This window comes from Sorangiineae bacterium MSr12523 (assembly GCA_037157775.1).
GTDB classification, from domain to species: domain Bacteria; phylum Myxococcota_A; class Polyangia; order Polyangiales; family Polyangiaceae; genus Pendulispora; species Pendulispora brunnea.
In genome coordinates, this window is sequence record CP089982.1 from 10541606 (window position 1) to 10599276 (window position 57671).

Genomic DNA, 57671 nt, shown 5'->3' on the forward strand with positions numbered 1-57671 from the left:
TTTCCGCGACGAAGGCACCGCTCAAAATTTCGCGCAGCAGCTTTCCAATGCGGTGAACAAATACGGTCTCGATGGGATCGACATCGACGACGAGTATTCACAATGCACGTCGAACAATACGTCCCTCATCATGGTGGCGAGCAAGATGCGCGCGCTGATGCCGAGCAAGATCATCTCCAAGGCATTGTTCACGGATCTTTCGTATTTCCAAGCCTCGTGGAATGGGCACAAACTCGCCGAGTATCTCGATTATGGCTGGGAGATGAGCTACGGCTCCACGAACTATGGCGGCCGGCTGAGTGGATACCTCTCCAATGGGATGACCAAGGCCAAATTGGGCATTGGCGCTTCCACCGGCGGCAGCGACGGAGCTCGGGCCGCGCAGTACGTGAAGGACAATGGGATTGGCACCTTCATGGTCTACAACGTGACCAAGAGCTCGCAGTCTTACCTCTCCAGCACGTCGAACGTGCTTTTCGGCGCGTCTACGCAAACGAAGGCGAACTGCCTGCGGTAAGAACGGTAACGCCGTCGGGGCCCGCGAGGATGGCCTTGCGGGCAATGCGGTAAAATAGCGACGTTTCCACCACGCCGGCGGTGAACTTGAGGACCTGGTTCGCCGCCGCGAGCTCCGGCATTTCACCGAATCGCACGTCGGCGAGCCAATGTCCGCGTTTGGTGACAATCGGTTGGCCCTGTGGATCGCGGCGCACCTCGAGGCGGGAGGTCGGAAAGGCGCGAAGGCACTCCGAGCGGACGTGCTCCACGGCCTCGGTCAGCACCTCGAGGCAGATGGGGTACCGCGTATCGAGGCGCTCCACGTATTTCGATGTATCGCCAAGGAGGACGAATTCGCGGGCCATGCGGGCGAGCAGCTTTTCGCTGGTGTGGATTCCACCGCCGCTCTTCAAGGCATTGAGCTCGCGGTCGAGTTGATCGCAGCCGTCCAGGTACAGGTCGAGCCGCGCGACGTTGGCGACGTCGTGAACCGGGAGGCCCTTGGCGTTCAGCAGGGCGGCCGTCGCATCGGCCGACGTGTAGAGCTCCACGCCTTGCACGGGATTGGCCGCGAGAAGCTCGACGAGGTACGCGATGGTGGAGCCTGCGCCGAGCCCCACCCGCATCACGTTGGGTCCGTGGGGTGCGATGAGCTCGAGGGCTTTTTCGGCGGCGATTTTTTTCAGGTCCATGTCTGGAGGATCTCACCGAGGATGTCCACGGCGGACACGATTTGGTCGTCGGAGAGGTACGGCGCAGGGCCGAGGCGAAGGTATTCGGCGCGGCTGTCCGTGCGAACGCCACGTGCGGCGAGTGCGCGCTGCAGCTCCCCCGCCCGCGCGGTGCGCAGCGACAGGAATCCGCCGAGGCCCTCCAGGGGCGTCGTGCGATCGCGGGCGATGAGCGACTCCGGCGCGTTCAGCGCATCGAAGCGCGCCGCGAGCAGGCCCACTTGATGCTGGTACACGCGGCGTAGAAACGCGGGTGTGAGGCCGTGTTGCGCGAAGAACCAGAAGACGCGGGCGGCGCGGTAGTGGCTCGTGGGATCGTAGGTGGCGCCGGCAAAACGGCTCGCGCCCGTGCCGTAGGCGACCTTGCCGGGCTCGTGCTCGTCGGCGAGCGCGTCGAACTCGGCGAACCACCCGGTGATGACCGGCCGCATGCCCTCTGCGTGCGCGGGCACGCGCAGGAAACAGTTTCCCTCACCGAGCTGCAGGTATTTGTACCCGCCGCCGAGCACCCATGCCGACGACAGCCCCTGCCCCGGAATGGAAAACGCCGCAGGACCAATGCCATGGTACGCGTCCACCACGAGCTCGACACCGCGCGATTGGCAGCGCTCTGCGAGCTGCCCCAGGCCCGGGACGATGCGCGAGGTCTCGAAGAGCACCGACGACACGAAAACCGCGGCCGTACGCTCATCCGCCGCATCGGCGAGGCGCTCGGCCAACGTGTCCACGGGGTTTACGGGCAGCGCAACCACGTCCAGCCCCGCCTCGCCCAGGCGCGCAAGCTGCCGGCGCAAGGTGTGAAATTCGCCCGCGGTGGTGACGATGCGCGGACGGCGGCGCAGATCCAACGCCGACAGGAAGCGCAAGACGAGCTCGTGCGTGCTCGCGCCGAGGGCAATCTCCGCTTGGGGATCGTCCAGGAACGTGCGGAGGCCCGCGCGCACTTCGTCGGCCTTGGCGAACGCGCGCCCCCACTTCTCGTCGACGTCGCGTGCGGCGTCCTGGAAGGCCTCGATTTGCCCTTCCAAGGCAAAGTCGGGCCACGCTTGGTGCGAGTGGCCCGACAGCAAAAGCCGTTTGGCAACTTGGAATTGCGAATAGTGCGGCGCGAGTGCATTCGGCGTGCGGCGCAGCTCTGCCAATTTGACGTCGTTCATCGGCACGCCGAATCTACACGAGGCCCTCGTTTCAGTCGAGGAATGCCGGGGCCTTCGGCAACGAGGCGAAGTCTTCCGGATCGTGCTGGATGACGAACCGTGCGTGGTCCGTACGAATGATGCCCTCGATGCGCTCCATGGATGCTTGCGTCTGCGCGCGATCGAAGTTCCAACTTGGCGCGATATGTCCTGCCCAATTCTCGCGGCTATGCGCCAGATCGCCGGAGAGGATGACCGTACCGCTGTTGGTGAGCCGAAGTTCGAGGGATTGATGACCGGGCGTGTGCCCGGGCGTCTGCAGAATGCGAACACTGCCGTCGCCGAACACGTCGTAGTCACCATCGAGAAGCTTGATGTTGGCTTTTCGATAATCGGAAAAGACCGAAGGATCGATACCGATGGCCGGCGGTGTTTTGGTTCCGTTTTCGAGCTCGCGGCGGTTCACGAGCCACGTCGATGACGTGAATTGATTCGCATTGCCGGCATGATCGGCATGGAGATGCGACAGCCCCACGAACGTGATGTCGCTCGGACTCAGTGAAAGGGCTTTCAGTTGTTCGCTCAGTGGAACGTCCACGAACTCCCTACCGACCACGTCTTTCACGCCTTCTTTCGATTGGGCGGTCGAGTCTTTGAGGCCCGTATCCCAGAGAAGAACTCCCTTGGGATGGCGGATGACGAAGCACGGATCGGGCATTCGTTCGCCCTTTCCGGTGGGTTTGCCATCGGCGGAAAAGAACCCCATATCGTCGACTTGGAAGTGGCCGCACTCCAGTGTGTAAAGCTGGACGCGGTGCGACTCCGATGCCGCGGTGGCGGTCTTGGCGTTATCCGAGCATGCAACCGACAACGAGGATGTGAACAATCCTAGGGCCATGCTAAGCCAGGCCGACGCTTTGGAAATCATGGCGGAAGTATGGGGCCGAAGTTGGCCCGTCCAAGTCTTTTCAAATGGAGTTTTGTGATGCGCAACGCGCGCTTTTACGTACTCGCCGCACTGACGATCGCGGCGTTCGGATGCCGGGAGAAAAAGCAACAGGTGGACGTCGGGGCCAAGAGTGAAGCGCCGACGACGGGGGCCGCAACGACGGGCGATACGGTCTGGATCGGCCACATCGGGTCGCTCTCCGGCAACGACGCCGTATTCGGCCAGTCGACGGACAACGGAACGAAGCTCGCCGTCGAAGAGCAGAACAAGAAGAACGGCATCAAGGGCAAGAAGGTGATGCTCAAGACGCTCGACGATCAGGGCAAGCCCGAGGAGGCTGCGGTCGCGGCGACGCGTCTCATTACGCAAGACAAGGTTTCGGTGCTGCTCGGCGAGGTGGCCTCCACGCGCTCGCTGGCGATGGCGAGCATCGCGGACTCGAACCACATCCCCATGGTGAGCAGCGGCTCGACGAACCCGCGGGTCACCAAGGATGGCGACAAGACGCGACCGTACGTGTTCCGCATCTGTTTCTTGGACAACTTCGCCGGAACGGTGATGGCGAAGTTCGTCACCGAGAATTTGAAGCTGACCAAGGTGGCCATTCTGCGCGACGTCGGAAACGACTATTCGATGGGCCTCGCGCAATTCTTCCGCGAGACATTTCAAAAGCGCGGCGGCGAGATCGTGGCCGAGCAGAGTTTCAAGTCCGGGGAGCAGGATTTCAAAGCGCAGCTCACGGCCATCAAAGGAAAGAATCCGGAGTTGATCTACGTGCCCGGCTATTACGCCGAGGTGTCGCTGATTGCGCGGCAGGCGCGGGAACTCGGGATGAAGCAGCCGCTCGCCGGGGGCGATGGGTGGGATTCGGCGAAGCTCTACGAAGTGGCCAAGGGCGCGCTGGATGGTTCGTATTTCTCGACGCACTACAGCGGGGACGATCCGTCGCCGACGGTGCAAGACTTCATTACGCGCTACAAGGCCATTTACAACACGCCGCCGGACACGCTCGCGGTGTTGGGCTACGACGCCGCCAAGGTGGCCATGGACGCGATGGATCGGGCCACGGAGCTCTCCGGGCCGGCCATTCGCGATGCCTTGGAGAAGACGAAGGACTTCAAGGGCGTGAGCGGCAACGTGACGATCGATGCGGATCACAACCCGATCAAGAGTGCCGTCATCATGACCATCGAGCAAAACAAAGCGAAGTACACGGCGACGGTGCAACCGTAGACGCTGGAGATTTTTAACCGCCAGGACGCCAGGATCGCCAGCGGAACCAACAATAAACCCTATTATTTTAATAAAAATAAATGTTGTTTATTGCCGTTTCCCCTGGCGATCCTGGCGTCCTGGCGGTTTCCTTCTTCCTTTGGCTATTCACCCCCCCACGGACGCGGGGTGTCGCTCATGTCGAAGTAGAGAATGCCGCCTTGGGCGATGTCCGAGTGCTTTAAGAACGGCTTGGCAATGCGTTTGCCGTCGAGGTAGGCGGCGCGGACGTATTTGTTCGTGGCGGAGTTGTTGGGCGATAGCACGATCAGCGGGCGATGCTGTCCCGGCAGGCGAATGGTCACCTTCTTGAAGAAGGGGCTGCCCATCGCATATTCACCCGAGGCGGGGTTCACAGGATAAATGCCAATCGACGACAGCAAATACCACGCGGACATTTGCCCGCAGTCGTCGTTGCCGCTCAAGCCATCGGGCCGATTGAAATAATTGGATTCGGCGATGGCCCGCACCTGGGCCTGCGTCTTCCACGCCTGATCGGCGTAGTCGTACAAATAGGCAATATGATGACTCGGCTCGTTGGTATGATTGTTGTGTCCTTCGCCGAAATGTCGATCCAGCAAGGCCGTGAAGCCCGCTTTTCCTTCCAGCTCGATGAGACCTGGAACGTCGTGCATCACGTCGAAGGTGTAAACCCATTGATTGCCCTCGGTCCACCCGTTGGGGGCCCATGAGCCATCGTAGTTGCGCGCCTGCATGAAGCCCGTGCTCGCGTTGTAGATGTTGCGGTAACTCTTGCTTCGCTCGAGGAAGAACTTCGCATCGTCTTCCTTGCCAACGGCTTTGGCGACTTGGGCCACGGCCCAATCTTCGTAGGCATAATCGAGCGTGCGCGACGCCGATTCCGCCGTGTGATCGGCGGCCACCCAGCCCTTTTCCTTGTACCAGGTCAAGCCGGCGCGCGCTTCCACCGGGGTGCCCTCTTCCCGGTCGCGGTAGCGCAATTCGGTATCGCGCTCGGGCGGTTGCATTGCGTCCTTGTAGACGGCTTCATAGGCCAGATTGAGATCGAAGCCGGTGAAGCCCTTGTTGATCACCTCGGCAATGAGAGAATCGGCATTCGTGCCCACCATGATGTTCGTCTCGGTGGGATTCTTCCACATGGGCAGCCAACCGCCCTCTTGGTAGTCGTGCAGCATCGACGTCATCATCGCGTTGATGCGCTCGGGCGCGAACAAAGTGAGAAACGCATTTTCTGCGCGGAAGGTGTCCCAGATCGAATAGCTCGTGTAGCTCTCACCCTCGTGCACCTTGTCGTCGTACGCGCTGTAATAGCGACCGTATTCCGACGCTTCGGACGGGTACTGCAGAGCGTGGAACATACCCGTGTAGAATGTGGCCAGTTCGTCGTCCGTGGCCCCGGAGATGTCCACGCGATCGAGTTTGTCGCTCCAAGCGGATTTAGTTGCCTTGGCAACCGAATCGAACGAGCGCCCGTTCGGGATCTCTCGATCCAGGTTCTGGCGAGCTTGCTCCACCGAGATGAGCGACGACGCAATTCGAACTTGCACGCGGCGCGTGCCCGCGGGGAAGCGGACATAAGCACCCGCGGCCGCATCCGTGCGGTCGTTCTCCCCTTCGTGAAGCGCCTCGCCCGTCGACGTTCCGAAGCTCTCGAACGGCGCATCGAAACGCGCCACGAAATAGCCTTTGAAGCCCGGCGCTTTGAACGGTCCCAGCTTGTCGTCCTGGCGGTCCGGGTTATAGCCGGAGATCTCGCGCTTCTCCGGATCGATATGCACATTTCCGGTGATATTGGCCCGCGTCGCCTCGAGCACGAAGTGCGGTTGCGGCCCCTCCGGAAAATCGAAGCGCAAAAACCCGACACGCGACGTTCCCGTGAGCGCGGCTTTCAGCGTCTGCCCGCCGCCCGTGGTCATGTCGACCGAATACCGATACGGCGTGGCGATCTCGTCGTCGTGCGTGAATGCCAAACTGCGCGCCTCCGCACCGGCTTTCACCTCCCCCACGCCGGGCATGCCCACGACGTATCCGTAATCCCCCATCCAGATCGCAGGTTGGTGCGTGCCAATGAACCCGCGGATTTTTTTATCGTCATGGTGATAGGGAAGTCGGCTTACCCAGTTTTCCCGGGTCATCACCGTCCAACGCGTCATAGCGAACGGAGGCGCGACACTGGGGATCATCCCGCCATATTCGGCTGGATCCGTGCCCGTGGTGCCGATCATGGGGTTGACGCGATCCACATTCGAGCGCCATCCGCGTAAGCCTTGGGCCATATCGGACGATGTCGATTCGTCCTTATCGCCGGAACTACAGGCCACGAAGAGCAGTATCAGCGGTGCCAGATATCCTCGCATGAAGACACCTTAGATCGAGTTGCCGCCGCTCGGCCACCCGCTCGGTCATAATCTTGAAACACGCCCAATACCTATAGAGTCCTCGGACGGCACACAGAACGCGGCCGTGGCCAAGTGGTGGATCACTCCGACCAGGGTCTCGCGACACTCGCGGCGGCGCGTGGAGCAACTGTTCCGAAAGCCAGCGCGCAAACCGAGTGAGTGGTGTGCAGGAAAATGCCTGGCACCGAAGTTGATTGCCAATGTCGATTAATGAATCTCCCCCGATGGATGTCGGCCGGAACGGCTCGCTTTCCTTTTCAGTCGGATTCATCGAAGCCAACGACAGCGGGCTTTCCGCTTTTGCGCTTCGGTGCCGCGCTTTTCGTGAGCGCATCGCTATTGTTTTCCATTCAACCGGTCGTGGGAAAAGCGATTACGCCGCTCCTCGGTGGTGCATCCGCCGTGTGGATCACGTGCATGCTTTTCTTCCAGGCGCTGCTGCTCGCTGGATACGTGTACGCGCACGTCGTTCTGCGCTGGCTCGGTGCGCGAAGGCAAGCGCTGCTGCAATTGGCGGTGGTTCTCGTCCCGCTCTTCTTTTTGCCCATTCATGTCGATGCCGACGCCGTGCGAGGCTGGTCGGGCGGCGGCGATCCCGCATTGCGATTGTTGCTCTTGCTCGCGGTGACGGCGGGCCCGCCATTTTTCGTGCTCTCCACGAGTGCACCGCTTCTCCAAGGTTGGTTCGCTTCGCTGAAAACGGGACGCGATCCCTATGTTCTCTATGCGGCCAGCAACGCGGGCAGCGTGGCGGCGCTCACGGCGTATCCGCTTTTGGTCGAGCCCTTGGTCGGTTTGTCCCACCAAATGTCGTATTGGGGCTACGGGTACTGCGTTTTCATTCTGGCGGTGGCCTTCTGCGCCGTCACGCTCTTTCGTGCGGCGCCACCCGATTCGATGCCGCTCGCCGTGGCCGCCGAGGAAGCGGTAAGTTGGAAACGCCGGGTATCGTGGTTCGTTCTCGCCTTCATTCCGTCGACGTATTTGATGGGCGTGACGACGCACATCACCACGGACGTCACGCCGATTCCGCTCTTTTGGGTATTTCCTCTCCTGCTTTACCTCGTGACGTTCATTCTCGTTTTCGCGAAGAAGCAATGGGTCCGGCTGGAGGCGATGGATCGCCCGCTCCTTTTCGGGCTGACCTTGGCCGCGATTGCCACCTTGCTCACGGCGTCGGCGCCCATGGCCCTGATCCATTTGGCGGCCTTCTTCATTGCCACGTACGTTTGCCACGGGCGGCTCGCGGCCAATCGGCCGGCGGAAACACATCTCACCGATTTCTATCTTTGGATATCCATCGGTGGCGTGGCCGGAGGCTTTTTCAATGCCTTGATTGCGCCCGCGATTTTCTCGCGTATCACGGAATACCCGCTGGCGCTGGTGCTCGCGGCCCTCGCCCGGCGCACATCGAAGCGCCAAGACGAGGGCACGCGGGCCGCGGTGCTCGATATCGCGATTCCGGTCGCCATTTGCGCGGCGGCGGTGGCGGTGTTCGTCTTTTTGGGGAAGGACCGCACGTCGGTGGTTTTCCGGCTCGCGCTGGGGCTGCTGGCGCTGGTCAATTACGCAGGGCGGGCGCGCCCGCGGCGGTTTGCCTTCGGCCTGGGCGCCATTCTGCTGGCCAGTGCCTTCCACACGGGGGCGCTGGGGCGCTCGCTCATGGTCGAGCGCAACTTCTTCGGCGTGCTCGATGTGACCGTGGACCCGACGGAGCGCTTTCATCGCATCATCCATGGGCACATCGTCCACGGTCTGCAGTTCATCGATCCGGCGCGGCAGCGTGAGCCGCTGGCGTACTACCATCGCAAAGGGCCCCTCGGCGACGTCTTCGACGTGTACGCGCCGCGCCTAAAGGGCAAATCCGTGGCGGTGGTGGGGCTGGGTGCAGGGGCCGTGGCGGCCTATGCCCAGCCGGATCAGACGTGGACCTTTTACGAGATCAACCCCGCGGTGGTGCGCGTGGCCGAGGATAGGCGGTATTTCACCTTCCTTTCCGACGCGTTCCCCGACGAGCGGAACCTGCACATCGAGGTGGGCGATGCGCGGTTGAGGATGGGCGATGCGGCCGAAGGCGCGTATTCGCTGATCATTTTGGATGCGTTCAGCTCTGATGCCATTCCGGTGCACCTTCTGACCCAGGAGGCGGTGGCGCTTTATGCGAAAAAGCTCACCCCCGATGGGCTGCTGGCGTTCCACATTTCGAATCAATATTTGAAATTGAACAAGCAGATGCCCAGTTTGGCTCGCGCCAACGGACTGGCCATCGTGGAACGGATCGATGTGACCGACATGGACGAGGCGGAAGGTCGCAGCGCGGCCGCCGAGGAATACATGTCCTCGGAATGGGTGGTGATGTCCAAGGATCCCGCGGCCCTGGATGCGCTGCTGGCGCGCGAGACGCCAAAGAACCGTGAATGGAAGAGGCTCGAGGCCAAATCCGAAACTGCGCCGTGGAGCGATGACTATTCCAATATCCTCGGAGTTTTCAGGTTCTCCTACGACTTGGGACTTCATTAGCCAGAACTGGCCAAGTAGGATTCGTTCGCGTAGGTTTTCGATCGCATGCACCTTGCATCGAAACCCAAGCGTAGGCGAGTTCTCGCGTTCGGTTGGCTGGTGGTGGTACCTTCGTGCGCGGTGGCGTGTTTCGCCGCCGCGTGCTCGGGCACGGACGGGGCCCACGTGGGCAATACGCCGGACGGGGGCCCGCGCGATGGCACCGTGGCGGATTCCCGCACCGATGCGCCAGGTGACGCGGGCAAGGACGGCGCGGTGGACGCGGCCGATGCGGCGACCGACGGCGGGGGTGCGGATGGACAATCCGATTCCGCCGTCGATGGTGGCGACGATTCGGGGAACGACGGCAGCACCGGGGACGCTGGGAACGACGGTGGCGACGATGCCGGGGCGGCCGATGGCGGTGGCGCGCCCGATGCCGAGGTCGATGCGGGCACCACGGCGCTGATCACCGGAACGGTCGTCGATGTGACGAGCCGAAGGCCCGTCGAGGAAGCGGCGGTGGCCGCGGGCTCGCTGGTCGCGCGGACCGATGCGGCGGGGCGCTTTGCTCTGCGTGTGCCCACGGGCGTTTTTTCGCGCCCCACGGTGACGAAAGCCGGCTACAGCGAGCGGCTCTACGAGGAGCTCGCGGTGACGGTGGATGCCGACCAAGGGCAGATTCCCATCTTGTCGCTCGATGCTCAGTCCGCGCTGCGGGGCGCGCTGCCGGGATACGATGCGAACCTCGGCGCGATGGCGGTGCGGGTGCTCGCGCGTGGCACCTGCCCGAACGAGGAAGGCGCCACCTTGAGCATCTCGCCCGCGGGTGTGTCGCGCATCGCGTATTTCCGCAGCGGCGTGCCCAACGCCGAGGCGCCGAACGTGCACGCCGGCGAGGAAACGTCGGCCATCATCTACAACGTGGCGGTGAGCACCACGATTTCGCTCGCGGTCGCTCGCAATGGGTGCACGATGGCGCGGTACCCGACGACGAACAACGGGCTCACGCGGACGGGAAATATCCAGACGCGCGGGGGCAATTCCATCACGACGGCCACGACCTTCGTCGAGTAGCCGTCATATCTTCTTTGCGGTCAACCCGCGTGCGGCAGGACCGTGCAGCAGACGGCCCTCTGTGTCGAAGCGCGAACCATGGCAGGGGCAATCCCACGAACGCTCCGCATTGTTGAACGCCACATGGCAGCCGAGATGCGGACACACCGGGGAGAAGGCGTGAAGTGCCCCGGCATCGTCACGGTAGACCGCGAGCCTCTCGCCGCCCAACTTGACGATCTTTCCTTCGCCGCGTTCCACCTCCTCGACCGAACGCGCATCGGGCGCGCGCAGACGATCGCCGACGAAATGCGCAGGGAAATCGACGTTCTCGGCCACGAAGTCCTTGGCACTCGCCACCGGCTTCACGCGCGAGGGCGCGTACAATTGCAACAGCTCCCTGGCGCGCGGCGCATCCGGCTCGGCCAAGAGCATCCCCGCGAGCGTCCCGAAGGTCATGCCATTGCCGCTGTACCCAACGCCGATGGATAGCTTTTCTTTGCCCGGTATCTTTCCAATGTACGGCAGCCCGTCGACCGGCTCGAGGATCTGTCCGGACCAACGATGGGTGACCGGCGCAACGCCAAAACGGACGCGCGCGTATTCTTCGAGCCTCGTCCAGCAGTCCTCGGCGTCGCCTTTTTGCCCAGTCTTGTGGTCTTCCCCGCCGATGACCAAATAGCGTTTCCCGAATATCTCGGCGATGCGCGTGTAATGATAAGGGTCGTCCATATCCCAAAAAAGCGCGAGGGGCACGTCACCCGATTCGACACGGGCGATGGCGTACGACCGATAATGGGCCAACTTGGTATGCAAGGCGAACCGCGTCGGCGGTGCACTCGTTGCGAAGATGACCCGATCGCAGGTCACGCGCTGCTCGGGCGCCCCTTCGTCGAGGCCAGTGGCCACGTGCACGGTACATGGTTCTCCTTCATCGACGTCACGCACCAGGGTGCGCTCGAAGACGTGGCACCCGTCGCCGGAAATCGCATGGGCGAGCCCCTCGAGGTAGCGACCGGCGTGAACCTGCGCTTGATCGGGGAATCTCACTGCGGCGGCGCAGCGAAATGGGAGCGGCACCTCGCGCACCATGTCGACGTGGATACCTGCCCGGGCGGCTGCCTCGTATTCCAGGTGCAGGGCGCGAAGGTCGTCTTCGCGCTCCGTGTAGAGAAAGCCTGGCACGGTGCGGTAGACGCAGTCGATCTTCAGCTCTCGCACGAAGGCCCGGATGCGCGTGATGGCGGCATGGCTCGAGTACGCGACCTCTTTGGCGGCGGTGGGGCCGAAATCTTTCTCGATGGTGGCGTAGCGCGCATCGACGGCCTCGGTCAGATGCGCCGTCGTGCGCAGGCTGTTCTCGCCGCCGACGGTATGCGCCTCCAGCACGGCGACCCGGAGACCCGTCCGTTTCAAAAGCAACGCGGCGGTCAATCCGGTGATGCCACCCCCCACGATGGCGACGTCGACGTGCAACCCACGTTCGAGGCGCGGGCACGATACGCCCGACGCCGTTTCCTGCCACAAGGACCGATGTTCTAGCTCCGCGGAAAGCATTGGCTCACCTCCCGCAGCCCCACTGGGCAATGCGAATGCCATATGCCGAATTCCGGCCTCGAGCATAGGAATGGCATTCATGATGCAACGACTGGACTGTGATGCACCCTTTTCGACAATTTTCCGCATTGCTCGCGGCCACGAGCGGGGTCGTCGGCACTTTACGCGCGGCGCGTGCGGCGGGTGCTCCGTGGATACTTTGCACCGTGACACATCACCCCGGTAGCTATTATCAAAACATTGCCCGCCAATGGGGGCTGGAGGTGGACGACATCTGCCAACTCGACGTGGCGGGGCGCTAGTCAGCTGCGTCGCCAAAATGGTCGCACGATGCGGTTCGTGCGATGGGCCCGCGCGAGGAAGGTTGCACCTGCAATCATGCAAACCGCCACGGCCACGAGCGAGGCTTCGGGACCGAATGCGCCGCCGGTGAGAAGCTCGGGACCGTGGAATTCGATCGCGAGCAGGCCATGGGCCTCGGTGCCCGAGACGCTCGTTCCGAAGATGCCGCCCTCCGTGAAATTCCAGGCCATGTGCAGGGCCATGACCAGCCAGAGTCGGCGTGTGCACATGTAGCCGGCGGCCAGCAAGATGCCCGCCTCGAGGGCGATGGCCACGGTGCTGACCGCGGTGGCCCCAGGGTTGGGCGCGTGCACCAGGCCAAACAGGGCGGCCGACAACGCCAGCGCTGCCCAGCTTCCCAGGCTTTCTTCGACGATGCGAAAGAAGACGCCGCGAAAGAGGATCTCCTCCGATACGCCGGCGGCGAGCGCACTCACCAAGGGGTAGCCCATGACCCCGATGGAATTCACGCCGGTGAGCGTCCATGCCCCGCAGAGGCACAAGATGGCCATGGTGACACTGAACAATGCAGCCCCGATGAGCAGCCCCAGCGCGGTTTCGCGACCCGCCCCATCGAGGCGAAATTCAACGAGCTCGCGCCGTTCGATGCCGCGCACGTTGGCGATGTAGACCGCCGTGGCAGCGGCCGCGGAGAGCAGGTGCACGAAGGGGGGTGGCAGCGCGCCCCCGAACCACTGTGTGAGGGCGATCGCCAGGGCGATGGACGCGACGGCAAGCACGAGCCGCGTCACGGGGAACTGCAAGAAGCGCCAGAGCGCGCCTGGTCGACGATTGACGGCCGCGATCGTATCCATATAACCCGCGATGGAACCTTACTGTCCCCCCATCCCGAGGTCGAGATCGCATGAGCCAACCCCCCATCGTATTTCGTCGTGCCCGGCGCGAAGACGTGCCGGCCATCGTGGCGCTTCTCGAAGATGACGCCATCACGGTCTCCCGCTACCGAGCCGACGACAGCCCCGCCGATTACGAGCAAGCCTTCGATGCGATCGATCGCGATCCGCGCAACTGGCTCGTGGTGGCCGAAGAGGCGGGGGCCATCATCGGAACGTTGCAGATTACATACATTCCGTCCCTGAGCCGCCGGGCGAGCGAGCGGGCCCAGATCGAGAGTGTGCGCATCCGCAGCGATCTACGCAGCCGCGGTCTCGGGCGGCAGATGATGGAGTGGGCCATCGAACGCGCAAAGGAGCGCGGCTGTCGTTTGGTGCAGTTGACCACCGACAAGCGACGAACCGACGCGCACCGCTTTTACGCGAAAATGGGTTTCGAGAGCACGCACGAGGGGATGAAATTGCGTATCCCTACCTAGGAATCCGTATTTTACGATAAAAAGAACGAGATACCAACGAAATTGCGTCAGGCTTATGAGGAGGCCATGGACATTTCGATTCATGGCATCAACCTGCATTGGGACGAGCGTGGGAATGGGGCGCCGTGGCTCTTGCTCCATGGGTACGGGGGGTCGAATCAGGATTGGCAGCATCTGTTCGATTTGGACGAGCTGGCCCAGGGGCGCCGGCTGGTCATGCCCGATGCGCGGGGACATGGGAAATCGACGGATCCGGAGAAGGCGTTCTCGTTTCGGCAGTGCGCACGCGACGTGCGTGCGCTGCTCGATCACCTCCGGATCGAACGCGTTCGCGCGGTGGGGGTGAGCCTCGGGGCGAAGACGCTCCTTCACGTGGCGACACGATGGCCCGAGCTCGTGGAGGCCATGGTGCTCGTGTCGCCGGCACCGTATCTACCGGAAAATGTGCGCGCGGTGACCGGCACACCGCACGACGATTTGAGCTTCACGCCGCCGCACCTGGCAACGATTTCCGCGCGCACGTTGATTGTCTACGGCGATCGCGATCCGTATTACCCGGTGGAAATGGCCGTGCAGCTTTATCGAGCCATTCCGCGCTCGCAGCTTTGGGTGCTCCCCAATGGCGAACACACGCCGGTGTTCGGCGAATGGCGCGCCGACTTCGAGCGCACGACGCGCGCGTTCTTGGGGTGATCACTCCGCCGGGGCGGCGGTGAGCAATTCCTTCTCGGCGGCGCGTTCGACGGTGACGGGGACGCCGCTGAGGCTCGCCGTGCCGGAGAGCGCGTCGAATTCGGCTTCGTCGGTCAGATCGTTGATGCTCACACCTGCGTGGCGGCTGGCCACGCTCAATGCGGTGCCTCGGCGACCATGGCCCCAGCCATGGGGGAGGCTGACGACGCCGCGCGAGATGGCGTCGGTGACTTCCACCGTGGTCTCCACGCGACCGCGCTGCGAGCCGGCCACCACGCGGTCGCCCGTCTTGAGGCCGCGCGACTTCGCGTCCTCGGGGTGCATGAAGAGGGTGCAGCCGTCTTTGCCCTTCACCAGGCGAAGGCTGTTGTGCATCCACGAGTTGTTGCTGCGGAGGTGACGGCGACCGATGAGCACGAGGCCCGAGGGCTCCGGCCGCGCGAGCGCGGCCTCGAGGCGCGGGATATCTTCGAGGAAAAGGCTGGGCGCGAGCTTCACGGAGTGACCGCGCATCAAGCGCGCGAGACGCGGCTCGAGGGGCCCGAGGTCGATGCCGTGCGGCGCCTTCTTCAACTTGGCCAGCGAGAGGCGGTGCGGGCCGATGCGAAGAAGCGCATCGAGCACGCGCTTGGGCCCCAACGCCTTGAGACCGCGCATCATCAGGTTGAACTTGCGATCGCGCTTGCCGCCGCCCTTTCCATAGAGGGCCAATGCCAGGCCGAAGAGCACGTCCCAATCCGAGCGCACGCCCGGCGGCGGCGCAATCGCGGCCTCGACGTAGCGGGCGGCGTTGCGTACGGCGAGGCCATAGAGCGCGACGTCGTAGTGATCGCGCTCGAGGCCGAACGTCGTGGGAAGGATCAAGTTTGCGTGGCGCGTGGTCTCGTTGCGGTAGATGTCGATCGACACCATGTAATCGAGCTTCGAGAGCGCGCGATCCAAGCGTGCGCCGTTGGGCGTGGAGAGCACGGGATTGCCCGCGACGGTGACGAGGGCCCGGATCTGGCCCTTGCCCGGCGTCTCCATCTCCTCGGCCATGGTGACCGCGGGGAGCTCGCCGCCGAACTCGGGGAGGCCGCGCACCCGGCTTTTCCATACCCCGAAGTGCCCCCTCTGTCCGAGCTTGCTGCCGAGTGAGACGATGTCGACCGCGGGCGTGGTGAACATCGCCCCACCCTCGCGATCCAGGTTGCCGGTGACCGCGTTGAGCGCGACCACGAGCCATGCCGCGAGCGCGCCAAACTCCTGCGTGCACACGCCGATGCGGCCATAACACACGGCGTGCTCGGCCTTGGCGAAGTCGCGCGCGAGCGTGCGGATGGTCTCCGCAGCGATGCCGGTGCGTGCGGCGACGCGCTCGGGCGGGAACGCCGCAGCCACTCGCCGAAGGTCGTCCCAGCCTTCCATGGGATAGTTCTGGCGCCAGGTGCGCTCCAGCGACTCGGCGAAAATCGTATGCAGAATACCGAGAAGCAAAAATGCATCGCTGCCGGGGCGAATGAAGTGGTGCTCGTCGGCAATCTGCGCGGTCTCGGTGCGGCGCGGATCGATGACGATGAAGCGGCCACCGCGCGCGCGGATCGCCTCGAGGCGCTTCTTGATACCGGGCGCGGTCATGAGGCTGCCGTTGGAGGCGAGCGGGTTGGCACCGAGGATCAACATGTGCTCGGTGCGGTCGACGTCCGGAACCGAAAAGGCGAGCTGGTGCCCGAACATCTCCAGTGCCGCCAGCATTTGCGGCAGCTGGTCGACGGAGGTAGCCGAAAAACGCGCCCGCGTGCCCAGCGCTTTTCCGAAGTAGATGGCCCCCAACGTGGCTCCATAGCTGTGCACGTTGGGGTTGCCGAGGTAGAGCCCTACGGCACTGCGGCCATGCTCCTTTTGCACGGCGGCCAGGCGCTCGGCCGCTTCGGAAAGCGCGGCCTCCCAGGAAATGGTCTCCCAGCGATCGCCCACACGCCGCATGGGCTCGCGAATGCGATCCGGATCGCTCGATACGTCGCCGATGGCGGCGGCCTTGGGGCAGATGTGGCCGCGGCTGAAGGGGTCGTCATCGTCGCCGCGAATGGAAAGGACGCGTCCGTCCTCGATGCCCACCGCTACGCCGCAGACTGCCTCGCAGAGCATGCACGTATGAAGTCGTGTGTCGGCCATGCGACAAAGATGCGCCAACCGGCTCGGCACGTCGAGCGACTTCGACCCGTCCCGCATCGCGGGCCAAGGCTTCGTTTTTACACGACATAACTGAGATACGGCTTGTACCTGCGAAAGACCCATGGCTCGGGTGCGCCGAAGGCGACGCCAAGGGTGATGAGCGCGTTGTAATAGAGGCTCTCGCGCGGCATGCCACGCAATGGGCCGAGTAAGCTTTTGAGGGCACTCGCGCGCGTGTGGAAATCGATGTTGAAGGAGATGCTCGTCCCCAGCCCGCGCACATGATGCAGGGTCCCCGGGGGCAGGTACAAGACATCGCCCGGGCCCACGATGACCTCGTGCGGGATGGCGCGCCGGCTCTCGGGGATCCGTTCGTAGTCGGGGTGCTCGGGATCGAAGTCGAACCACCGCCAGCCGCGACGGCGGCAGTAACGAGCATCGGATGGTGCATAAATGGTGAATCGTTTGCTTCCGTAGATCTGGAAGAAAAGATTGTGTGTCAACAGCGTGTCGAAATGCAGAGGCGTAAGGCTGTGCGCCGGGCCCATGAAGAATTGGACGTAGCGCCACCATTCCGACCGATAATACGCGGGCAGATACTCCACCGGAAATGGAGATACGTCCGGCAGAAGCTCCGGCAGCCACGTAAATATAGGAATATCGTGGCAATACGGAAGAACGGTGTGGCGAGAATGAGTTTCACCTTCGACGCTGCGCAGAAAATCGGCATACGCCGCAAATGTCCATTTTGATTGATGAATACCCGCAGCGCGATACTCCTTCACCGGCACGGACAGATTTGGCGCGATCCGTGCGAAGTACTCCGGCGACCATGTCGCATGTGCTTTCCAGCGCTCGCCGCATGCGATCAACACAGGGTTGCCTTGGGCTACGTAATCGGAGTGAAACTCGCGGGCGCTTGGATTCGTGATCTTCGGAACGGCAGAAAAACGTGGAACCATCGCTCGTGACTCCTTGCTTTTCGTGATCGAGTGGGACGCTAACACTCGAAATTCGTATTTACCAGTGAACGAATTTAGGCCCTTACATCGATGTAAATGAAGCAATCGGTCAATGAACGACGTGTAAGAAACGCGAGTCATTAAGACAACGACACGCGAGAAAGATGTTGAAAATCATCGAAACAATGTGACGCCACATTGGCAATTTCGGCAGCAAATTCACTTTTCGGATTAACGCCAATTAATTTCAACGCCGGCCATTGCGCTTCGAAAGGTTCGAGCTATGGTCCGCTAACATCGATTGCAGCACGCGCGAGCGCAGCGTCGATACGAAGTGGTCATTTCAATCCAAATGGTGGACGTTTCAAAGTCCCCTGGTGATTCGATGAACCACTGAAAAAGGCTTCGAGTTTCCAAATCGTTCCAACGGAAAATCGACATGACACGATGGGCATTGGTCATTGGTGCCTCGTCCGGCATGGGCCGCGCGACGGCGCTGAAGTTGGCCGCGGATGGCTACGATATCTTGGGAGTCCACCTCGATCGACGGGCTGCTCTGCCGCGTATCGAGGCGCTTCGCGCGGAAATCGAGGGCATGGGAAGGAGGACCGTTCTTTTCAATTCGAACATCTCCGCATCGACCAACCGTAAGGCCGTCCTCGATCACATCCGAGAAACGGTGGCAGCAACGGAGGGTATTTCCGTGTTGGTGCACTCGGTCGCCTTCGGGGTCACCAAGCCTCTCTTGGGGCCGGGCAGCGCGACCGAAGAAGACCTCACCATCACCTGCGGTGTGATGGGCCATGACTTGGTGCATTGGGTTCGCGGCTTGCTAGAGAGGAATCTCTTCGAATCACCAGGTCGCATTTTTGCGATGACCAGCGAGGGTGACCGCCGCGCGTGGCCCTCATATGGTCCCGTCGCCGCGGCGAAATGCGTGCTCGAAGCCCACACACGCCAATTGGCGGTCGAGCTTGCGGCGCGGAAGATCACCGTCAATTGCATTTTGGCCGGGGTGACGGACACCCCTGCCCTGCGCGTCATTCCCGGGCACGACGAGCTTGCCGCGGCGGCCCTGCGGCGCAACCCGCATGGAAGGCTCACCACCCCGGAGGACGTGGCCAATGTCGTGTCGTTGCTATGCGATTCACGGGCAGCATGGATCACCGGCTCGGTGGTCAGTTGTGACGGCGGCGAAAGCGTCGCCGGTTGAGACGCCTCCCTCACCTCCTTCAATGAACGGAGTACGTTCGATGCAGACCAACGAAACCTTGAACGAAGTCATCGCGATCATCAGCAAATTCGCCGAGCGCCGCGAGGCCATCGAGCGCGTGGATTCTTCGACCCGCATTCTGGACGATCTCGGCGTCTCCAGTCTGAACTTCATCGACATGGTGTTGGAATTCGAGGAGAAGTTCAACGTATCGATCTCCGACGAGGAGCTGAAAGGCATCAGCACCATCGGCGATGCCGTGAATGCCATTGCCTCGGCCCAGGGTCGATGATGCGAGCCGAGGACCTGCGACCGGACGACGTCGTGGTCACGGGCCGCGGCGTGGTATGCCCCATCGGCAACACCGTCGAGGAAATCGTCGCGCCGCTGCGCGAAGGGCGCTCCGGCGTGGAATACGATACGGAATTCGAAGCACACGGCTTCCGAAGCCGCGTCTCCGGACGCATCCGCGGCTTGGATGGCGCGGCGTATTTTTCCGAGACGCAGCTTTTGTCGATGTCGCGCGCGTCGCTCTATTCCAGCGTGGCGGCCGTGCAGGCCGTGCGTGAGGCACGCCTCGAGCCGCGGGATCTCGAACGGGAAGCTTCGGGCATCGTATTGGGCTCGGGCATCGGTGGGCTGGGCACCAATTACCGAATGTACGACATTCTGCGGGAGCAGAAATCGCCACGGCGGGTCGGCAGCCACGGAGTGGACACGACCATGTCGTCCACGTGTGCGGCCAATGCGAGCGTGCTCTTTCGGACGCAAGGGGTCGGCGAGGCGCTTTCGTCGGCGTGCGCGACGGGACTGCATTGCATTGGGTACGCATATCGACTCATCCGACATGGATACCAAGACACGGTGATTGCTGGGGCGGCCGACGAGGATGGGTGGGCCACGGCCTTCGCCTTCGATGCCATGCGCGTTCTCTGCGCGGACTCCAATGATCGGCCCTGGCGGGCATCGCGGCCTTTGGACGCATCGCGCTCGGGTTTCGTGGCCTCGGGCGGCGCGGGGGTGGTCGTGCTCGAAAAATACGCGCGCGCCAAGCAGCGAGGCGCGCGGCCGCTGGCGCGCATCCGCGGGTACTGGAGCTCCACCGACGGCTCGGGCGATATGACGGCGCCCTCGCCCAGCGGGCAGCAACGATTGCTTCGCGCGGCCTTGCGCAATGCAGAAATGCAAGCCGGGGACATCGATTACGTCAACCTGCATGGAACGGCAACGCCAACGGGGGATACCACGGAGGTCAGCGCACTGGTGCAGGTACTGGGCAATCGCGGATACGGCGTTTCGTCGTCCAAGTCGCAAATTGGTCACGCTCTGGGGGCGGCGGGCGCCATCGAGTTCATCTTTTGCTTGAGCATGCTGGAGCATGGCTTCATGGCCCCTTCGATCAACATCGAGCGCCTCGATCCTTCGTTGAAGGATTACGAGCACCTCGTGGTGACCCGCACCGTCGAGCGGCCGTTGCGGTGCATCATGAGCAACAATTTCGGATTCGGGAGCACCAACGGCTCCATCATCGTGGAGGGAATCGCGTGACGTCGCCCGTGCTCGATAGCCTTCTTGCGCCGCTGAAAGGACGCGGGGCGGCGCGCCGGATCACGTTCGTCGCCGAATCGGGCCACGACAGCTCGACGTCGTATGCGGACTTGATGCAGCTCGCGCTGGCGCGGTGCGCGGCGTTGAGGGAGCTCGACGTGCACGAGCACGATCTGGTCATGCTGGCGTACCCGTCGTCCGAGGAGTACCTGGGGCTGCTCCTGGGGTGCATTCTCGCCGGCGTGGTGCCGTGCACGATGCCGCTGCCGGGCAAACGCCTGCTCGATACGACCCACAACGTGATCGACGTGGCATGCCGTCTTTACCGACCCAAGGTGCTGTTCACCACGGATGGCTGCGTCGAGGCGGTGCAGCCGCTGTCGGGCGAGCTCGGAATGCGCGTGGTGGGCAGCACGGGTGTACTCGCGGCTTCGGCAGCAGGAAAGCCACCGCGTTTGACGGAAAAGACACTCGAGGCTCCGCACCACGTGCAATTGACCTCGGGATCGGTCGCGCACCCCAAGGCGGCGGTGCTCAGCCATCGCAATGTCCTCGACAACGTGCGCGGCATTGCTCGGGCGCTCGATTACGATTCGGAGGTCGACCGCACCGTATTGTGGCTGCCGCTCTACCACGATATGGGGCTCATTACGCTGCTCTCCACCTTGCATCATCAATCGGAGCTCACATTGATGCAGCCGGGAAGCTTCATTCGCAATCCGCTCGGCTGGCTGAAACGCATGGCCTCCAGCGGCTCGAGCACCACCGTCGCTCCGACGTTCGCGCTGCGCTATTGCCTTCGCCGCTTCAACGCGGAGCGGATGCAGGGCGTCGATTTGAGTCGGTGCCGGCATCTCGTCGTGGGTGCCGAGCGCGTCGACGAGGAGACCTTGCACGAGTTCGCGCGGACCTTCGCTCCGTATGGCTTTCGCGGGGCCGCATTGCAACCGTGCTACGGCATGGCCGAGACCACCCTTGCGGCCACCATGCAACGCGTGACGGAGCTGCCCCACCCCGCGCCGCCGGCCGAGGCTCTGTACTTCGCGCGAAGCGACGCGCAGGCACAAGGTGCGGTGTCCGTCGGCAAGCCGCTCGCGGGGATGGAAGTGGCCATTCGCGACGAACGAGGGCATTCGCTGGGCGAGCGGGCCACGGGGGAGGTTTTCCTTCGGGGCACGTCGGTCATGTTGGGGTATCTGCCGACGCGAACCGCGCAGGCCCCCGCGGTCGTCGACCCGGGCGGCTGGCTGGCCACGGGTGACATTGGCTACGTCGCCGACGGACACCTGTTCATTCTGGGGCGTAAGAAGGAGATCATCATCATTCGCGGATTGAATTACTTTCCGCAGGAAATCGAAGAAGCCATTGCCGATCATCCCATCATTTCCAAGGATGGGTGCGCGGCCGTGGGGGTGCACGACGAGGCAAAGGGCACGGAGAACCTCGTTTTGCTGATCGAGGCCCCCGCCGGAGACGTCTCCCCGACCGCGCGTGCGGAATTGCAGGCGCTCTTGCTCCAGCGCATCGGGTTTGCCGCGCACGACCTGGTGTTCGTGCAACCGGGCGCGCTGCCCCGCACGACCAGCGGCAAATTGCAAAGGCTCAAATGCCGTGAACTGCTCGCGGCCGGGAGGGCGGCATGACGGTGCCCCTCGCGTTGCCAGCGCTGGCCGCCAGGCCGGTGTTGCGGCACCTCGAAACATTCGGCGACGTCCCCAAGAGCGTTCGCACCCTCATGGAGTCGGGTGTCACCCGGCTGCTCGACAGCGATATGATCATTACCCAACCGCAGCAGGTGCCCGACGCGGTCACGACGGGGGAGGCCGCGTCCAGTTCCATTCATGCGGCGGGCGCCGAGATGGCCGAAACCATTCTGCCGCAGATCGAGGCCGAGGGGCTCGCAGACCATTTCAAACCGCTCATGCGCTCGTTCGTGCGCATTCTGTTCGGTCTCTTTCTTTCGCCCGAACAATGCGAGCGCGCCTGCGCGTGCATCGATGCGGGAAATCACTTTTCCTTTCTGGCCAGCGACGCCGGGGGCCCGTCGCTTTCGAGCTGGCGGTCCGTGGCGCACGCCGAGCAGGGCGGAATACGCCTCACCGTCGACAAAGTATGGGGCATCGAAGCCCACCGCGAGGGCATGGCCATCGTCGCGGCCCGGGGCCCCGTCTCGTTTTTCCCCGCGGCGTACGTGGTTTGGCCGGAGGCGTACCGCACCTTGCGCCGGACGCCCCATGGAGATCCTTTTTTGGAGGGCCGCCTGCAACTTGGCAATGTGAAAGGCGTCGTATCTTTGACCCGCGACGAACGGGTCAAGTCGGGCGGGCCGGCCGTGTTCAACAAATACCTCACCACGGTGCGTCCATTCTTCGTGCGCGGATTGATGGCCCACGTCGGCTGGCTCGGCGCGCGGGATCGGGTCGCGCTCGACGAAGGCGATGCGCGCGTGCACGCGTTCCTCTCCGAGGCGGCGCGCGTCCAAAGCCGTGCGGGGCGCTACGACGTGGACAACGTACACCGCGTTCTGGCCATCAAATTTGCCTCGAACGAGTTCTTGAACGATCTGGTCCGAAAAGGGGCCGTCGCCCGATTCGGCGATCAGCGCGACTTGCTCGCGTTCACCAAGATGGAGGGAAGTTCTTACCACTGTTACCACGCGCTGCGAAACAGCACGAAAAGCCAATAGCCCGCCACCCGCTTTCAATAGGAACGAGACATGTCCAGCACCACGCCTGCCAACGCGCTCGAAATTCTCAGCCGCGAGATCGCCAAGATCCTCAGCGTCGACTCCGTCGATACCAACGTTGGTATCGGCGAGTTGGGCATCGATTCGATGAACGTCGTCGAGCTGATCGTCTTTTGCGAGCAGCTTTATGGGTCCATCGATCCGGAGACGCTCAACATTACGCAATACACGACGCTGGAAAATCTGGACCAGCAGCTTCGCGCGCAGCAAGCCGCCGAGCAGGACGTCGCCTAGCCCATGCATCGGTCCGCGGCGAGTGCCCAGGCAAGGCTCGGCCTGCGCGCATTGACGTACCGGCACGTCGCCCCTGGCGGCATGCCGGACGATCTCGTCACGGCCGCGCACGAGCTGGGCAGCCTCGCAGGCCATCAGGCCGCATGCATGACGCGTGACCGCAACGTCGATGATTACGTGGTGAGCTCGACGATCCTCTCCGCGCTGCTCGCCGACGGTTCACCGGCCCACCAGGCATTCGCCTCCGCCATGGCTCGATGCGCGGGGCGCCGGCTCGATTGGCTGACACACGCGTACGAGTGTGCAGGCTGGGGATACGTGATGCGCCGGGCACTGCAGAAGGCGACGCACACCGGACCGCGCACCTTGCTTTTGCAGATCGTGGACGTGGACATTCACGACTTCACCTATTGGCATAAAAATACCCAATGGGGAAATTCGGGATTCGGTGTGTGCTCGCTCCTGATCGACATCGCGCCCGGCCAGGAGTGGCCACTGTCGCTCGGCGCGGCCACGCCGGCCATGGCCATGGTGCAAATGGGACGCGCGCTGCGCGATTTCAGCGACGCGCGGCCCGGTGTTCCGGTGGCGGTGCCGTTTTTTCGTGAAACCTCGCGCAAACTGCTGCTCAAACGCATCCCGCAGGCCACCGTGCATGCGGACGGATATGCCAACTTCGGCCACGCGTTCGGCAGCGATCCTTGGATCTCGCTTCTCCTTCAGGCATCGCGAGGGGTGAGCTTCGAGAAGACCATCGTCAATTCGCTCGCCTTGTACGGGTACTTTGCCATCGCCGAAGTCGAGCTCTTTCACGATACCGTATTTCGATTGGAGAGAGCCTCGTGATGCATCGGTACCAAATGGTGCCGGAGCGCACCCGCCCCGTGGTCCTCCCGGCGTCGACGTACACGTTCCCGCTGCACACCACCCTCGACTATGCGCGCATCGCGGCCTTCCAGAGCGAGCAACCCGCGCCGGTGTTGCTCGACCACGCGCAATACTTCGAATTTCTTTCCAAATGGGCCGATGCGCTCTGGGCGGCCCTGGGTGAAAAGGCGCACCTCTTCATCGAGGTTCGTATGCCCTATGTGGGGACGTTGCCGGATAACCTTCTCCGGCCCGAAGTGCTTCTGGGCGCGCATTTGTTCGCCGAGGCGGCATCGTGCGGGGAATATGCAGAGTACCCGGTGGTTTGGATCTCCGACCGCATTCGGCGTGACTTGGATTATCCGTCGGACAACTCGCTGAACTTGGCCGTATGGCCCACACCGTGCACGTCCGCGGTGGAAGCCACGCTCGAACGCTCGTGGCCGGAATATGCGATGACGTTCATCAAAATTCGATAACCGAGGACATCATGGATATGGAACGAGCTGCACCCGAAACGGGCATCCGGTGGACCATGCCGGTCGATGCCTTCATGTCGGACGATTACGAATGCCACGAGAGCCGGCTGAACAAACTTTACGAGAAGGCCAAGGGTGCCCAGTGGGACGTGGCCACGGACGTCGATTGGAAGAGCGAGCTCGATCCGGACAATCCATTGGGCATGCCCGATCCCACGTTGCTCATTTACGGCTCCGAGCTGTGGGAGCGCCTGGACACCAAGGGCCGCAAGGAGGTACGGCACCATGCGCAGGGCTGGATGCTCTCGCAGATCCTTCACGGCGAACAAGCCGCGCTGATCTGCGCCTCGAAGCTCGCCAGCGCCGAGGATAGTCTGAGCGCGCGTCTGTGCGCCGCCGTACAGGTAGCGGACGAGGCGCGGCACGTGGAGGCATATGCAAAGCTGGTCAATGAAAAGCTGACTGTGAGCTATCCCATGAGCCAGTCGTTGAAGGGGCTGCTCGAAAATACGATATCGAGCAGCGCCCTCGACATCACCAACCTGGGTATGCAAGTGCTCGTGGAGGGAATCGCGCTGTCGATTTTTCAGAACGTGGTCGCGTACAGCAAGGATCCCTTCATCAAGGATCTCTTTACGCGCATTCACCGCGACGAGGCGCGGCACTTTGCCGTGGGACGCATCACGCTGACGCGCATTTACTCGGAAATGAGCTCGACGGAACTCAAAGAGCGCGAGGAGTTCGTCAGCGAGGGCGCGCGCGTGTTGTACGACCATTTGTGCGCGGACGACATTTGGTCGCCGATGGGCTTTGCGAAAGAAGCGTGCAGCGCCATGGTGCGCGAGTCGCGCGTGGCCAGCTCGATTCGCCGGGCCATCTTCCGGCGCCTGGTGCCCACGATCCGCGAATTGGGGCTTCTGACACCGCGCGTGCGCGACACCTTCGAGAAACTGGACGTCATCGATTACGAGGCGATGCCGTTGGCCGGTGGTGAGCCATGAACGGGCGCGGCCACTGGCTCGGTGTCGATGCGGCGGAGTACGAGCTGCCGGGGGACCCAGTGGACGTGCTCGCGTGGGCTCGCGAGCATGCGGCGCCCGAGAAGCAGGTGGACGCCATCGTGGCCTCGGGCTCGCGCTATTTTCACGTGGCGCCGGACGTGGGCGAGGTGGAGCTCGCGCTTCGCGCGGTGGGCAAATTGATCGACGCGAAACGATTCGCTCCGGCGGACATCGGCGCAGTCATTCACGTGCATACGCAGCCTTACAGCGCACCGCCTGCGCCGCGCAGCCTGCCGCTCGAGGTAGCGAGCGCCTTTGGCATTCGGCCCATGTGGGCCGCGTCCATCTCGCAGCTGAAATGCGTTTCCACCACCGCGGGCCTCGAGGCGCTCGACGCCTTGATGGCGGCGTATCCGCAATTGAATGCGGGGCTCATCGTATCGGTGGACCGCGTCTACGGAGAGAAGTACCGCCTGCGGCAGATGGGCGGCATTCAATGCGACGGGGCGGCGTGCCTCTTGGTGACGCGCAACAGCACGCGCAATCGCATCGGCGGCGTGGCCATTCGAAACTTCGCACCGAAGTGGTACCGCGGTCCCGACGCGGTCGCGCAGGTGGAGCAGGAGATCATCTCGTACGAGTACCTGTACGCCAGCAAGGTCATCTCCCAGGCGGTGAAAGCAAGCGGCGTCCCGCTGGCCGACTATGGGTGCCTGCTTCCACACAATTCCGACGTTCGCGGTTGGAGCTCGCTCTGCCGCGCCATGGGCATCGACCGCGAAAAGCTGTTCCTGGAGAACATTTTCCGCCGCGCGCACGCCTGCTGCTCGGATTTCGCCATCAACATGGTCGATGCCGGATTCGACGCACTGGACCGCGGCCAGCACGTATTGGCCGCCATGCTTTCCAACATGGGCGCATTCGGGGCCGTCACGGTCCATCCGGTGAACTGACATGAGCGCCGCCCTCGATTACCGCGTGACCCCCAACGACGATTGGCTCTTCGATCTGGCGACGCCTTGCTATGTCTTCGATCCCCAAGCCGTCCTGGCGAGCTATGCGACCTTGCGCGAGCGCCTGGGCACGAAGCTCATCGTGTCGCTCAAGGCGAATTCGCAGGCCGACTTGTTCGTGCGCTGCGGACACGCGTTCACGGACGGGGTGGAACTTGCCAGCCTCGGGGAGCTCGATGTCGTGGTGGGCCGGGGCAAGATTCCCAAATACCTCAACAACCCTTCGATGAACGAGGCGTTCATTCGGGCGGGGCTGGCGTCGCGGTGCCACTTCATTTTGGACAATCCCGATTTGGCGCAGCGCTTTGCCAAGCTGGCCGCGGGCAAGGTGACGGGGGACGTGCTCCTGCGAATGAACGCCGGTGCATTGGCCAGCACCGAGGCGCGCAAGGAATGGCACGACCATTTCGGGATGACGCCGCACGAGGCCTTTCACGTGGCCGAGATGCTCGCCGCCGCGGGGATTCGCGTGACCGGATTGCACGTCTTTTCCGGATCGCACACCTTTCGCGCGGGCCGCCGCGTCGACGATGGCCCCGATTCGGCGGACCTTGCACTGGCCCTCGCGCGCTTTGCCGAGGAGCTCGCGCGGGTGACCGGCACGCCGCCGACCTTTCTCAATCTGGGTGGCGGCTTCTCCGAAAAAGGGCACGAGCGGCCTGTGTTCGATCGGTACCGCGAACGCATCGTGCCCGTGGTGGACCGCTACGAGATCGCGCACGAGTCGGGGCGGGGCATTTTCGGCAATGCCGGCATTTTCGTGACGCGCGTGGTGGCCGTGAAACACTGGTGGGACCGCACCATCGTGGTCTGCGATGGCGGCATGAGTCACAATTTTTTACTGGCAAAGACCGAGTCGATGCTCAAAACATGGCAGGCACCGCGCATCGTTCGACGGGAGCTCCCGCAAAGCGTGCGCGGGAATGCGACACGCATTCGCCATACGCCCTTGTCGTTCGTGGGCAGCACGTGCAGCCGCGCCGACGTCATTGGCCGCATCACCGAGCCTGCCCTTGCGCCCGATCCGGGCGACTTGCTGCTGTTCGAAGGCTGCGGCGCCTACAACCGCACGTACACGGTCGGTGGCTTTTTATCGCAGCAGCCTGCGCACGTTTACATCCGACAAGCTTGAACGATGGATATCGCACCATGAATGCCCATATTCGCCTCGTCGATCTTTTGGACCATGCCGCGGCCCGCTGGCCCGAGCGCCTCGCCTTCGCCGATGCGCAACACCGCGTGACGTACACCGAATTGCAACGGCATGTGCAGGCCACCGCGGGTGCGATCCAGGCCAAAGGCATCGCACCCGGCGACCGGATCGCGACGTACGCGCCAAAGCAATACGAGAATGTCGTCTTTCTTTTGGCGGCAAATCGCGCGGGCGCGGTATTCGTTCCAATCAATCCGCAATTGAAGGAGCACCAGGTCGTTCACATCGTCAAGGACAGTGGAACGCGGCTCCTGGCCACGAATGCACACCGGCTGCGTCGCCTGCCCGCCCTTCAGGATGTCGCGGGCCTCGGCATCTGGCTGCTCGAAGAACCGCCTCCCGGTGCCGCAGTGCGCGATGTGCCCGCGGTGGACAGCGATCCGGCGGCCATTCTGTACACGTCGGGCTCCACGGGAAAGCCCAAGGGTGTGGTGTTGTCCCAGCGAAACCTCGTTTCCGGCGCGCAAAGCGTCGCCGCATACCAGGGTTTGCGCGAAGACGACGTCATTCTCGGGGTATTGCCTCTCAGCTTCGATGCGGGCTTGAGCCAATTGACCACGGCGTTGGCGAGCGGTGCTTGCTATGCGCCGCTCGACTTTTTGCAACCCGCCGAGGTACCTGCCCATTGCGAGGCGCACGGCGTGACATCGATCACCGGGGTGCCGCCCCTGTGGACGCAATTGATGTCGGCGACGTGGCCCGAGAAAACGGCGGCGCGCATTCGGCGATTTGCCAACACGGGAGGGCATATGCCGACGCCACTGCTGCGCCGATTGCAAAGGACGTACCCCAACGCAAAGCCGTACTTGATGTACGGCCTCACCGAAGCGTTTCGCTCGACGTATTTGCCACCTGAGGATGCGGTCCAGCGCCCAAGCTCGATTGGAAAAGCGGTTCCCAATGCGGAGATTCTCGTGTTGCGGCCCGACGGCACGCCGTGCGACGTGGACGAGCCCGGCGAATTGGTTCATCGCGGCGCGTTCGTGACGTTGGGCTATTGGAACGATCCCGAGTTGACGCGGGAGCGCTTTCGGTCACTGCCCTCCGTCCATGCGCAGATCCCCCATGCCGATCGCGCCGTATGGTCCGGCGACATCGTGCGGCGCGATGCCGAGGGCTACCTCTATTTCGTGGCGCGCGGCGACGATATGATCAAGGCGTCGGGCTACCGCGTGAGTCCGACCGAGGTGGAAGAGATTCTCCTCGCCTGCCCGCATGTCGTGGAGGCTGCGGCGCTGGGGGCCCCGCACCCGACGTTGGGGCAGGCCATCGTCGCGTGCGTGCAGTCGACTCTGGAGGTGGACGCGTGCCGCGCGGCGCTTCTCGGTGCGTGCCGTGAACGGCTGCCTTCGTACATGGTGCCGAGCTTCATCGAGGTGGTGCACAGTCCCCTTCCGCGCAACCCCAACGGGAAGATCGATCGGACGTTGCTCAAGCAACGGCACGCGAACGTCTTCGTGACGGAGTGATCCATGCTGAGCATCGTCGCGGCCGCCGCACACGTGCCCGAGCGAATCGCCTTTCACGGCGTGCAGGCGCAAGAACGCAACCTGGGGTATGCCCACTTGCTCTTTCGGTCGGCGTCGTTCGCGCGACCACGGGGAAGAGGGCGCATGACCGAGGAGGAGGGTGCGCGCTTGGCCACACGAGCGCCGGCAACGCTGCCGGTAGCGCGTCGCGCGAAAAGCGTGTCCGATCTGGCGACAGGTGCGGCCAAGGCGCTCCGCGAGAAGGTGGGGCACGCGGTGATGGCGAAAACGACGCACATCCTCGTGGCGCACGGCGCGCTGAATCAGCAAATTGCGGAGTCGCTCCCGGGGCGGGTGCAATTCGAATTGGGCATCAAGGACGCGTTGCCGCTGGGTGTGAGCCAGCTCGGAACTCTCGGGATTTACGCGGCGTGGCCACTGCTGGACGGCCTTTTGCGTCGCGCGGAGGATCAAGCGCTGCTGATTGCGGCCGACAAATGGATTTATCCCTTCTTCCGTAGCTTTGGCGATTGCGTTTCCTTCGGCGACGGTGCGGCGGCGGTGCTCGTCCGGCGGGGCGATGCGGTGCGCGGGTTTGCACTGGAGCATGGCGCGGCCATCGACGATCCCTGGTCGCGCACTCCTTCGCAATTGCGCGCGGCGTTGCTGCCCCTCGCCGTTGCCGCCGGGCGGCGTGCCCTTCTGCACGCTGGAATCGAGCGTGGGCAGCTCGATTCGATCGTAGCCCCGGGCCATGAGCAAGGCTTCACCGACGCGGTGGCCGACGCACTCGAGATCCGTGCCGAGCAACGCCATCGACGACGGGAACCGGGGCACATGTCCTCGGCGGATAGCCTGGTGGCATTTCTGGAGTACCAATCGACACTGCCGGCGGGCTCACGCCGCACCGTCCTGCTATGGGACGCCGCCCTGTGCGGTGCAGCCGGAGCCATGGTCGTGGACATTCAGGGAGAAGTCCCATGAGCGCATACCGCGTCAATCTGAGGGAATTGCAATTTCATCTTTGGGAACTGCTCGATGCCGAACATCAGTTCCTGAATGCTCCGCTTTACCAAGGCAGGAACCGCAGCGACTACGATGCATGGCTCTCACGGGCGCGCGATTTCGCGCTGGAACTCGGCACGGCGTACCGTTCGGCGGACATCGAAGGGTGCACCCTTTCCGAAGACGGCGAGGTGCACATTCCCTCGGCCTTTGGCCCGCTATGGGAGCGGTACCGCACCGAGTGGGCACCGCTTTTCAATCCGTCTGCGATGGTTCCTCCCGTCATCACGCAGCTCATTTTCGAAATGTTCATGGGCGCGAATCCCGCCTTCATGACCTACGGCGGCTTCGTTCGCCCCGCGCTCAAGCTGTTGCAGATGCACGGCACGCCGCACCAAAAGAGCTTCATCGCGGAGCTGGCCAGCTACACGTGGGACGCGTGCTTTTGCGCCACGGAGCCGCAAGCCGGCACGGATCTCACGGCGGTCACCACGAAGGCTACACCGCTCTCGCGCGACGTCTACGCCGTGACCGGCGAGAAAATCTACATCTCGGCCGGCATGCACTCGCTCACCCAGAACACGCTGTACTTCGTCCTGGGCCGCATCGACACGGCGACCCCCGATTCGTTTTCCCTTTCATGCCTGGTCGTTCCGCGATTCTGGCCCAATCCGGATACCGGCCAGCTCGAACCGAACCACGTCGAATGCATCGGTCTACCCCGAAAAATGGGCCTCAAAGGCTGCGCGAATACCCATCTCGTATTTGGAAAAAGCGGGACCACGAAGGGCTTTTTGCTGGGTAATCGCAAAAACATCGGGCTGCTGCAGCTGCAACCTTTGATGAGCCAGGCTCGCATGAGCACGGGCATGTATGGGGTGGGCGTCGCCTCGAGTGCCTACCTGCACGCCGTGGAATATGCCAATAGTCGGTATCAAGGCAGACCCATCGAACGGGCGTCGGACACCACGGCGCCGCGCATCAAGATCATCGAGCATGCCGACGTGCAGCGCATGCTGCTCGATATGAAGTCCCGGGTGGAAGGCTGCCGCGGGCTTCTGGGCAAGCTCGCCGCCACGGCGAGCCGCGCGGCCATCCTCGAGGCGACGCCGGGTGCCGATCCGGGGCTCATCGAGAAGCATCGCAGCCTGCAGCGGCTGCTCACCCCTATCTGCAAGGCATTCATCTCGGACCAAGCGTGGAAGATTTGCGAGACCGCCATTCAGGTCCACGGCGGCGTGGGGTACACGGATGCGAGCCCCGTCGAACAGAATGCGCGCGATGTAAAGGTACTATCCATCTGGGAAGGGACCAATTACATTCAGGCGCAAGACCTGGTGCGCGACAAGTTGGGATTCGGGAAGAACTCGCGCATCATGCGCTATTACCGCGAAGAGCTCGACGCCTTCTTGGCATGCAAAGATCGCCACCAGGGCCTCGCCCCGCTCTTCGAGCAATTGGACCGCACCGCCGGCCGGCTCGAGGGTGCGTTGGAGGCCATTTCCGTTGAAGTCAAAGCCGGCCGCATGCGCGAGAGTAGCCAATTCTACACGCGCTTTCTCGAGATGTTCGGACTGGTCACTTCTGGCTGGGTGCTCTTGGAATCCGCGTGCATCTCGGAGCGTCGTTCCAAGGAGGCCGACGGCGCAGAGGGTGCCTTTTATCGAGGTAAATCGAAAAGCGCCGCGTACTTCTTTGCGAACGTGCTGCCCCTCGCCGAGCAACACGCCGACGTCCTCGCGTCCATGGCCCGCGCCGTGTGCACCATCACCGTCGAAGAATTGGGAGGTATGTCATGATGAACGAGCCGCACAATCTGTTGGGACGGCCTGCCACGCGCTACCGTGGCACCGACATCGACGGGCCCACCCTCGCGCCGGAGGGCCTTTGGGTGCGCGGCCGCAATTTGAATGATCTGATCGGCCAGACCGATTTCGAATCCGCACTATGGCACATCTGGTTCGAGGGCATGCCATCGGCCGCGGAGCGCGATGCCGTGCGCGCGCGCTTGGCGGCGTTCGGCCGTGCCTTCGAAGCGCGCGACGCCAGTGTCGATGCGGCGGCGCTGGTCGGCGGCATGGGCATCGACATGGTGTCCGCTGCGGCCACCGGCTTTTTGCGCGGCATCGATGGGGTGCGGGCCAAGAGCGGCACGTCAGCGTGGGACGACGATTTCGATCAAATGCTCGCGTGCATCGCCGGCGCTCCTTATTTGATGCGCGCGGCACTCGGACCGGCCATCGAGAGGCTCGAACCGGCGACCAGCCACGCCGAACGCGTTCTGCGCCTTTGCGCCGAAGGCGGCGCACCTTCGAAGGCGGGAATCGCCATCATGGATGCCTTGCTCATCGCATGGCACGCCGGCTTTGGCTACATCACGCCGACCGTGCTCGTCCCCCGCTGCGCCATCGGCACCGGGGTCACGTTGGCGCAAGCCATCGCCGCGGGTTTCATGTCCAGCGGCCCGAATCACGTCGGCGCGGCCTTCGAGGCCATGCGATGGCTCACGGCGCTGGCCGCGCGCGAAGGCAACGGCACGGACGAAGCCATCGCTGCGGTCGATGCCGTGATCGACCAGCCCGGCGCGCTGCTCTTCGGCTTTGGACATCCCTTGTTCGTCGCCGATCCGCGCCCGCCGCATTTGCGTGCACTTTGCACGGGCCTTGGCTTCGAGGGAAAGCACCTTCACCTCTTCGACGCGGCGTGCGCACGCGCACGCGAGCGAAAAGGACTCAACCCGAACATCGACTTCATCACCGCCGCCGCCTTGCTCGATCTCGGCGTCCGCGAAGCCCGTTGGGGCGTCGGCGTGGGATTGTGCGCCCGCATCGCGGCCATGGCTGCCCATGCCGTCGAGCGGCGCCGGCGTCCTGCCTTCGGCGTCAACAGCAGCACCGCGCGCAAGCTGCTCGCCGCGGTGCCCGTCGGCTGGCTGTAACTGCGAAAAGGAGAATTATCGTGTTGCTCAAGAACCTCCGTCCCGCAAGCGATTACGATCGGTTCGCCACCGAAACGCTGGCGCCCTGGGATTTGCTGTTCATGGCGCGCATCCGCCAACTCGCGCGCGACTTGCGCCCCGGCACCATCGCCGACATCGGCACCGCCACCGCGGTGGTGCCCGTAGGCCTGGCCAGCGATAGGAGCATGGGCGCGTGGTGCTTCATCGGTGTCGATCTCGACCCGACGATGCTCGAAGAAGGCCGCCCGCGCATCCGCGAGCGCGGCCTGGAGGAGCGCATCGCATTGCATGTCGGCGATGCGCAGGCGCTGCCCTTTGCCGACGAAAGCCTGACCATGTCGGTCAGCCGCGCGACCTTGCATCACCTTCCCGACAAGGCCGTGAGCCTTCGCGAGATGTACCGCGTGCTGGAGCCCGGCGGCGTCGGATTGGTCCACGACATGCGCCGCGACGCTCCGCAGGCATTGCTGGACAAGTTCACACGAATGCGGGCGGCAGCCAATTATCCGCCCACGCACCTCGAAGAAAAGCTCACCCTGGATGAGGCGCGCGCGCTCGTGGCCGAGGCTGGACTCGAGGCCGTGAGCGTGGTGACCAGCCCCAACGGAGGGCTCAGCGCCTTGGGCTTCGAGATCCTCATGAGAAAACCGGCGCAGGTGCTTCAATGAATCCGCAGACGAGCCTCGGTGAGGAGTGCGTGCGCTGCGACTTCCCCACCGAGGGGCGCCTGCTTCCCCTGCGCATCCGTCCAAGTTGGACGTCGCTCGCGCGAGAGCCTGCCGCATTTCTCGATTGGTACCGCGCACGCGTGCCGCTCATCGAGTCCTTGATTGCCGACTTTGGCGCGGTGCTTTTTCGAGGCTTTGCACTTTCCGACACACCCGATTTTCAACGCATCGCCGGCCTGTACCAGCCCCACGCGGCCGGCTACATCGGCGGCGCGACCCCGCGCAAGGTGATCGACGGGCAAGTTTACGAATCGACGCGCATGCCCGCGCCTTTCAAAATTGGATTGCACCAGGAAAAGGCTTACATGGCGCATTATCCGCGTCTATTGGCCTTCTATTGCAAGCACGCGGCGGAGGCCGGCGGCGAGACGCCTTTGTGCGATATGCGCGAGGTCACGCGCAAGCTCGACGCGCGCGTGGTCGAGCGATTTCGCGCGAAGGGCGTCATGTACCGGCGCAACTTCTTCGGACCGAAGGACCGCGAGGCATCGCCCGCGGCGGCACCGTCGCGCGAGTACCATCGCCCGTGGTCCGACGCGTTCTCGACCGACGACCCGGCGCGCGTGGAGGAGGCGTGCCGAGAGCGCGGCCTGTCGTTCGAGTGGCTGCGCGATGGCAGCGTCACCGTTTCGCACGTGGGCGGTGCCATGGTTCGTCACCGGCGAACGGGCACGCAGGTGTGGTTCAACCAAGCCGCCGCCCAGCACGTGAATCCGCGCGCCGTGGGCGATTTCAGCTTTCGCTACTTGCAGCGCAAATACCAGGAGCGCGCCGCATTTCCCTATGACGTGCGATTCGGCGATGGCGAGCCCATGTCGATGGAAGATCTCGCCCCGGTGTACGACGCGATGGATGCGCACGAAACGGCGTTCGCTTGGGAATCGGGCGATCTGCTGCTCATCGACAATATTTTGGTGGCCCACGGCCGCAATCCTTTCCGCGGAAAGCGCGACGTGCAAGTCGCGATGATGGATTGAGCGCCATGCACGAGTACGCGATCTCCGCCGACCGAATCGCACTCACCGCGGGCGACTTCCACTTCGACGTGCGCGACGTCGGCTTTCGTCGAGGTTTGCTCAGCGCCATCGTCGGCCCGAACGGCAGCGGCAAGAGCACGCTGATCGAAGCGCTGTTGGGCTTTCGCACCGCACGGCTCGACAATGCGCGCATCCTCGGCGTCCCCGCGCATCGCTTCATGGCCGACGTCGAACACCTGCGCCGCATGGGCACACAACTGCAACGGGTGGAATACGCCGACGATGCGCGAGTCGAGGAGATTCTCGATTTGCACCGCGCACTCTACCGGCGGCAAAGCCCGATGATCGCGGAGGCACTCGGGCTGGGCGAGCTCCGAAAGAAGCCCTACCGCGGACTCTCCAAGGGGCAGCGGCAGCGGCTCGATCTTTTCGTGGCCATGGGCCACGAGCCCGAGTTGATGATCCTCGACGAGCCCTTCACCGGGCTCGATAAGACGTACGCGGGCCGATTGGTGGACCTCTTGAAAGACTCTTTCGAGGGCACCACCATCGTGATGATCTGTCACTCGGGGGAGGAGCTGGCCGCGGCCGACGATCTCCTTTGGGTGCACCGTGGCGCCATTCGTTATCGAGGCAACAGACTTGCCCTGAAGGAAAACCTGGTCGGGCAATACCGCACGCGGATTCTGCTCGACGACGAGGACCAGCAGGCCCGAGTCCGCGCCCTCTTGGCGACGGCACCGAGCGTGCTGCGCGTAGCATCGCCGCACGGCGGGTTGGATATCCAGGCCTTCGGCGACGAGGGGCTCGATGCGGTGGTGCGCGGGCTCATGGAGTCGGCGCACATCCGGCATTTCGAATTTGCCCCCACCAGCGATGCGGATTTACTGCGGGTGTGCACGCAGACCGAGGCGCATGTTTAGGGTCTTCTTCGTCCTGACCCGCAACGAGCTGCGCGGCTATTTCCGGCGCAAGGCCAGCATCTTTTGGGCGCTGATCTTTCCCATCTTTCTATTGGGGGTCATGCTCGTGGCCTTCGGGCGCTCCAATTCGCTCGGCGAAGTACGGGTCGTCTTCGAGGGCGACACCGCCTCGGGCACCGCCCAGAGCTGCCGGCGCGATATCGAAGAAGCTTTCACCAAGGCACCCGTCAAGGCTCGTTATTCCGGCGATTCGGGCGCGGACACGGTGCTTATCGTCTTTCCCGACGGCGATGCCCCGGCGCGCGTGCTGTACGACTTCAATGGCCCTCTCGCCTCGAAGGCCGCCGCGCGCACCATCGAGATCGCCATGATCGGCTGCGTGGCGCGCGCACGCGGCATGCCCTCCGACTCGGTGGTTCGTTTCGAGAACACGACCACGGGGAAGGCGCCCTTCGACTACGGCCATTTCTTCGCCACCGGCATCTTGGTGATGGCATTCATGATCATCGGAATGAACTCCACCGCCGAGGGGATTGCCACCTTGCGCGAGCGAAACACCTTCAAAATTTACGTTTGCTTTCCCGTATCGCGCTTGGTGTTCCTTGGTTCGGTTCTCACCGCGCGCATCGTGATGATGCTTCTTTCCGCCACGCTGTTGCTTTTGGTAGCGCGCTACGGATTCGGCATTCAGCTGCCGCTCTGGCGGCTGCAGGCGCTGCGCGCCATTCCCATCGTGCTGATTGGCAGCGCCATGCTTCTGAGCTTCGGAACTTTGTTGGCGAGCCGGGGGCGGTCGCTCGCCGAGGTGGAACTGTGGTGCAACCTCACGTATTACCCGCTGCTCTTCTTCAGCGATTTGACCATTCCGCTCACGGCGGTGCCGGGCTGGCTCCGCGGCGCGATTCATCTCATTCCGACCAATCAATTCGCGGTGGCGATGCGCGGGGTGTTCATCGAAAACGCCTCCTACGCACAAATGGCCTTTCCCATCGTCGCCATGGCCTGCTGGGCCCTTTTGGCGCTCACGTTGGGAACGCTGCGCTTCCGCTGGTACCAGGACTGACACCATGAAATCGTATTTCACCCACGCATCGTTCTTCGCCCCGGCCATCGTATTTCTTCTTTACGCGCGCCTCGCCGCGGGCGACGAGGGCTGGGACACGGCATACATGTTTGGCGGCGGACTTGCCCTGGTTCACGGGATTTGGCTTTTGTCGAAGCACCGGGATCATGCCATTGCGATGGGCGTTGATTTGTATTTGCTCATCGGCGGCATCCTGGCCCTGGTGTATCCCCAGGCGATTCTCCTCTGGGGCGCAAAGCTGGGTGCGGCGGCGGCCCTCGGGTGCGTGCTCGCCGTGAGCCTCGCGGCGGCCGCGATTTCGCCACCACGCAGTGTTCACGAACGAAAGTTGGCGATGCTCATGGTGGGCGCGACGGCTGCCGCTGCGGTCTTCGCCCTGCTGGCGCACGATATTCCGTTCGTGGGCAATGTGCTGCCGGTCATCGGCCTGGTGCTGGTGCAGGGGGCACTCCGAAAGCGGGTGTCGGCGGCATGAGCGCGGCATTTTTCGAAGAGGCGCGCGCCGTCGTTCCGATGGTCACGGGCGAGGCGTGCGCTCCCTACGAATCGGATATCCTGGAGATGCGCGGCAAGGCCGCCGCGGTGGCGTTGCCGTCGTCGCGGGAGGAGGTGCAGCGGCTCGTCCAAGTGGCGTATCGGCATCGCGTGACATTGGTGCCCCAAGGCAATCGCACGGGGCTCGTGGGCGGGGCGGTGGCCGATGCATCGGGCCGGCAATGCACCGTATCGTTTTCGCGAATGTCGCGGGTGCGCGCCTTCAGTGCGGTCAATCGCAGCATCACCGTGGAATCCGGTCTGCGTTTGTCGGAGTTGAATCGATTCGCCGAAGAACGCGATTTGCACTTCCCCATCGACATCGGGGCAGATCCCACGGTGGGCGGCCTTCTGGCCACCAACGCCGGAGGCAGCCGTCTTCTCAAATATGGCGACGTACGCCGCAACGTGCTCGGGCTCGAAGTGGTGTTGCCCGATGCCGCGGGCACGGTGCTGGACATGGCGAGGCCACTGCGGAAGAACAACACTGGACTCGATCTGAAGCAGCTCTTCGTCGGCGGAAACGGCACCCTGGGCATCGTCACCGCAGCATCCCTGGCACTTGCGCGCGTGGAAAAGTCGCGGCTTTCCATGTTTGCCGCCTTTCGCGATTACGAATCCGCCGCGGAGGCGCTACCCGAGTTCGAGTCCGCGTTCGGTGAGTTGCTCGGCTCCTTCGAGATCATGGCCGCCGACGCGCTTCGTGCGGTGCTCGAGGCCTTTCCTGCGCTATCTATGCCGCTGTCGCCAACGTGCGCGCCCTGTTTTGCGCTCATCGAGGTGGCGAGCGCCATGCCTGGACTCGGCGCGATGTTCGAGCAGCGCGGCCTCGAGACATTGCAAGCGCTGTCCGCCGATGGGCGCGTGGTCGACGCGGCGCTGGGCGCGGCGGACCGCTTTTGGCGCATCCGCGATAGTTTGCCCTTGGCGGCGGTCCGCGAGGCCGTGCCGCTCACGTTCGACGTGTCCTTTTCACGGGATGCACTTGTCCCCTTTCTGCGCGATCTCGGTGGATGGCTCGATCGGACCCACCCGCGGTTGCGCCGTTACGAATTCGGGCACTTCGGCGATGGCGGCTGCCACGTGATCGTAGCCATTCCGCATGCGTGCGCGGCGGACTATCCGTCCATGCGCCAGATTGCGCTGCGCTCGGCGATTTACGAGCGCGTCATGGCGCACGGCGGAAGCTTCAGCGCCGAGCACGGGCTCGGTCCAATCAACATGGCCTATTACCGAAAGCTTACCTCGCCGTCCGAGCGCGCCACGAGCGCGGCGGTGCAAACGGCGCTGGATCCGCAGCACGTCGTGGGGAGATGCCGTTATTTCTAACGAGGGACCATCATGAATACATTGGAAGCCAATGCCGTCATCGACCCGGGCGCATCGATGTACGAATTCGTCCGTTCGCACGAATCCGGCGCCCGCACGTATGCAAACTCCATCGATGTGGTCATCGAGCGCGGTGAAGGAACGGCGGTATTCGACACCGCCGGGCGCCGTTATTTGGATTTCCTGATGTGCGCCGGCACGCTGGCCACGGGGCACAATCATCCCGCCGTCCTGGAGCGCATACAGCGCTTTTTGCAAAGTGGGCACGTGATGCAGGTGCTCGATATTACCACGCCGGCAAAACACGATTTCCTGACGCGGCTTTTGGAGTGCTTGCCGTCGCCGTGGGCGAGCCGCGCGCGGGTGCAGTTTTGCGGCCCGACGGGGGCGGACGCCATCGAGGCAGCACTCAAGCTGTTCAAGACGGCCACCGGACGCCGCTCGGTGATTGCCTTTCACGGCGCCTACCACGGAATGACCGCGGGAGCGCTGGCGCTGACGGGAAACCTTTCGGCCAAGCGGCACGTCGCTTCGCTGATGCCCGATGTCTACTTCATGCCATTTCCGTATGCGTACCGTTGTCCATTCGGCTTGGGCGGGAAGCTGACGTCGCAAGTGTCACTCGCCTACATCGAGCGCGCGCTGACCGATCCGGAAAGCGGGATCCCCCACCCTGCCGCCATGGTCGTGGAGGTCATTCAAGGAGAGGGCGGCGTGATTCCCGCGAACGTCGATTGGCTGCGCGGTCTCCGTCAGATCACCGCGCGATTGGACATTCCCCTGGTCATCGACGAGGTGCAAACGGGAATCGGCCGCACGGGAACGATGTTCGCCTTCGACGCCGCGGGCATCGAGCCAGATGCCATCGTCATCTCCAAGGCCATCGGCGGCGGATTCCCCATGTCCCTGGTGGTTTACGACAAGAAATACGATGTATGGCAATCCGGTGCCCACGCCGGCACGTTCCGCGGCAATCAAATCGCGATGGCGGCCGGGACCGCATGCCTCGACGTCATCCGCGACGAACAATTGGTCACCGCCGCGCAGGCCAAAGGCGAATACCTCGGCGGCCGCCTGGCCGAGCTGGCCGCACAATATTCCATCATCGGCGACGTGCGCGGTCGCGGCCTGATGTGGGGACTCGAAATCGTCGATCCCACCGCACGGCCCGACGCCATCGGCAGCCATCCTGCCAATCGCGAAATGGCGCTCGCGCTCAAGCATCGTTGCCTGCGCAACGGCCTCATTCTTGAAAACGGCGGCCGTTACGGCGCCGTTCTGCGCATGCTCCCGCCCCTCAACGTCTCCCTCGACGAAATCGACGAAGCCGTCACCATTCTTGCCCAAGCCCTCAAAGAAGCCAGCGACGACCCGCGCCACGTGCCCCATGGCCGCCGACGGTCGACGGAGGTCAAACTGCTGCGATTATGAAGCACCGCGACCAGCTTCGACGTCGTGAAGATCACTCCGGCGTGCCGAACACGTCGGGGGTTGCGCTGGGGGCGCTCGATGCGGTGGGCTTCGCGGGTTTTGCGCGGGGTGACTTCGGGGGGATCTTCGTGGGCCCTTTCGGAGGCGGCGCGCTCGATGCGGAGGGTGCCTCGAGGCTCACCTGTGGAGGCGCCATGCTCGCGGGAGGGCTCGCCGCGTCGGGGCGTTCGACCTCGGCCGTCGCCACTTCCGAAGGCGGCATGGAGGCGTGCCGTCGCTTTTGCAGAAGAATACCCGCGCCCAAGGCCACCACCGCAATCAGTGCGAGGCATGTCGCAATGGTCCCCGTCGATGACGAACGGCGCTCCCGGGAATCGCGCCGCGTGCTCGTCGCTTGCGTAGCGAGCAACGTGCTATCGATACCGGCATCGCTGTCGACAAGGGGCTTCTCTCCGCCGCCACGTGCAGGCCGGTCTCCCGTGCTGTGCACCTGCGCGCCTTCTGCGAGCGGCGCAAGCGCTGCCATCAGCGCGCGCGCCGTCGCATACCGTTGCGAGGGCTCCTTCTTCAAACACCGCGCGACCAAGGCCTCGAGTGCCTCCGGCGCATCCGGCCGAAGTTCCCGCAGCGAGCGATGCGGCTTGTAAAGCACCGCCGCGAACAATTCCCCGACCGAACTCGATTCATAAGGATACGCGTTGGTCGCAAGTTGAAATATCGTCGCGCCAATCGCATAAATGTCCGCTCGCGCATCCACGTGCTTCGAGCTGCGAATCTGCTCGGGCGACATGAAGGCCGGCGACCCGAGAATCGACCCCGTATCGGTGGCCGTCACGTCGGCGTCGTCGCCACCGCGATCCAACAACTTGGAAATGCCGAAGTCGAGCACCTTGATCAAAGGCGTCCCATCGTGCCGATGCGTGAGAAACAGGTTTTTCGGCTTGATATCGCGATGCACGATGTCGGCGGCGTGCGCCTCGTCCATCGCTTTGCACACGTCCATCATGTACGCGGCCACCTCGCCGATGGGGAGCGGCCCGCGCTGCTTGAGCACCGCATCCAGGTCGGCGCCCTCCAGGAACTCCATCACGATGTACGGCGCCCCCGATTCGAGCGTGCCAAAATCGCCCACACGTGCCACATGCTCGCTGCGCAATCGCGCAGCCGCACGCGCCTCCCGCACGAAACGGGCGGCGGAGCCTTTGACCTTGAAGGCATCGCCGTGCATGAACTTGAGCGCCACCAGCGATCCAAGCTGCTCGTGGCGTGCGGCCACCACGATCCCCATGGCGCCCGAGCCGAGCACCCGCTCCACGCGGTACTTCGATGCGAGAACGTCACCGATTTTGGGAAGATCTGCCACGCACTTCTATCCTACATCACCGACGTCGCCCGAGGACCGCATCTCCGTCACGAGAATGGCGGCGAGAATGAGCCCTGCCCCCACGAGATTCATTCGCGTCAATCGATCACCGGCAAGCCAATAGCCAAACATGCCACCGAATACGGGCTCCAAGGTCAAAATCAACGCTACCCGATTCGGCGGCGTCGTCGCCTGCGCCTTCGTCTGTACGAAATAGGCCAGCGACGAAGCCACGACCGCCGTGACGAGAAGCGCGAGCCATACGTGCGCGCTGCGGGGGACCATCATCTCGTTCGCCCCGGCGGCCCAAACGGTACCTAGAAATCCCACGGTCGCGAGTTGAACGAAGGTTAGCCGCCCTGGATGCGCCCCCGGACTCACCCGGCTCAAAATGAGGATGTGCAGCGCAAAGGCCATGGCGCATGCGAGGACCAGGGCGTCGCCGCGATGCACTTCGAGCCCTTGCATCGTGAGAAGTGCCAGACCTATCGCCGCGAGGCATGCGCCCCAAATCTGTTTCCGATGCGGCCGCAATCGAAATAGCAAGAAAGACAATAGCGGCGTAAAGACCACCGCCAACCCGGTAATGAATGCTGCGTTGGATGGCGTCGTCGAGCCAAGGCCCGCCGTCTGAAAGGCATACCCGGCAAACAATGCCACTCCCGCGCCCACGCCGCCCAAAAGCTCTTTGCGTGTGAGCCGGCGCAATGTCGGAGAAAGCGCCAAGGCCAGAAGAACGGCAGCCGTCGTGAAGCGATAGGAAAGAAACGCGGAGACCGGGAAGACCACAATCGCATCGTGGACGGTGACGAAGGTCCACCCCCAAACCGCCGTCACTGCAATCAGCGCCATCTCCCAAGGGTTGATGCGCCAAGGCACCATCTTTACCGCGACACTCTCACTCATGGTCCGACATCGTTTCCAAAGGCGAAGGAGGGTATCATGACCACGCCATGAACGCTTTCTCCGTCCCTTGGTCCTTCGCGACAATGGCGTTTCTCGCAGGCTGCACGGCCGGCGATGCAGGCGATGCAGAGTCCGCCGCATCCCGCGGGGCCGCACTGCAAGGGCCGAATTGGGCGGTGTTGCAAGCGGGAGGAGCCGCGCCCATCCGCAGCATCGTGCGCCGTGCGGACGGAATGCTGCTCGGGCCACGAAGTTCGGGGCACGAGATTGAAACGTGGGCCAGCACCAACGAGGGTGCCAGCTGGTTTCGCCGCGGGTCCGTCGCGAACAACGCGTCGGTGGATTTCGGTGACGTCACCATGCTTCGCGTACCGGGAACGCGCACCATCTTTTGCGCGTTCCGCGAGCACGCGGGCGGCCAATTTCGCATTACGGTGGCCCGCAGCGACGACGACGGCGATGGCTGGGCCTACGACAGCACCGTCGCCGGGCCGGTGTCGCGCTTCGTGGGTGCGCCATTTCTGTTCCTTCGCGAAAACGGCGATTTGCAGATGTATTACGATTCCGAGGAGCTCGCGGCGGCGGGCGGCTTTCCCGGGCACCAATGGATTGCCATGCAAGGGCGCCGTGGCATTGGCGGCGCGTGGAATGCTTACGGCACCGTCACCGTCTCGCGTGAAAAAGCGTCGGGCGCGCTCTCCCGCGAAGGCATGCCCACCGTCGTGCAACTCGGTGGCGATCGGCTCATGGCCGTCGTCGAGGGCGTGGAGCCCTTTCCAACGGGCGGCGTGCGCGCCAACGTGCTTCACGCGACGCAATCGTGGGACGGCGGCCGAACCTGGGACGATGCCCTGCGCCGCACCCCCTACCAGGCACCCGTGCATGCGGCGAGCGGCCGTCGCTACAATGCGTACGCGCCCCATGCGATCCGCGTGGGCAACGGGCCCGTGGGCGTCGCCTTCTGCACCGACGAAGACAAAGGCAGCGCGCCCGACGCGTCGAGCACACCGCCCGATCAGCGGAATTGCCACATTGGTTACGTGAGCACGACGACCAACTTCGAGACATGGTCGGCGCCCAGCGCCATCTGGACGCAGACCTCGGCGAACTACACGCCAGGCCTCTTCGAGCGCGGGTCCAACGATGTCATCGTGACCATCGACGCCTTCGCGGGAAATCAGCGCGTGCTGCGTCGTCCGTGAGCGCTGGCTAGCGGCAATCTCTGCCCCTATGAAGGGCGGAATGCCCACCGCGAAGCACCCTGCCTCGAGAATTGCGCTCACCTTGCTTGGCGTGGTTCTCGTCGCGGTGAATCTGCGCGCGCCCATTGCGGGTGTCGCGCCGCTGCTGCCGGAGATGCGCGCAGATCTCGGTCTCTCGCGCAGTGCCGGTGGATTGCTGACTTCGCTGCCGTTGCTTTGCTTCGGCGGGCTGTCGACGGTGGCCGCGGCGCTGGGCCGTCGCATCGGCAGCGAGCGAGCGCTGGTGTTGGCCATGCTGGCCATGGCCGTGGGCAGCGCCGCACGGATATGGACCGCGCCGTTGCTCTTTGCCGGCACCATCGTCATCGGCGCCGCCATCACCGTGGGCAACGTCCTCGTTCCCAGTGTGATCAAGCAGCACTTCGACGCGAAGCAGGGGCTCGTCACCGGCATCTACACCGGCGCGCTCATCGGCGGTGCGGCCATCGCCTCGGCCATCAGCGCACCGCTGGCCCACCACGATGGCATCGGCTGGCGCGGCTCGCTCGCCGCGTGGACCGTGCCGGAGGTGCTCGCACTCCTCGTGTGGCTCCCCGCGCTGCGGGTTCCGCATCGGCCGCCCGCCGCGGCCACAGGCTCCGTGTCCGTCCTGCGCAGCAAGGTGACATGGGGCCTGTCCATCTTCATGGGCTCGCAGTCGCTCACGTATTTCGCTGTCCTCACGTGGCTGCCGGCCTTGCTGCAAGACGAAGGGGTGTCCGCGGCCCGTGCGGGAGGCGCTCTTGCAATATTCAATATATTGGGCATTGGCACGGCGCTCGTCATGCCGTCGCTCGCCGCGCGCGTCTCCGATCAGCGCGGACTCGCCTCGAGCATCGCCGCGGCATGGGCCGTGGGCATCGCAGGATTGCTGTTCGCGCCCGGTTCCTATCTCCTTTGGGCCAGCGTCTTGGGCCTCGCCCAAGGTGCATCGATCAGCCTTGCATTCGCGCTCATCGTACTGCGGTCGCGCACCCCGGAGGTCGCCCGCGGATTGTCCGGCACCGTGCAATCGATTGGCTACCTCATTGGCTCCGCCGGTCCCTTCGTGCTCGGCGCCCTTCGCGACGTGAGCCCGAGTTGGTCGGTGTCGCTCGTCGCGCTCCTCACCGTGGTCATCCCCATGGCTTGGGGCGCCTGGAACGGCGGCCGGAAGGCCACGGTGGGCTAGACGAAACGGTGACCACCGTCGACGTGGAGCACAGTGCCGGTGGTGAAGCCGTTCGTCATGAGGAAGACGGCCGCGTGACCCAGATCGTCGGGTGTGCCGATGCGGCCCGTGGGAAGCCGCTGCGCCATGGCCGCGAATCGGGAAGCTTTGTCCGTGCCCATGGTGTCCCAGAGCTCCGTATCGACCCAGCCCGGCGATAGCGCGTTCACGCGGATGGGCGCCAGCTCGCTGGCCGCGCCGCGGATGAAGCAATCGATGGCACCGTTCACGGCGCCGACCACGGCTCCTCCCGGCGACGGTCGATCGGTGGCAACCCCCGTGGTGAAGGTGATGGATCCACCGGGACGCAGGCGCGCACCGCCATGTTTGGCAATGAGGAGCGCGGCGACGATTTTGGAGTCGATGGTACGGCGGGCAGCCTCCATATCGAATTCGCGGATGGGTTGATACGCGAGCACGGCGGCGGTCACCACGACATGGTCGACATCGGGCACGCTTTCGAAGAGACGGACGACGTCGGCCTCCCGCGTGATGTCGACGGAAATGCAGCGGCCGCGTTCTTTCGCATCGAGCGACTCCAGAGCGCGGTCGAGTTTCTCGCGGGTGCGCCCACCGAGAACGATGCGGGCACCATTTGCGAGTGCAGCGCGAGCGATGCCGAGCCCAATGCCAGAGCCACCGCCCAAAACGACAACGGTACGATTCGTTAGGTCCATGGCGAAATTCGTAATCCCGCAAACCTCGAGGCACCACGGCGATTGTTGGTATGCTGCATCCCATGAATGGGACGATCTCGGGCCGAGAGGCCATCTTACGCTGTCGTTGCGGTGAGGTTCAGGGGCGCCTGACCAACGCCTCACCACGAACGGTGAGCCGCATTGTTTGCTATTGCGACGACTGCCAAGCCTACCTTCACCACATCGGTCGGGCCGATCTCCTCGATGAACACGGCGGCACGGATATCGTGCAGGTCGCCCCCGCATCGGTCACGTTCGAGCGAGGCGCAGAGCGCATCGTGGGCGTGCGACTCACGCCGAAAGGCCTTTATCGCTGGTACGCGAGCTGCTGCCAGACGCCGGTCGGCAATACGCTGCGCCCGGCGGTCCCCTTCATCGGGATGGTCGTGCAGGGCTTCGAGGGCAACGCCGACGAGATTTTCGGCAAGCCGCTCGGTGGCATCCTCGGGAAGTTCGCCGTCGGCACCGCGCCCGAAGGGTCCAACAAGTTGAATCTGCGCGTTCTCTTGCGCGCGCTCCGCTCGATCGCAGGCTGGCGTTTGCGCGGGCAAGCGTGGCCGCATCCCTTCTTCGATCGAGCCACCGGAGACACCAGGTGGCCCGTCACCACGCTCTCCACCGCCGAGCGCGATGCATTGCGCCCGCACTGCGGTCCGCACCCGACGGCAACGCACGCAACGTGAACGGCATCCGGACGGTCACGGTACTTCGCGAATCGTGACCGTTCCGGCGTCGTCCCAATGCTCGAATGCCCAGCGGACCTTCTCGCCGGCGCGCAACGTGACGATGTTGCGCGCTAGCGAACTCGATTCATGGAATAAGTAGAACTTTGCCGATGCTCCCGCGGCTTTCCAGGAAAGCGTGCGCCTCTGCGCCCTTTGCGAGTGGATAACGCGCTGCGATGCGCACGCGAAGACGGCCCTCGCGCACCCAGGTGAAAAGCTCGTTGGCGCGGCGCACACGTTCGGCGTGCGAGCGGAGCACGTTCCATAGATCGCCGCCGGTGAGCGATTTCGACGTATCCATCAGCATGCGCGGATCGATGGCCGGAGGATCGCCGCCCGCCATGCCGAAAAAGACGACGTGGCCCCCGGTGCGGACGGCCTCGAAGCTCGAAAGTAGGGTCGACCCCACCGAATCGTAAATGACGTCCACGCCTCCACCCGCAAATCGTTTTGCGGCCTCGGGCCAATTCTCGTCATAAAGAACGACCTGGTCGGCGCCCGCTTCGAGTGCCGCGGCACGCTTCGATTCGGACGACGTCAGCCCGAGAACGCGTGCACCTTGCAACTTTGCAATCTGGATCAGCAGCAGGCCCACCCCACCGGCCGCCGCATGCACGGCCACCGTTTCGCCGGGGAGAATGCGATGGCTGTCCGCCGCCAGGTATTGCGCCGAAAGCCCCTGCAGCAACAACGCCGCAGCTGTTTCGGCATCGACCGCGGGCGGCAGCGGAATCAATTTTTCGAGCGGCACCAATACGCGTTCCGCATTGGCATACGGACTATCCGCGAATCCAACGGCGTCCCCAACCTCGAAGTCCGAATCGGAATCCCCCAGCGATTCGATGACGCCCGCCCCTTCGTATCCATTGATGTACGGCGGCGCCCCCGTGAGGTGGTAATTGCCTTTGCGCCGATACACATCGGCGAAATTGAGGCCGATGGCCGATAGCCGCACGACGGCGTGTCCGGGCTTGCCCACGGGATCCGCCACCTCACGCAGGTACAACACCTCGGGGCCGCCAAATCGGTCGAAACAAAGCGCCTTCATGCCTGCACGATGCGCACAGCGCCCGCGCCATGGCAAGCCCTCAGCGCGCCTTCACCCGGGCGCCATGGGCGTCCCACCAGGCGCGTGCATCGCTCTCCGTCCACGCCGCGAGATCGATGGCGGCCAGGGCCTCGGCCAGCGCGCGCGCACTTTGCGGACGGCCTTCGGGCTCTTTGGCCAAGCACTGTACGATCAGCGCATCCAGCTCCGCAGGAATGGATGCTCCGAGGCGTTGCGAAAGCGGCATCACCGGGCTGTGCAGGTGGTGGCTGCATACTTCCACGATGGTGCTCGCCTCGAACACGGGGTGGCCCGTGAGCATGAAATACGCGACGGCACCGAGCGCATAAATGTCCGAGCGCGCGTCCGCGGCATTGGCCTTTTTGATGACCTCGGGTGCAAGGTACATCGGGGTGCCCATGATTTTTCCGTCGAAGGTGAGACCGTGATCCTCACCGTTCGCGAGATCCCGCGCCAGGCCGAAATCGAGCACGGTGGCCACGTCGGGCGTGCCACCGCGCTCACTCAATATGACGTTTGCCGGCTTGATGTCGCGGTGAATGAGGCCGCGCCCGTGGGCTTCGGCGAGCGCCCCCGCCACCATGCGCAAAACATGGACGACCCGCGCGGGCGGCTGCGCGCCGGTGGTGTCGACCAGCGCTTGCACAGTCGCACCATCGAGCAATTCCATGGCGTAATAAAAGACGCCATCCGGGGTGCGGCCATAATCGTAAACGGTAATCGTATTGGGGTGGGTCAACTCCGCCGTCAATTGCACTTCGCGCTCGAAGCGTTGAATGGCCTCGTCGCCCACGCGGTCGTGCGGCAAAAGTTTGATGGCCGTGGGGCGGCGCAACATCGCGTGGTGCGCGCGGTAGACGATGCCCATACCGCCCTCGCCGATCTTCTCGTCGAGTGTGTACTGGCCGAGCTGCCGCGCCTCGCGGATCTCCTGATGCAGGCCGTAAATGGTGGCCGAAAGCACGGCGCACACCGCCACGACGAGCAGCCAGAGTGACATCGTGGAGACGCCCACGCTGACCTGGCGGGGGCCGTCGGGCCCGAGCGGGGCGAAGTACGCGAAGACGAGCACGATGCCCGCGCCCATCGCCAGGCCGAGCAAGAGGGTATGCCGTGTGCGACTCGGCACGAGCGCCGAGCGCAGCGTGAACATCACCGCCGAAGCGTAGACCCCGATGGTGGCGAATCCGTCGTACGCCACGCCAACGAGCAAGGCCCCGAATCGAGCAGGGACGCCCTCGGTCGCTGGCGTCGTCTCGTGCGCGAGCAACCGGCACATGTACGATATGGTCACGGCCCCCGCGACGAGCCCCACGGCCTCCACGAGGCGCGCGAACGACGCATTCCGCGGAGTACGGCATAGCAGCCACATGGCGCCGGGAATGACGCAGACGATCCCCTGAATCGCAAACGACGGCTCGACGAGCTCCTTTGGCGAACCGAGGATCAACGTCGTCGTCAGGTGCACGAGCACACCGAACAAGGACACGCCCGTCCACGCCGCGCCGAACAAGGCCACCCGCGCCGAGAGCGATTGCCCGATGAGAGAATCGTTCACGACGACTCCTCCTCGTGCATCCGCTGGATGCGCTCGCGCAAGAGCAATGCGACGTCGTTCGGCAGTGCATTTTCCAGGTATTCGAGCGCCGTTCCGCGCAACCGCCGATCGGGCCCGTTGAAGGCGGCGAGGCAGCCTTTGATGATGCCGCGATCCAGTGCGAGCCCGAGCAAGGTGAAGACATACTCGAGCCCTCGGTGCATGCCCTCGCGGACGCGTGCGTCCGAGTGCAGATGGCGGCGGGCGCGCCACGTCGCATCGTCGACCGACAACGCCGCACGCGCGAGTTCGAGAACGCGATCGTGCGATGGCGTCAGTGCGGGGTTCGTTGCGCAGATGGCCGCGAGGGCACGGGCATTGGCATAACAGGCATCGAAGTCGTCGCCCTTGTCCAAACCGGCAAGGAGCGCCTCGGCATCGCGTTTGTCGCGTGCGCCGTCCCGGCTCGGTGCGGGCTCCTCGTCACCGCGGCGCAGAACCTCGATTTGTGCGAGCAAGCGCGCCCGGTCGAGTGCCATGGTGGACATGATGGTGTGACGGGTGGTGGTGTCGCGCGCATCCTTCTCCGTCATTTTGACGATGCCGAGCTGCAGGCTGGTGGCCAGCTCGGCAACGTACATGCGGTGCAGGCTGATGCCGTACGTCACCCCGAGAACACCGAGAGCCGAGGCACCGAACAAGAGCACCGTGCTAATTTGCAGCGTCGCCGCGACGACGACAACCACCGCGACACTGCCCAGCATCGTTCCCAGCCGAGGCACGGCCACGTCGACGACGACCTTGAGGGCGCGCTTGCGGTGCGCCGGCACCGGCGTGAAGAGGATCTCGTATGCCGAACGGAACAGCGAGCTCGCCAGCGCGGCTTCGAGCCCCGCCGCCACGGCAATGAGCGAAAGCGTGGAGGCCCCCGCCGCAACGAGCGACGCGAGGACGACGCTGGCCGGAAGGATCGCCAACGTGGCCCCCAGCCCGAGCCGCTCGAGGAAGACGCCGCTCAGCGCGACCTGCACCACGAAGGTGAGAACGCCGACCGCAGTGTGAAACAGCGCGAAAAACGCGACGAGCGCGCGCGCTTCGTGCAACGTGGTCTCGGCCGCCGTCTTCAGTGCGCAATCGAGGAACAGCTCGAACAGCGCAACGACCACCACCATGGCGAGCACGCGCCGCAGGTACGGGCGCTCGACCAGAGGCTGGAGCCCGCTGCGAAAAGAGCCGGGCGGGCTCGTCTCCGCCGGTCGCGGCAACGAGCGCCCCAGCACCGCCACGCCCCAAACGCACAGCGCGCTCACCGCGGCGAGCATGAGCAGGATCGCCCGCGGTTCGAATACCTCGGCGATCCGTTTCGAGGCGAAGCCACCGATCAACCCGCCCAGGGTGGCTCCCGTCGTGATGCGAATGATGTTGCGGCGGGCGACGTGCGGATCGAACCGCTCGTTCACGATCGACCAGAAGCCGCTGATCAAGAGCCCGCCTGCGACCGACGTGTGCACGTAAATCGCCGCCGCGCTCACGCCCGAAAACGAGGGCGCGAGAGCCCACTCGACCACGAACGCGAGCGCATTGAGCGCGAACAGGAGCGGCACGAACCGCCCCGGCCCCTTTCGCGCCATGAGACGCGACGTCATCGACACCGCCAAGAGCGACAGAACCGCCGAGGCCCCGATCACCGTGGGCAGCGAGGTGGCCGGAAAGCGCGCGAGGAACATCGAATCGCGCGCCACCTTGCCCGCCACCTGCTGGGCAATCACGGCTACGGCTACGGCGATGTCGAGCTTCGGCGATCGTTCGGTCACGCGCAGGCCATCCTCGCACGAAGCGAGATGGCTCTACCAGCGACGCGTTAGAGCGCGCCGCGCTGGATGAAGAACCAGTCGGAGACGCCGCAGGGGCGTGCCATCACACCGCCGCCGTCGTTCGTCGTATATCGGATCTTGAAACACGATCCCGCGGGCGCGATGCCGCGGTAATTGTGATTACCCCAGGCATTGCCCCACGACCAATTGTCCCACATATACGTGTCACGCGGAAGGATGTATTCCATTCCATCGGACGCGCTTCCCCAGATTTCGCCGTTGGTGAATTCATAATCGTAGAGGTTCTTCGGGCTCGTGCGGCAGTTGTGCACGCCGTCTCCCTGGCTCGACGAAAGAGCGGAGCGCTGGACCCATACGCAGCGATTCACGTAGCCATAGGCGTAACCGTAGGACCAGCCGTTGCTATCCGTGTATTGCACATCGAACGTCTGCCCGTTGTAGAGCCGGCCCATGGCATACGAGCCCGCGGCGGAGCGCACGTAAACATCTTGTGCCGTTACCGTGTGCCGCGTCTCCGCGTGCGCGGGATTCGCCCATACGGTGGTCGCGAGGGCCGCAATGGCCAAAGTTGCAAGCGTTGCTCGGGTCATGAATGAAAACCTCCTCGAACGGTCCTGCTAAGCAGAGTCCGTTCCCGAGGGCGCGGCCCCGAAATGCCGTCGAATTCCGCAAACCAAGGTGCGATCCCGCAGATCGACTGATGCGATCTCCGAGATCGCCCGAATGAAGCCGTGCTCTCGGCAAGGGACGCGCCAGCTCGAAACGTGTTGCGGCTTTCTCGTCGTTCCGGCCATGCGCGGCATGTGGACCGCACACCGTGGGCGGAAGTGACAATTCCGTTGTGGAAGCAATCCTTCGATAAGACCGCATCGTGGTAGGCTGTCTCGGGCGGTACCGGATTCGAGAGGCCGTTGGCCGAGGCGATGGGCGTCGTACCTCGCCCCGTCGTGGGCATCGAGTGATGCGTCAGGCGTTGACCGGCCAGGGCGTATCGCGCGGACCGGCCATCCAATTGTCGTGGCGGCCGTCGAAGTACACGACCTTCAATGCATTGGGGTCGATGCCGTCGAGGCAATTGACGTTGACTCCCACGTACGCGCCGCCCAGAACCTCGAGATTTCCAGTTCCGAATGCGTGGACCCCGCAATGCTTGCAGAAGCGGAAATTCCCGGTTTTGCCGCCCCAGGAATAATCGCCCAGGCTGCCCTCACCCGAGAGGAGCCGAAACGCATTCGGCTTCACGATGGCCGTGGTGCCGCTTCGCTTGGTGCACCAGCTACAATTGCAACGGCTGACGCCCTGGGCCAAATCGATGTCGACTTCGAAGCGAACGGCTCCGCAATGACAGCCGCCGGCATGCTTGGTGGGTTGGCTCTGCGCTTCGCTCATGATGGCTTCCTTTCTCGTATCTCGTAAGTGGTGGACGAGAAGAAGGTAGCCGCCGCCACTGTCAGCCTTGTGTCAGTTTTGACGGGGCCGCCCTTTCGCTCCACATTGGAACGAGTACCGTCAGCGCGCCGCCCATGCAACTGCGCCAATGCGTGCGCTCGGCTGCGCCGGTGAGGTGGACGGCCAGTAAATGGCTTTCAGAACGGTGGTTGGAAGAGGCGCGCCACGGCCCCAGACCGTGGGGCTTGCCGTGTTCTGCGCGAAGTTCTTCCGTGCACGATCCACGAAAAAGGGATGAACCGCGCCATCGGTGCGCTCGAGCGAGTTGTCCTCGTACACTTGGAACTCGTCGCGTGCGACGACGCGGGCGGCACCGTACGCACTTTTGCCGCCGTCTACGACGGTGAGCACGGACCGCGCGCCGCCCGATCCGGACAAAATGTTGTTCACCAGCCTCACGTTCTCGGCGTTGCACGTGTTGGCAAGCGCGCCGTTCGAGCGCGGTTCACAATGGTCCGGGTTGTTCGGTTGGAGCGGTGTGCCGGTGGCCGTACTGCAGATTTTGCCGCCCGGCAATGTGTCGCCTTCGACGCAACGAGAATCGTCCACGATGCTCACATCGGCCGCGTTGTTATCGACGGCCGTGTTGTTCCAGATATCGATGCTGCGCGAACCGGAGAGGGCAATACCCGATTCCCCATTGTCGTGAGCGACGTTCGAAGCGATGACCGCATCGTGGGATACTTCGTACAAGATGCCGTTTTTCTCGTTGTACCGGAGCACGTTGCGGGCAATGACGTAGGGCTGGTTCGCATCGTTGGTTCCGCAGCCTTGGTCGCACCAGAAGCCCGACGAGGCGTTGCGTTCGAACACGTTGTTGAAGATGACCCCGCGCAGGCCGTGCGTCACGTTCATTCCCGCGCGACCCGAGTTGTCCCAGCGGCGCACGTTGTTGTACGAAATCGAGTTATCGTAAACGGTAAGATCGTCGGAGTCGCTGCCATACACACCGGTCCATCCGTTGTTGACGATGGTGTTCCCAGAGATGCGTACGTGGTGCGCCCGTGCCACCATGACGCCGCCCGCCGCATTGTTGGCAACGGTGGAGTTTTCCAGCACGCCCCCCGACTCGGACTCGGCGTCTTTGTAAAAGACAATGGGCGAGTTGTAATACGAATGGCCGCCGACCACCTTTTTCCAATGGACCACGCAGGTGGCGTACCCCTCGATGTCGAGCCCGGCGATTTTGACGTTGGAGGCCTTGCTCATGATGGCAAACAGCTTGCTCGCGAGCTCGATTTGGCTCGGAGGGTCGGCCAAGGTCACCACGTTGTACGCTGGATCGTAGGTGTATTGGCCGCTCGCCGGCACGACGGCTTGGCTCACGCGCTGGAGCGGAATGCCATCTCGAAAGAGGGCAAACGGCGATTCCGAACCATAATGCCGGCCGGTACCGCCCAAAAGAGAATCGTCCGCGCAACTCTGCTCGAGCGGTGCCGTGTCGACCGATGTCACGGTGAGGGTGTACGGGCCGGAGCCGGAAAAACCAGCCAAAGCCGTGCTCCCGAGGAGGTAGACGACTTCGCTTTTGTAGCGCTGAATGGTGATGTCGTTGCGGGTGACGGTGAGCTGCCCTTCGCGGTACGTGCCGCCGCGCATGACGATGGTCCATGTGGGACCCGCCGGCTTGCCGTTGGCGACTTGAAGCGCCTTTCCCAGCGTCTGGTACGGCGATGCGGCCGCGCCCGTGCCCGAAGCGTCATTTCCGTTCGTTGCGACGTAAAGGACGTGGGCCGCGGGAGGCTCGTAATACGCCGTGGGCGGTGCGGGCCTCGCATAGACGGGCGCGAAAGCAATCTCCTGGGGACTCGAGGGTATGCGCTCGTTCGTCGTGCTCGCCTCGTCGCATGCGGAGCATCCGAGAATGCTCCCCATGAAAACGGCGATTCGAATCATGCACCGGGTGCAGTGCAATCTGCAGACCTCGTGCGTCGCGGGGGCGCTACGGGTGCGCGGGGCGGTGGCGTGTCAACCATCCGTTGACACGATCCACTGAACGACCGACAAGATTGAAGCGATGGCATCTCGATCGCTCACGGAAATGAGCAAATTCCTGAGTTACGTGTTGCGCCACGCGCCGGGGTCGATCGGGGTCGTGCTCGATAGCAACGGGTGGGCCGAGATCGATCAGCTCCTCGAGCGATGCCGGGCGCACGGAAAGCCCATCTCGCGCGAAACGCTGGAGACCATCGTGGCCACGAGCGCGAAGCAACGCTACGCCATCAGCGAGGACGGCCGGCGCGTGCGCGCGAACCAGGGGCACTCGATCGAGGTCGATCTCGGCTATATGCCGGTGGATCCACCGGAAGTGCTCTTTCACGGTACCGTGACCAGCAGCGTGGACGCGATTCGCGCGGGCGGCCTGCAAAAGATGAACCGGCACCACGTGCACCTTTCGGCGGACATCGAGACCGCGCGCCATGTCGGCATGCGCCGCGGGAAGCCGGTGGTGCTCCGCATCGCCGCGGGGCGGATGCATCGGGATGGCCATGTCTTTTTTCGCTCGGACAACGGCGTGTGGCTCACGGAATCCGTTCCGCAGGATTACATCGAGTGGTAACTCGACGCGGCGATCTTCGAGCAAGAACCTGACGAGCGTCATGCACGCGTTGCCGCCCGAAGGATCGGGCGAAGCGCGTCGTTGATCAACGGGAGCTCCTCCACGTCACGCGCGGCAATCCAGCGCCTCTCACGCGTGCGGTGCGAGAGGGCCGTGAATCGAAGGGGCGCCGCCGCGCGCAATGCGAAATAGCGAACGCGCTTGACGTGTTGCCGTGACCCGTCGCCAACGACATAGTCGACATGGGCCAGCTCTCCGTCGACCCGAAGTGCGGACTCGATGCCCGCCTCCTCCCGCGTCTCGCGAACGGCAGCATCGGAGGGCAGCTCGTCCCACTCGATGCCGCCCTTGGGAAGTTCGTATTGGTCGGCGCGCACGCGAATCACGAGGGCCTCGCCTTCATGAACGAGGGCGCCGCCGGCGCTGATCTCGCTGGGTTGATCAGGCAGGTCCAAGACCAAATCGGGAATCCATCCGCGGGTGCGCACCTGCTCGAGAAACCACGAGGTGGGGGCGTTCTTGCGCCAACCCGCCGGGGCATCGACTCGGTCGGAGACCATGAAGATGGAGAGCAGCCGCAGGTCGACCTCGGATGCGAGGCGGCGCCATGCCTTTTCGGAGGGCGGTTGCCCCTTCGTGCTGGAGCGGTACCAGGGGAGGCTGGTGTCGTGCCATCGGACGAGGGCGAGAAACTCGGGATCCGAGACGCCGCAGCCGCGCAAGACCTCCAGCGAGCGCTCGGGCCGCGCGGTGCCGGTAACTTTGCCGATGTCGTGGGCGCGCCCCAAGTCCTCGAGCAAGCAGATTTCGCGCTCGGTGCAGCCATTGGCCTTCGCCAGGGCCTTGGCCCGGGCCGCCACCGCCTCCGAGTGCACCAGAGCATTGGCGGCAGTGTGCCGGCGCGGATTGAGCTGCACGCGCGCCAGCCGTTGATAGGTTTCTACGAAGTGTACATTGTTCGATATGCGTTCCATGCACGAGAACCTACGCAGCGCAGGGCTCTACTGGAACTAGTATGTTCTTATGAACTATAGTGTGACATTATAGTTCGAGATGGATTACGAATGGCTCTTCTCGTTCGTGGTGTTCGCCGAGCACTTGAACTTCACGCATGCCGCAAAACAGCTGCACATTTCGCAGCCTGCGCTGCATGTTCAGATCAAGAAGCTGACCGAGGCGGTGGGGCGTCCTCTTTATCGCCGTAACGGAAAGGCATTGGTCCTCACACCGGAGGGGAAACGGCTTGCGGCGCACGGGCGTGAAGTCCAGGAACGCGGTCGTTCGGTTTTGGAGGAGCTGCGCGGACAGTCTTCGTCGGGGCCGGTGGTTCTGGCCGCAGGACAGGGAGCATTTCTCTATTTGCTCGGGCCGGCCATTCGTCGTTTTCCAAAAGAGGCGTGGCCGCTTCGTCTGCTGTCGATGAATACGCCGCAAGCCCTCGAGGCCGTGCGCGAGGCGAAGGCGCACCTTGGCGTGGTCGTGCTGGAGCATCCCCCGTCGGATCTCGCATGCACGCGCCTTTGCTCCGTGGGTCAGATGGTGGTGCTCCCCGCGTCCCACCGGCTCGCCAAGCGCCGCATGCTGCGCCCAAGCGATCTCGCGGGGGAGCGGCTGGTGGTGGCGCCCGAGGGAAGCCCGCACCGCACGATGCTGGAGCACCTTTTGCGCGAGCACGGTCTCGAGCCGCAGGTCGCCGTGGAGGCCACCGGGTGGGAGCCCATGCTGCAGTTCGCGCGCTACGGGATAGGGCTCACCGTGGTGAACGACTTCTGCCCCGTGCCCAAAGGCCTGCTCGGCATCCGCCTCGAGGGTGCGCCCGCAGCCATCTACTGGCTGCTCCACCGCCCGGACTTTGGCCACCGCGGTGTGGAGGCGATGCGCAAGCTCGTCGTCGAGACCATTCCGCGCTAGTCGCAGGTCCGCAGGCGACGCAAGAGTACGAGGCTCAATGCGGAGAGGCCCAGTGCGAGCGGCGGCGGTGTCTGCGATGAATCGTCGCCGGGGACGGAGCATCCACCTCCCCCGGAGGATCCTCCGGATACGCATGCACTCGTGTAGCCGTGTCGGGGCGTCGGATCGCAGGCGTCGGCCAAAAGCGGGCCGGCCGCCGTCACGCGATTCTGGTCCGGCTTGTACACGCCGCAGATGCCCGATGTGTCGTCCGACGACAAATCGCGCATGGTCATGGCCCGATACGCGGCAAACATGGTGGCATCTTCCGCGGAGGAATGCGCAAATCCGAGAACGTGCCCGGCCTCGTGCGTGGCAATGCTCGGTAGGTCCACCGCGCCCGACGGTAGGGAGTCGGCAATGGACAATGGGCGCCGTTGGTAGGCGTTGATTTCCATGTCGGCGTCGAACATTTCGCCCGTGCTGGGATCGTAACGCACGGTGGTGAGACCGAGCGTATTCGTTGCATCCATGTGGTCCCACGAGCCGTCGCGAAACACGATGACGTTTTGATTCGGCCCATCGGAATTGTATCCAACGGTCCCACACTCGACCGGGCCCAAGTAACTGACCTGAATGCTCACGCGCGAGGCGGCATCGGTCGAGCAGGTGGTTTTCGTCCAGGTCTCGAACGCGCGCGCGAAGACGCGTTCCGCGTCGCTCAGGGACACTTGGCGACTCGCGTCCTTCTGCAGGCTGTACCCGATGCAGGCATTCTTCCAGTAGAGCGGCTTGCCATGCGGGCAACACGCACGCTGCTCCCGCTCATTCCATCCGGCACACCGATTCGTGCCGGGCGGATCGTTGGCCTC

At 63.7% G+C, this 57671-nt stretch carries 53 protein-coding genes (2 of these 53 running past the window's edge); 34 read left to right on the top strand and 19 right to left on the bottom strand.

What is annotated here, in order from left to right; all coding sequences use genetic code 11:
• Nucleotides 1–517: the 3' portion of a glycosyl hydrolase family 18 protein gene (locus LZC95_41440; GenBank protein ID WXA92901.1), read on the top strand. Its footprint begins 413 nt before the window's first position; 517 of the gene's 930 nt are visible here — the last part of the coding sequence; its start codon lies beyond the left edge, outside the window; it ends in the stop codon at nucleotides 515–517.
• Here LZC95_41440 and rpiA read toward each other — a convergent pair.
• From rpiA to LZC95_41455, 3 genes are read right to left on the bottom strand one after another with little or no spacing between them, the layout of a single operon-like run.
• The gene (gene rpiA / locus LZC95_41445) at nucleotides 486–1190 is read right to left on the bottom strand and encodes a ribose 5-phosphate isomerase A (protein ID WXA92902.1); all 705 of its coding nucleotides are present in this window, start codon (nucleotides 1188–1190) and stop codon (nucleotides 486–488) included. The two genes, LZC95_41440 and rpiA, sit on opposite strands and share 32 nt — an antisense overlap.
• The gene (locus LZC95_41450) at nucleotides 1181–2386 is read right to left on the bottom strand and encodes a kynureninase (protein ID WXA92903.1); all 1206 of its coding nucleotides are present in this window, start codon (nucleotides 2384–2386) and stop codon (nucleotides 1181–1183) included. The genes rpiA and LZC95_41450 overlap by 10 nt, the downstream gene beginning before the upstream one ends.
• Before the next feature lie 31 nt (nucleotides 2387–2417).
• Nucleotides 2418–3293, bottom strand: coding sequence for an N-acyl homoserine lactonase family protein (locus LZC95_41455; GenBank protein ID WXA92904.1), 876 nt, complete (start codon nucleotides 3291–3293; stop codon nucleotides 2418–2420).
• A gap of 57 nt (nucleotides 3294–3350) precedes the next feature.
• On the opposite strand from LZC95_41455, the gene LZC95_41460 reads away from it, so the two are divergent.
• Nucleotides 3351–4547, top strand: a complete 1197-nt coding sequence (locus tag LZC95_41460) for an ABC transporter substrate-binding protein (protein ID WXA92905.1) — start codon at nucleotides 3351–3353, stop codon at nucleotides 4545–4547.
• 143 nt (nucleotides 4548–4690) lie between these two features.
• Here the strand turns inward: LZC95_41460 and LZC95_41465 are convergent, their stop codons facing one another.
• The gene (locus LZC95_41465; GenBank protein WXA92906.1) at nucleotides 4691–6925 is read right to left on the bottom strand and encodes a GH92 family glycosyl hydrolase; all 2235 of its coding nucleotides are present in this window, start codon (nucleotides 6923–6925) and stop codon (nucleotides 4691–4693) included.
• Between the two features lie 402 nt (nucleotides 6926–7327).
• On the opposite strand from LZC95_41465, the gene LZC95_41470 reads away from it, so the two are divergent.
• Both LZC95_41470 and LZC95_41475 read left to right on the top strand, forming a co-directional pair.
• Complete coding sequence (locus LZC95_41470) at nucleotides 7328–9487, top strand: fused MFS/spermidine synthase (protein ID WXA92907.1); 2160 nt, start codon at nucleotides 7328–7330, stop codon at nucleotides 9485–9487.
• 99 nt (nucleotides 9488–9586) lie between these two features.
• On the top strand, nucleotides 9587–10543 hold the full coding sequence (locus tag LZC95_41475) for a carboxypeptidase-like regulatory domain-containing protein (GenBank protein ID WXA92908.1): 957 nt from the start codon (nucleotides 9587–9589) through the stop codon (nucleotides 10541–10543).
• A gap of 3 nt (nucleotides 10544–10546) precedes the next feature.
• Here LZC95_41475 and LZC95_41480 read toward each other — a convergent pair whose 3' ends face one another.
• Entirely contained in the window at nucleotides 10547–12079 is a 1533-nt protein-coding gene (locus LZC95_41480; protein WXA92909.1) for an FAD-dependent oxidoreductase, read from the bottom strand.
• A 101-nt stretch (nucleotides 12080–12180) separates the two neighbouring features.
• Here LZC95_41480 and LZC95_41485 point away from each other — a divergent pair, with 101 nt between their 5' ends.
• A complete protein-coding gene (locus LZC95_41485; GenBank protein ID WXA92910.1) occupies nucleotides 12181–12381 on the top strand; it encodes a hypothetical protein in 201 nt (66 codons plus the stop codon).
• On the opposite strand, the gene LZC95_41490 is transcribed toward LZC95_41485, so the two are convergent.
• The gene (locus tag LZC95_41490) at nucleotides 12382–13236 is read right to left on the bottom strand and encodes a CPBP family intramembrane metalloprotease (protein ID WXA92911.1); all 855 of its coding nucleotides are present in this window, start codon (nucleotides 13234–13236) and stop codon (nucleotides 12382–12384) included.
• Between the two features lie 50 nt (nucleotides 13237–13286).
• Here LZC95_41490 and LZC95_41495 point away from each other — a divergent pair, with 50 nt between their 5' ends.
• Both LZC95_41495 and LZC95_41500 read left to right on the top strand, forming a co-directional pair.
• Entirely contained in the window at nucleotides 13287–13754 is a 468-nt protein-coding gene (locus LZC95_41495; protein ID WXA92912.1) for a GNAT family N-acetyltransferase, read from the top strand.
• Nucleotides 13755–13820: 66 nt separating this feature from the next.
• The gene (locus LZC95_41500) at nucleotides 13821–14447 is read left to right on the top strand and encodes an alpha/beta fold hydrolase (GenBank protein WXA92913.1); all 627 of its coding nucleotides are present in this window, start codon (nucleotides 13821–13823) and stop codon (nucleotides 14445–14447) included.
• On the opposite strand, the gene LZC95_41505 is transcribed toward LZC95_41500, so the two are convergent.
• A complete protein-coding gene (locus LZC95_41505; protein WXA92914.1) occupies nucleotides 14448–16601 on the bottom strand; it encodes a molybdopterin-dependent oxidoreductase in 2154 nt (717 codons plus the stop codon).
• A gap of 77 nt (nucleotides 16602–16678) precedes the next feature.
• Complete coding sequence (locus tag LZC95_41510) at nucleotides 16679–17563, bottom strand: cupin-like domain-containing protein (GenBank protein WXA92915.1); 885 nt, start codon at nucleotides 17561–17563, stop codon at nucleotides 16679–16681.
• A gap of 439 nt (nucleotides 17564–18002) precedes the next feature.
• Between LZC95_41510 and LZC95_41515 the strand changes: the two genes are divergently transcribed.
• Genes LZC95_41515 through LZC95_41620 form a run of 22 tightly spaced genes read left to right on the top strand, consistent with a single transcriptional unit; the run spans nucleotide 18003 to nucleotide 40316 of the window.
• Nucleotides 18003–18776, top strand: a complete 774-nt coding sequence (locus LZC95_41515; protein WXA92916.1) for an SDR family oxidoreductase — start codon at nucleotides 18003–18005, stop codon at nucleotides 18774–18776.
• Nucleotides 18777–18816: 40 nt separating this feature from the next.
• A complete protein-coding gene (locus LZC95_41520; GenBank protein ID WXA92917.1) occupies nucleotides 18817–19068 on the top strand; it encodes an acyl carrier protein in 252 nt (83 codons plus the stop codon).
• A complete protein-coding gene (locus tag LZC95_41525) occupies nucleotides 19065–20324 on the top strand; it encodes a beta-ketoacyl-[acyl-carrier-protein] synthase family protein (protein WXA92918.1) in 1260 nt (419 codons plus the stop codon). The genes LZC95_41520 and LZC95_41525 overlap by 4 nt, the downstream gene beginning before the upstream one ends.
• Nucleotides 20321–21967 (top strand): AMP-binding protein, encoded by a 1647-nt coding sequence (locus LZC95_41530; GenBank protein ID WXA92919.1) that lies wholly within the window; start codon nucleotides 20321–20323, stop codon nucleotides 21965–21967. The genes LZC95_41525 and LZC95_41530 overlap by 4 nt, the downstream gene beginning before the upstream one ends.
• Nucleotides 21964–23010, top strand: a complete 1047-nt coding sequence (locus LZC95_41535) for a hypothetical protein (protein ID WXA92920.1) — start codon at nucleotides 21964–21966, stop codon at nucleotides 23008–23010. The genes LZC95_41530 and LZC95_41535 overlap by 4 nt, the downstream gene beginning before the upstream one ends.
• A 30-nt stretch (nucleotides 23011–23040) precedes the next feature.
• Nucleotides 23041–23304: an acyl carrier protein gene (locus LZC95_41540; GenBank protein ID WXA92921.1), complete on the top strand. Its 264-nt coding sequence runs from the start codon at nucleotides 23041–23043 to the stop codon at nucleotides 23302–23304.
• Between the two features lie 3 nt (nucleotides 23305–23307).
• Nucleotides 23308–24150, top strand: coding sequence for a hypothetical protein (locus LZC95_41545; GenBank protein ID WXA92922.1), 843 nt, complete (start codon nucleotides 23308–23310; stop codon nucleotides 24148–24150).
• The gene (locus tag LZC95_41550) at nucleotides 24147–24650 is read left to right on the top strand and encodes a hypothetical protein (GenBank protein ID WXA92923.1); all 504 of its coding nucleotides are present in this window, start codon (nucleotides 24147–24149) and stop codon (nucleotides 24648–24650) included. Before LZC95_41545 ends, LZC95_41550 begins: the two co-directional genes overlap by 4 nt.
• Before the next feature lie 11 nt (nucleotides 24651–24661).
• Nucleotides 24662–25651: a ferritin-like domain-containing protein gene (locus LZC95_41555; GenBank protein ID WXA92924.1), complete on the top strand. Its 990-nt coding sequence runs from the start codon at nucleotides 24662–24664 to the stop codon at nucleotides 25649–25651.
• Nucleotides 25648–26604: a hypothetical protein gene (locus tag LZC95_41560; GenBank protein ID WXA92925.1), complete on the top strand. Its 957-nt coding sequence runs from the start codon at nucleotides 25648–25650 to the stop codon at nucleotides 26602–26604. Before LZC95_41555 ends, LZC95_41560 begins: the two co-directional genes overlap by 4 nt.
• A gap of 1 nt (nucleotide 26605) precedes the next feature.
• Nucleotides 26606–27796, top strand: coding sequence for a hypothetical protein (locus tag LZC95_41565; protein WXA92926.1), 1191 nt, complete (start codon nucleotides 26606–26608; stop codon nucleotides 27794–27796).
• A 17-nt stretch (nucleotides 27797–27813) separates the two neighbouring features.
• Complete coding sequence (locus tag LZC95_41570) at nucleotides 27814–29346, top strand: acyl-CoA ligase (AMP-forming), exosortase A system-associated (protein WXA92927.1); 1533 nt, start codon at nucleotides 27814–27816, stop codon at nucleotides 29344–29346.
• 3 nt (nucleotides 29347–29349) lie between these two features.
• Nucleotides 29350–30330 (top strand): hypothetical protein, encoded by a 981-nt coding sequence (locus LZC95_41575; GenBank protein ID WXA92928.1) that lies wholly within the window; start codon nucleotides 29350–29352, stop codon nucleotides 30328–30330.
• Nucleotides 30327–32150, top strand: a complete 1824-nt coding sequence (locus tag LZC95_41580) for an acyl-CoA dehydrogenase (protein ID WXA92929.1) — start codon at nucleotides 30327–30329, stop codon at nucleotides 32148–32150. The genes LZC95_41575 and LZC95_41580 overlap by 4 nt, the downstream gene beginning before the upstream one ends.
• Nucleotides 32147–33289, top strand: coding sequence for a citrate/2-methylcitrate synthase (locus tag LZC95_41585; protein ID WXA92930.1), 1143 nt, complete (start codon nucleotides 32147–32149; stop codon nucleotides 33287–33289). The genes LZC95_41580 and LZC95_41585 overlap by 4 nt, the downstream gene beginning before the upstream one ends.
• A 20-nt stretch (nucleotides 33290–33309) precedes the next feature.
• Nucleotides 33310–33978, top strand: a complete 669-nt coding sequence (locus tag LZC95_41590) for a class I SAM-dependent methyltransferase (protein ID WXA92931.1) — start codon at nucleotides 33310–33312, stop codon at nucleotides 33976–33978.
• Nucleotides 33975–35015: a TauD/TfdA family dioxygenase gene (locus LZC95_41595; protein ID WXA92932.1), complete on the top strand. Its 1041-nt coding sequence runs from the start codon at nucleotides 33975–33977 to the stop codon at nucleotides 35013–35015. The genes LZC95_41590 and LZC95_41595 overlap by 4 nt, the downstream gene beginning before the upstream one ends.
• Before the next feature lie 5 nt (nucleotides 35016–35020).
• Nucleotides 35021–35938: an ATP-binding cassette domain-containing protein gene (locus LZC95_41600; GenBank protein WXA92933.1), complete on the top strand. Its 918-nt coding sequence runs from the start codon at nucleotides 35021–35023 to the stop codon at nucleotides 35936–35938.
• Nucleotides 35931–37001: an ABC transporter permease gene (locus LZC95_41605; GenBank protein WXA92934.1), complete on the top strand. Its 1071-nt coding sequence runs from the start codon at nucleotides 35931–35933 to the stop codon at nucleotides 36999–37001. Before LZC95_41600 ends, LZC95_41605 begins: the two co-directional genes overlap by 8 nt.
• A gap of 4 nt (nucleotides 37002–37005) precedes the next feature.
• Nucleotides 37006–37497 (top strand): hypothetical protein, encoded by a 492-nt coding sequence (locus LZC95_41610; protein ID WXA92935.1) that lies wholly within the window; start codon nucleotides 37006–37008, stop codon nucleotides 37495–37497.
• The gene (locus LZC95_41615) at nucleotides 37494–38885 is read left to right on the top strand and encodes an FAD-binding oxidoreductase (GenBank protein WXA92936.1); all 1392 of its coding nucleotides are present in this window, start codon (nucleotides 37494–37496) and stop codon (nucleotides 38883–38885) included. The genes LZC95_41610 and LZC95_41615 overlap by 4 nt, the downstream gene beginning before the upstream one ends.
• Before the next feature lie 12 nt (nucleotides 38886–38897).
• Nucleotides 38898–40316, top strand: a complete 1419-nt coding sequence (locus LZC95_41620) for a diaminobutyrate--2-oxoglutarate transaminase family protein (protein WXA92937.1) — start codon at nucleotides 38898–38900, stop codon at nucleotides 40314–40316.
• A 31-nt stretch (nucleotides 40317–40347) separates the two neighbouring features.
• Here the strand turns inward: LZC95_41620 and LZC95_41625 are convergent, their stop codons facing one another.
• Both LZC95_41625 and LZC95_41630 read right to left on the bottom strand, forming a co-directional pair.
• Entirely contained in the window at nucleotides 40348–41679 is a 1332-nt protein-coding gene (locus tag LZC95_41625; protein WXA92938.1) for a serine/threonine protein kinase, read from the bottom strand.
• Between the two features lie 6 nt (nucleotides 41680–41685).
• The gene (locus LZC95_41630; protein ID WXA92939.1) at nucleotides 41686–42585 is read right to left on the bottom strand and encodes a DMT family transporter; all 900 of its coding nucleotides are present in this window, start codon (nucleotides 42583–42585) and stop codon (nucleotides 41686–41688) included.
• Between the two features lie 47 nt (nucleotides 42586–42632).
• Here LZC95_41630 and LZC95_41635 point away from each other — a divergent pair, with 47 nt between their 5' ends.
• Together LZC95_41635 and LZC95_41640 are read left to right on the top strand one after the other, a co-directional pair.
• Complete coding sequence (locus LZC95_41635; protein WXA92940.1) at nucleotides 42633–43787, top strand: phage capsid protein; 1155 nt, start codon at nucleotides 42633–42635, stop codon at nucleotides 43785–43787.
• A 40-nt stretch (nucleotides 43788–43827) separates the two neighbouring features.
• Nucleotides 43828–44997, top strand: a complete 1170-nt coding sequence (locus tag LZC95_41640) for an MFS transporter (GenBank protein WXA92941.1) — start codon at nucleotides 43828–43830, stop codon at nucleotides 44995–44997.
• Here LZC95_41640 and LZC95_41645 read toward each other — a convergent pair.
• On the bottom strand, nucleotides 44994–45713 hold the full coding sequence (locus LZC95_41645) for an SDR family oxidoreductase (GenBank protein WXA92942.1): 720 nt from the start codon (nucleotides 45711–45713) through the stop codon (nucleotides 44994–44996). The two genes, LZC95_41640 and LZC95_41645, sit on opposite strands and share 4 nt — an antisense overlap.
• 62 nt (nucleotides 45714–45775) lie before the next feature.
• Here LZC95_41645 and LZC95_41650 point away from each other — a divergent pair, with 62 nt between their 5' ends.
• Nucleotides 45776–46417 carry a DUF6151 family protein gene (locus LZC95_41650; protein WXA92943.1) on the top strand — a complete coding sequence of 214 codons (642 nt, stop codon included), beginning with the start codon at nucleotides 45776–45778 and terminating at the stop codon, nucleotides 46415–46417.
• A gap of 127 nt (nucleotides 46418–46544) precedes the next feature.
• Here LZC95_41650 and LZC95_41655 read toward each other — a convergent pair whose 3' ends face one another.
• The 6 genes from LZC95_41655 to LZC95_41680 form a co-directional block, all read right to left on the bottom strand.
• On the bottom strand, nucleotides 46545–47507 hold the full coding sequence (locus tag LZC95_41655; GenBank protein ID WXA92944.1) for a quinone oxidoreductase: 963 nt from the start codon (nucleotides 47505–47507) through the stop codon (nucleotides 46545–46547).
• 40 nt (nucleotides 47508–47547) lie between these two features.
• Complete coding sequence (locus tag LZC95_41660) at nucleotides 47548–49086, bottom strand: serine/threonine protein kinase (GenBank protein WXA92945.1); 1539 nt, start codon at nucleotides 49084–49086, stop codon at nucleotides 47548–47550.
• Entirely contained in the window at nucleotides 49083–50879 is a 1797-nt protein-coding gene (locus tag LZC95_41665; protein WXA92946.1) for a hypothetical protein, read from the bottom strand. Before LZC95_41665 ends, LZC95_41660 begins: the two co-directional genes overlap by 4 nt.
• Before the next feature lie 47 nt (nucleotides 50880–50926).
• Complete coding sequence (locus LZC95_41670) at nucleotides 50927–51490, bottom strand: hypothetical protein (protein ID WXA92947.1); 564 nt, start codon at nucleotides 51488–51490, stop codon at nucleotides 50927–50929.
• A 376-nt stretch (nucleotides 51491–51866) separates the two neighbouring features.
• Complete coding sequence (locus LZC95_41675) at nucleotides 51867–52289, bottom strand: GFA family protein (GenBank protein ID WXA92948.1); 423 nt, start codon at nucleotides 52287–52289, stop codon at nucleotides 51867–51869.
• A gap of 120 nt (nucleotides 52290–52409) precedes the next feature.
• Complete coding sequence (locus LZC95_41680; GenBank protein ID WXA92949.1) at nucleotides 52410–54224, bottom strand: right-handed parallel beta-helix repeat-containing protein; 1815 nt, start codon at nucleotides 54222–54224, stop codon at nucleotides 52410–52412.
• A 142-nt stretch (nucleotides 54225–54366) separates the two neighbouring features.
• Here LZC95_41680 and LZC95_41685 point away from each other — a divergent pair, with 142 nt between their 5' ends.
• Entirely contained in the window at nucleotides 54367–54909 is a 543-nt protein-coding gene (locus LZC95_41685) for an RNA 2'-phosphotransferase (protein ID WXA92950.1), read from the top strand.
• A gap of 38 nt (nucleotides 54910–54947) precedes the next feature.
• On the opposite strand, the gene LZC95_41690 is transcribed toward LZC95_41685, so the two are convergent.
• Nucleotides 54948–55883 (bottom strand): NUDIX domain-containing protein, encoded by a 936-nt coding sequence (locus tag LZC95_41690; GenBank protein ID WXA92951.1) that lies wholly within the window; start codon nucleotides 55881–55883, stop codon nucleotides 54948–54950.
• A 79-nt stretch (nucleotides 55884–55962) separates the two neighbouring features.
• On the opposite strand from LZC95_41690, the gene LZC95_41695 reads away from it, so the two are divergent.
• Nucleotides 55963–56820 (top strand): LysR family transcriptional regulator, encoded by an 858-nt coding sequence (locus LZC95_41695; protein ID WXA92952.1) that lies wholly within the window; start codon nucleotides 55963–55965, stop codon nucleotides 56818–56820.
• Here LZC95_41695 and LZC95_41700 read toward each other — a convergent pair.
• Nucleotides 56817–57671: the 3' portion of a matrixin family metalloprotease gene (locus LZC95_41700; protein WXA92953.1), read on the bottom strand. 84 nt of this gene lie beyond the right edge of the window; 855 of the gene's 939 nt are visible here — the last part of the coding sequence; its start codon lies beyond the right edge, outside the window — the gene reads right to left on this strand; its stop codon occupies nucleotides 56817–56819. The two genes, LZC95_41695 and LZC95_41700, sit on opposite strands and share 4 nt — an antisense overlap.

Coding starts and splice junctions, on each gene's coding strand:
- rpiA (WXA92902.1), bottom strand. CDS start 1,190: ATGGACCTGAAAAAAATCGCCGCCGAAAAAGCCCTCGAGCTCATCGCA.
- LZC95_41450 (WXA92903.1), bottom strand. CDS start 2,386: ATGAACGACGTCAAATTGGCAGAGCTGCGCCGCACGCCGAATGCACTC.
- LZC95_41455 (WXA92904.1), bottom strand. CDS start 3,293: ATGATTTCCAAAGCGTCGGCCTGGCTTAGCATGGCCCTAGGATTGTTC.
- LZC95_41460 (WXA92905.1), top strand. CDS start 3,351: ATGCGCAACGCGCGCTTTTACGTACTCGCCGCACTGACGATCGCGGCG.
- LZC95_41465 (WXA92906.1), bottom strand. CDS start 6,925: ATGCGAGGATATCTGGCACCGCTGATACTGCTCTTCGTGGCCTGTAGT.
- LZC95_41480 (WXA92909.1), bottom strand. CDS start 12,079: ATGCTTTCCGCGGAGCTAGAACATCGGTCCTTGTGGCAGGAAACGGCG.
- LZC95_41485 (WXA92910.1), top strand. CDS start 12,181: ATGCACCCTTTTCGACAATTTTCCGCATTGCTCGCGGCCACGAGCGGG.
- LZC95_41490 (WXA92911.1), bottom strand. CDS start 13,236: ATGGATACGATCGCGGCCGTCAATCGTCGACCAGGCGCGCTCTGGCGC.
- LZC95_41495 (WXA92912.1), top strand. CDS start 13,287: ATGAGCCAACCCCCCATCGTATTTCGTCGTGCCCGGCGCGAAGACGTG.
- LZC95_41500 (WXA92913.1), top strand. CDS start 13,821: ATGGACATTTCGATTCATGGCATCAACCTGCATTGGGACGAGCGTGGG.
- LZC95_41505 (WXA92914.1), bottom strand. CDS start 16,601: ATGGCCGACACACGACTTCATACGTGCATGCTCTGCGAGGCAGTCTGC.
- LZC95_41510 (WXA92915.1), bottom strand. CDS start 17,563: ATGGTTCCACGTTTTTCTGCCGTTCCGAAGATCACGAATCCAAGCGCC.
- LZC95_41515 (WXA92916.1), top strand. CDS start 18,003: ATGACACGATGGGCATTGGTCATTGGTGCCTCGTCCGGCATGGGCCGC.
- LZC95_41520 (WXA92917.1), top strand. CDS start 18,817: ATGCAGACCAACGAAACCTTGAACGAAGTCATCGCGATCATCAGCAAA.
- LZC95_41525 (WXA92918.1), top strand. CDS start 19,065: ATGATGCGAGCCGAGGACCTGCGACCGGACGACGTCGTGGTCACGGGC.
- LZC95_41535 (WXA92920.1), top strand. CDS start 21,964: ATGACGGTGCCCCTCGCGTTGCCAGCGCTGGCCGCCAGGCCGGTGTTG.
- LZC95_41540 (WXA92921.1), top strand. CDS start 23,041: ATGTCCAGCACCACGCCTGCCAACGCGCTCGAAATTCTCAGCCGCGAG.
- LZC95_41545 (WXA92922.1), top strand. CDS start 23,308: ATGCATCGGTCCGCGGCGAGTGCCCAGGCAAGGCTCGGCCTGCGCGCA.
- LZC95_41555 (WXA92924.1), top strand. CDS start 24,662: ATGGATATGGAACGAGCTGCACCCGAAACGGGCATCCGGTGGACCATG.
- LZC95_41560 (WXA92925.1), top strand. CDS start 25,648: ATGAACGGGCGCGGCCACTGGCTCGGTGTCGATGCGGCGGAGTACGAG.
- LZC95_41565 (WXA92926.1), top strand. CDS start 26,606: ATGAGCGCCGCCCTCGATTACCGCGTGACCCCCAACGACGATTGGCTC.
- LZC95_41570 (WXA92927.1), top strand. CDS start 27,814: ATGAATGCCCATATTCGCCTCGTCGATCTTTTGGACCATGCCGCGGCC.
- LZC95_41575 (WXA92928.1), top strand. CDS start 29,350: ATGCTGAGCATCGTCGCGGCCGCCGCACACGTGCCCGAGCGAATCGCC.
- LZC95_41580 (WXA92929.1), top strand. CDS start 30,327: ATGAGCGCATACCGCGTCAATCTGAGGGAATTGCAATTTCATCTTTGG.
- LZC95_41585 (WXA92930.1), top strand. CDS start 32,147: ATGATGAACGAGCCGCACAATCTGTTGGGACGGCCTGCCACGCGCTAC.
- LZC95_41595 (WXA92932.1), top strand. CDS start 33,975: ATGAATCCGCAGACGAGCCTCGGTGAGGAGTGCGTGCGCTGCGACTTC.
- LZC95_41600 (WXA92933.1), top strand. CDS start 35,021: ATGCACGAGTACGCGATCTCCGCCGACCGAATCGCACTCACCGCGGGC.
- LZC95_41605 (WXA92934.1), top strand. CDS start 35,931: ATGTTTAGGGTCTTCTTCGTCCTGACCCGCAACGAGCTGCGCGGCTAT.
- LZC95_41610 (WXA92935.1), top strand. CDS start 37,006: ATGAAATCGTATTTCACCCACGCATCGTTCTTCGCCCCGGCCATCGTA.
- LZC95_41615 (WXA92936.1), top strand. CDS start 37,494: ATGAGCGCGGCATTTTTCGAAGAGGCGCGCGCCGTCGTTCCGATGGTC.
- LZC95_41620 (WXA92937.1), top strand. CDS start 38,898: ATGAATACATTGGAAGCCAATGCCGTCATCGACCCGGGCGCATCGATG.
- LZC95_41630 (WXA92939.1), bottom strand. CDS start 42,585: ATGAGTGAGAGTGTCGCGGTAAAGATGGTGCCTTGGCGCATCAACCCT.
- LZC95_41635 (WXA92940.1), top strand. CDS start 42,633: ATGAACGCTTTCTCCGTCCCTTGGTCCTTCGCGACAATGGCGTTTCTC.
- LZC95_41640 (WXA92941.1), top strand. CDS start 43,828: ATGCCCACCGCGAAGCACCCTGCCTCGAGAATTGCGCTCACCTTGCTT.
- LZC95_41645 (WXA92942.1), bottom strand. CDS start 45,713: ATGGACCTAACGAATCGTACCGTTGTCGTTTTGGGCGGTGGCTCTGGC.
- LZC95_41650 (WXA92943.1), top strand. CDS start 45,776: ATGAATGGGACGATCTCGGGCCGAGAGGCCATCTTACGCTGTCGTTGC.
- LZC95_41655 (WXA92944.1), bottom strand. CDS start 47,507: ATGAAGGCGCTTTGTTTCGACCGATTTGGCGGCCCCGAGGTGTTGTAC.
- LZC95_41670 (WXA92947.1), bottom strand. CDS start 51,490: ATGACCCGAGCAACGCTTGCAACTTTGGCCATTGCGGCCCTCGCGACC.
- LZC95_41675 (WXA92948.1), bottom strand. CDS start 52,289: ATGAGCGAAGCGCAGAGCCAACCCACCAAGCATGCCGGCGGCTGTCAT.
- LZC95_41680 (WXA92949.1), bottom strand. CDS start 54,224: ATGGGGAGCATTCTCGGATGCTCCGCATGCGACGAGGCGAGCACGACG.
- LZC95_41685 (WXA92950.1), top strand. CDS start 54,367: ATGGCATCTCGATCGCTCACGGAAATGAGCAAATTCCTGAGTTACGTG.
- LZC95_41690 (WXA92951.1), bottom strand. CDS start 55,883: ATGGAACGCATATCGAACAATGTACACTTCGTAGAAACCTATCAACGG.
- LZC95_41695 (WXA92952.1), top strand. CDS start 55,963: ATGGATTACGAATGGCTCTTCTCGTTCGTGGTGTTCGCCGAGCACTTG.